Source organism: Nonomuraea sp. SYSU D8015, from assembly GCF_008065375.1.
Classification (GTDB): Bacteria; Actinomycetota; Actinomycetes; order Streptosporangiales; family Streptosporangiaceae; genus Nonomuraea.
Genome location: NZ_VJYI01000008.1, coordinates 115343 through 172843, shown reverse-complemented (window position 1 = coordinate 172843; position 57501 = coordinate 115343). Strand labels below are relative to the sequence as shown.

Here is a 57501-nt window from a genome sequence, read left to right as displayed (position 1 = left end):
CTCGCTGGGCGTGTCGTGCTGGTGGGGCGTGGCCACCACGTCCCTGCGGACGCCCAGGTGCTCGTCGGCCAGATCGCTGAAGGCGCGGGCGATGGCGTGGAAGGCGGAGAAATCCGTCTTTGTCTCCCAGGGCGGGGGGATCGCCGGGTTGAACGCGTGCACGAACGGGTGCAGGTCGGTGCTCGACAGATCGTGCTTCTCGTACCAGGTGGCGGCCGGGAGCACGATGTCGGAGAAGATCGTCGAGGACGTCATCCGGAAGTCGAGCGTGAGGAGCAGGTCGAGCTTGCCCGATGCCGCCTGCTCGTCGGGGTGCGGCAGGTTGGAGGCCGTACCCAGGAGGTGGTGCAGGAAATACTCGTTGCCCTTGGCGGAGGAGCCCAGGAGATTGGAGCGCCAGAGCGTGAGCACGCGTGGCCAGTTGCGCGGGTCGTCCGGATCCTCGGCCGCGTAGCGGAGGCGGCCCGCTCGCAGCTCGGCGTGGGCGTGGGCGATGGGGTCGTCGGCGTCGCCGAGGTCCAGGGGGTTGCGGTCGAACGTCGGGGACATCGGCATCCAGCCGTTCCGCACCGCCTCCGCGACCAGGTCGGCGGTGTGCCTGCCGCGGAAGGCGCCGCGGCCCAGGGGGGAGGCCAGCGCGCCGGCGTCGAAGCGGTCGTAGCGCCACTGGTCGGTGTGCAGGTACCAGAACGCCGTGCCGGGGGCCTGCCGCGGCGGCCTGGACCAGTCGGCGGCCTCTGCCAGCAGCGACCAGCCGGCCAGGGGGCGGCATTTCTGCTGGCCCGTGTAGTGCGCCCAGCCGCCGCCGTTGCGGCCCTGGCAGCCGGTCAGGAGGAGGAGCGACAGGAACGCCCGGTAGATCGTGTCGCCGTGGAACCACTGCGTGGTGCCCGCCCCCATGATGATCATGCAGCGGCCTCGGGTGGCCTCCGCCGTCCTGGCGAACTCTCTGGCGATCTTGACGGCCCGGGCGGCCGGGACCCCGGTGATCTGCTCCTGCCAGGCCGGTGTGCAGGGCTGCGTGTCGTCCTCGTAGCCGGCCGGCCACGTGCCGGGCAGGCCCTTGCGCTGGACCCCGTACTGGGCCAGCAGCAAGTCGTACACCGTCGTGACCAGGTGGCCCCCGACGGCGGTCACCGGCACGCCCCTGCGGAGCGGGTCACCGTCGTCGAAGCGGGGCAGCAGCACCTCCGCCGTCTCGCTCCCGTCGATCGTGAGCTGGGGGTCGGTGTCCAGGTCGAGGTTCCAGCGGCCCTTTCCCGACTCGGTCCAGCGGAAGCCGATCGAGCCGTTCGGCACCACGGGCTTGCCTTCCGGGGACAGGAGGACCGTCTTCCACTCGGCCGCCTCCTCCTGGGAGCCCAGGTCCTTCGCCGTGAGGAACCTGCCCGGCACGTAGGCGTCGGCCCGTTCCTCCAGGCGTACGAGGAAGGGCAGGTCTGTGAAGCGCTTGACGTAGTCGGTGAAGAAGGGCGTCTCGCGGTCGGTGAAGAACTCCTTGAGTATGACGTGGCCCATGGCCATGGCCAGGGCGCCGTCCGTGCCCGGGCGGATGCTCAGGAACTCGTCGGCGAACTTGGCGGCGTCGCTGAAGTCGGGGCTCACGACGACGGTCTTCTGGCCGCGGTAGCGGGCCTCGGCCATCCAGTGGGCGTCGGGGGTGCGGGTGACGGGGACGTTCGCGCCCCACATCAGGAGGTACGCGGCGTCCCACCAGTCCGCGGACTCCGGGACGTCGGTCTGGTCGCCGAACACCTGGGGGGAGGCCACCGGGAGGTCGGCGTACCAGTCATAGAACGACAGCATGGTGCCGCCGATCAGGGAGATGAACCGGGAGCCGATGGCCTGGGAGACCATCGACATGGCGGGGACGGGGGAGAAGCCGGCGATGCGGTCGGGGCCGTAGGTCTTGATGGTGTGGACGTGGGCGGCGGCGATCATTTCGGTGGCGAGGTCCCAGGTGATGCGGACGAGACCACCGTGGCCGCGGGCGCTTTGGTACTTTTTCCGCTTTTCCGGATTTGTCGTGATTTCTGCCCATGCCTCCACCGGGTCGTCGAGGCGGTCGCGGGCCTCTGTGTACATCTCGACCAGGACGCCCCGGGCGTACGGGTAGCGGATCCGGGTCGGCGAGTAGGTGTACCAGGAGAAGGCGGCGCCGCGCGGGCAGCCGCGCGGCTCGTACTCCGGGCGGTCGGGGCCCACGCTCGGGTAGTCGGTGTCCTGCGACTCCCACGTGATGATCCCGTCCTTGACGAACACCCTCCATGAGCACGAACCGGTGCAGTTCACCCCATGCGTGGAACGGACCACCCTGTCGTGACTCCACCGGTCGCGGTAGAAGGCGTCGCCTTCCGTGCCGCCGGTCAGGTAGAGGGTGCGCAGGTCGGCGCTGGTGGTCGACCTGCGCAGGAAGCGGCCGGTCTTCAGCAGGGCGTCCTCCGCGCTCATACCCCTACTCCATCACAGAAAGTGACTATCTGTTACACAGGGTGTATGTCTGGGCTTCGTAAAGGTCGGGTGCCGACCTGGAATCGGCTCCGGTGGCGTTCGCGGTCGCGTTCTGGTTTGGAAGCCGATCGAGCCCCTGGCGGGGAGGCACAGCGGACGGCTCGCGCTGTCGCCGACGCAGACCCCGCTGTCGGCGGCCATCCCGATGGTGGTGGGGCGCCGGGGCGGATCTCAGCGGGCGTGCCGGTGCGGGCGGGGGTGTTCAGGCGAACTCCGGTGCCTGTGCCGGAGTGGGCATGGGCGCTGGGGCGGACTCCGGTGGGCGGTGCCGACCGGCAGGCACGGTGTCGCGGGGATTGCTGCGCGCGTCCTCGGCGGGAAAATCGTTTGCCGGTTGTGGGGGCACCTTGTCAACCTTGTCGGGCTATGCGCTCCCTTCCTGAGGCCGATCCCGGCGTGCCCGACATCCGCAGCCCACTCCGTTACCTATGGTGGAACGCCCGGCGGCAGGCGCCATCCCTCCTCGCAGGCATCGGCTTCGCGACGCTGTGGTGGCTGGTGCAGGCGTTGATGCCGGCCGTACTTGGGAAGGGCATCGAGGCCGTCACCGCCAAAGACACCGGCGCCCTGCTGACCTGGGCGTCCATCCTGCTCGGGCTGGGGCTGCTGCAGGCGTTCACCGGCGTCATGCGGCACCGGCTGGCCGTCTACAACTGGCTGGCCGCCGCCTACCGCACCGTACAGCTCACCGCCAGACAGGCCGCCAGGCTCGGCGCCACACTGCCGAAACGGATCTCCACCGGCGAGGTCGTCAGCGTCGGCAACTCCGACATCGCCCACATCGGCAGCTCCATGGACATCCTGCTGCGCGGTGTCGGCTCCGTCGTGGCGATCGTCACGGTGACCGTGATCCTCATCTCGACCTCGCTGCCGCTCGGCCTGCTCGTGCTCTTCGGCGTGCCGATCATGGCCCTGGCCGTCTCGCCCCTGCTCAGGCCCCTGCACCGGCGGCAGGCCCGGCAACGGGAGCTCTCCGGCGAGCTGTCCACCAGGGCCGCCGACATCGTCGCCGGGCTGCGCGTGCTGCGCGGCGTCGGCGGCGAGCAGGTCTTCGCCGGCCGCTACCGCGAGGAGTCGCAGCGGGTGCGGCAGGCGGGCGTGGGCGTGGCCCGCGTCGAGTCGGTGCTCGAAGGCGCCCAGATCGTGCTGCCCGGCATCCTCATCGCGATCGTCACCGGCATCGGCGCCTCGTTCGCCGTCGCGGGGGAGATCCCCACCGGCCAGCTCGTCTCGTTCTACCTGTACGCGGTGTTCTTGATCGGCCCTTTGAGAACGCTCACCGAGATGGCCGACAAGCTGACCAAGGGGCATGTGGCGGCCGGGCGGGTGATCCGCATCCTGTCCATCGAGCCTGAGATCAAGGGCGGCGACGGGAGCAGCGCGGGCGGGGTGTTGCGCGATTCGTACAGCGGGGTCACCCTCCAGCCGGGCGTGGTCACGGCGGTCGCCGCGAACGCGCCCGAGGACGCGATCGCCATCGCCGACCGGCTCGGCCGGTATGCGAGCGGAGACGTCACCTTCGGCGCCGCCGACCTGGGCACGCTGCCACTGGACGAGGTCCGCCGCCGCATCCTCGTCGCCGACAACGCCGCCCGCCTCTTCACCGGCCGCCTCCGCGACGAACTGGACGTCCGCGCCCACACGCTCTCCCTCGAGCCGGAGGCGACTCGTACTGGCTTGGAACGGTCGAGTGGTGGAGCCGGCGGTCAGTTGGATGCCGCAGGAGAGGCCACCCGTCTGACGGGCGTCGGCGGTGCGGCCGTCGGCGAGGCATGCGAGCGGGTTGGGGAGCGCAATGGCGGCTCCGTCCCGCTGGACGCGCATGGGCGGGCCGATAGAGCGTGGCCCGACGCCGAAGTGCTCGATGTCAGTGCGATCGGCGACGGCTTGACCGGTGGGGAGGCGGCGGGTCCGCGGTCGACTGGTGGGGAGTCGGCGGGCATGCGGTCGACCGGTGCGGAGCCGGTCGGCACGCGGTCGACCGGTGGGGCGTTGACCGACGGCGATGGTGACGCGCGCAGCCGGGTCGTGAGCCGCGAACTGACGGACGACGAGCGGATGCGTGAGGCGCTTTACACCGCCTGCGCCGAGGACATCATCGACGCCCTTCCCGACGGGCTCGACACGTGGGTGGCCGAGGCGGGCAGGGAGTTCTCCGGCGGGCAGCAGCAGCGGCTGCGGCTGGTCAGGGCACTGCTGGCCGACCCGGAGGTGCTCATCCTGGTCGAGCCCACCAGCGCCGTCGACGCCCACAGCGAGGCCCGCATCGCCGAGCGGCTGGCCAGGACCCGCGCCGGCAAGACCACGCTGATCTGCACCACCAGCCCGCTGGTCCTCGACCGTACCGACCACGTGATCTACGTCGAGAACGGCCGGGTGCTGGCCGAGGGGACACACCGGCAGTTGCTGGACAGCTCGCCGGAATACGCCGCGACCGTGACCCGTGGAGAGGACTGACTCATGCCCCGGACTCGTGGGGAGGGCCCGCGCGTGCCCTCTCGGGAGGGCTGACGCATGGCCCGCGAAATCCTGCCGGTCGCCGACCGGAAGCAGGTGCGTGCCTACGCCAGGCGGCTGACGCTGAAGTATCCGCGTCAGCTCACGACGGCCCTGCTCCTGCACGGGTTGGCCGCCGTCGCCGGGCTGGTCGTGCCGTGGCAGCTCGGCGACCTGGTCCAGAACGTCGAGCGCGGCGTCGAGGTCAACGTCGCGCTCGTGGCCGCCGCCATCGGCGGCTTCCTGCTGTTGCAGGGCGTCCTCATGAGGTACGCCGTGCTGGCCTCCGCCAAGCTCGGCGAGAAGGTGCTGGCCGAGCTCCGCGAGGAGTTCGTGGACCAGGTGCTCGCCCTGCCGCTGTCCACGGTGGAGCGGGCAGGGTCCGGCGACCTGATCACCAGGACCTCGCGCGACGTGGACTCCCTGTCGCGCACGGTGCGGCACGCCGTGCCGGAGACCCTGATCGCGATGGTCACCTTCCTGATCACGGTGGGCGCTCTGGTACTGGTGAGCCCCATGCTCATGCTCCCGATGCTGATCGCGGGGCCGGTGATCGGGGTGGCCACCCGCTGGTACCTGAAGCGGGCCCGCGACGGCTACCTGCGTGAGAACGCCGCCTACGCCGACATGACCGAGGGCCTGGCGGAGACCGTCGAAGGCGCCCGGGCCGTGGAGGCGCTCGGCCTCCAGGAACGCCGCCGGGCGCGTACCGACGGCGACATCCGGCGGTCTTACGCGGCCGAGCGCTACACCCTCGGCCTGCGCGTCGTGTGGTATCCCGCCGTCGAGCTGGGCTACGTCATCCCCGTGGTGAGCGCGCTGCTGGTCGGCGGCCTGTTCTACACCAACGGCTGGGTGACACTCGCCCAGGTCACCGCCGCCGCCCTCTACGCGCAGCAGCTCATCGACCCGCTCGACAGGTTCCTGATGTGGATCGACGAGCTCCAGGTGGGCGGTGCCGCCATGGCGCGGCTGCTCGGGGTCGCCAACGTGCCCGACGATCGGGTGACGTCCTCGGCGCGTCCCTCCGGTGAGCTGCTGGAGGCATCCGACGTCAGGTACGCGTACCGGGAGGGCCGCGACGTGCTGCACGGCGTGTCGCTGACCGTCCGGCCCGGTGAGCGGCTGGCCATGGTGGGGCCCTCGGGAGCTGGCAAGTCCACGCTGGGCCGGCTTCTGGCGGGCATCCACGGGCCGCGTACCGGGTCGGTGACCGTGGGGGGCGTGCCGCTCGTCAACCTGCCGCTGAAGGATCTGCGGGGGCATGTCGCGCTGGTCACCCAGGAGCATCACGTGTTCAAGGGCACCGTGCGCGACAACCTCCTGATCGCCCGGCCCGACGCCGACGACGCGGCGGTGCGGAAGGCACTGGAGGCCGTGGACGCGCTCGACTGGGTGCTCGGGCTGCCCTCGGGCCTGGAGACCCAGGTCGGCTCCGGCAGGCACGCCATCTCGCCCGCGCAGGCCCAGCAGCTGGCCTTGGCCCGGCTGGTGCTCGCCGACCCGCACACCCTGGTCCTGGACGAGGCCACCTCCCTCATCGACCCCCGCGCGGCCAGACACCTGGAGCGGTCGCTGGCCGCCGTACTGGAGGGACGGACGGTGATCGCGATCGCGCACCGGCTGTACACGGCTCATGACGCCGACCGGGTGGCGGTCGTGGAGGACGGGCGGATCAGCGAGCTGGGGTCGCATGAGGAGCTGGTGGCCGAGGGGGGCTCGTACGCGGCGCTGTGGAGCAGCTGGCACGGGACTCCGGCAGGCACCCGGTCCTGAGGAAGCCATTGAGAGCCGGTCGCCTCGGTGACCGTCGTCATGCTGGGCCGTCCGGGTGGCCGTGGGCGTGCTGCGCTGCCGGGTGACCGCTTGAGGGCGCTGCGCCCCGGTGGTCGGCTGGGCGTGCTGCGCCGCTGGTGCTCGCTGGACCTTCTGCGCCGCTGGTGCTCGCTGGGTCGCTGCGCCGTCCGGTGGTCATCGGCGCGCTGCTCCCGGTGGTAATCGGCACGCTGCTCCGGTGGTCATCGGCGCGCTGATTCGCGGTGGTCTCAGCATTCTGTGCGGGTGGGTGGCACGGTGCCGTCGGTCAGGTAGCGGTTGATGTGGTCGCGGGCGCATTCGTTGTTGCCGTAGAGCGTGTGGCCCGGGCCGTCGTGGTAGACGGTGGCGCTACCGGGGGCCTGGGCCAGGACGCGGGCCACCGCGTCCGACTCACCCCATGCGCCCGCGCCCAGCATGGGCGGCAGGCCCTTGGGGAGCGGGGCGGGCGGGTTGGTCACGGGCACCGGCCAGCCGATGCAGCCCAGCGTCGCCGAGGCGAGGGTGTTGGCGGTGCCGGTGTTGGGAGCGATGCGGAGCAGGCGTTTCGTCGTGGCGGCCGCTTCCTTGCGGGTGGCGAAGCGGGGCCAGTCGGTGCATTCGGTGACACCCGTGGCCTGGTCCGGGTAGCGGGCGCCGCGGGCGGGCACGAAATCCGAGGCGTCGCCCTTGGCGGCCTTCCGGATGGCCGCGGCCAGCCCAGGCCAGGCCGTGGCCCCTTGGCGGGCGCGGCCCAGGGCCAAGGACTGCAGGTCGCGGGACTCGTACGCCACATTGGCGGTCTTGGTCGGGATGGGGGTGCGGTCGGCCCGCGTGATCAGAGAGCGCCAGAGGCCGGGGACGTCCTCGCAGCCGTTCGTGGCGCACCAGGTGAAGAAGCGCCGCATGAACTGCTCGTTGGACTTGGCCATCTCCTCAAGCTCGCGGGTCCATCCCTCGGTGCTGTGGCCCCAGGTGCCGTCGAGGACCATCGTGCGGATCCGGTCAGGGAAGAGACGGGCGTAGGCCTGGCCGTAGAAGCCGGCGTAGGAGGCGCCGTAGTAGTTGAGCTTGTCGTCGCTCAGGGCCTTTCTGATCGCCTCCATGTCCCTGGCGTGGTCGGCCGAGCTCATGTTGGCGAACAGCTCGGGGTCTTTGCGGCGGCAGGCCTCGGCGTAGCCGCGGTTGGTGTCGGACAGGCGGCCGAAGTCGGCGTCGTCGCGGGGGAGGTCGGGGATGGGGACGCGGGTCCAGCTGCATGCCAGGCCGGTGCTGAGGCCGCCGAACTGCTCGCCGTAGCCGCGGGTGTCCCACGTCACGATGTCCATGCGTTTGCGGAGATCGGTCCACCAGCCTGAGGCAGAGGATTGGGTGATGGCGATGCCGGGGCCGCCGGGGCCGCCGTAGGCCACCAGGACCGAGCCCTCCGACGTGCCGGTGGATCTCAGGCGGCCGAGCTTGAGAGTGATCTTGCGACCGTCGGGCTTCCGCCAGTCGACGGGGACCTGGAGGTCGGCGCACTCCATGCCGATCTTGTCGTTGGGGCATGGCGACCAATCCGGGACGGCGGTGGGGCCGGTCTGCGCCGCCGCCGTCGCAGCCGTCGCAGCCGTCGAGGTCAGCAGGGTCAAGGCGATCGTGACGAGCTTCAGCATGGCGGTCACGATTCCGGATCGGGGCGTCCGGGCGCGTCGGACCGGGGTTTGGTTTTCGGGAGTGGGAAGTCGTACCAGGGTTTGTCAGACCACGGCCGGTCCGCGCCGCGTGCGGGTTCGGAACGGCCCTGCGGTGAGCGCGCGCCAATACCGGGCATCCGTGTGGGGGTGTTGTGGGCGTCGGTCTTGCGGTGGTGTGGGGGTGTTGTGGGCGTCGGTCTTGCGGCGGTGCGGGGGCGTTGTCAGCATCGACGGCGTGGGCAGATGGCAGGTGGTGTGGGAAGGCGTGCTCGGCGTCCTCGCCGTGCTGGCGGTCGGCATGGTCCTGGTCACCGCCCCGACGGGGCACCTGATGAACGTCCTGGCGCAGGCCGCGCCGCTGGGCCTGGTCGCCGCGGGGATGTCCTTGTCGCTGCGTACCGGCGTGCCCAACCTCGCGGTCGGCGCCGTCTCCGCGGCGGCCGGCGCGCTCGTCGCCACCGCCGTGGACGTCGCCGAGATGACGCTCACGGCCGGCGCGCTGCTCGTGCTCGTGGCGGCAGCGGTCGCGGGGCTGGTCATCGGCGCGTTCACGGTGCTCGTGTCGGCGCCCGCCTGGGCGGTCACGCTGGGCGCGGCCGTGGCCTGCGAGGCGCTGCTCCTGGCGGTCACCGACGCCAGGGTGATGCCCGTCGAGGTCCCGGAGCTCCCACGGGCGCTGTGGTTCACGGTGTTCGCCGTCGTGTCGGTGGCGGGCGGACTGCTGTGGGCCAGGCAGGACGTACGGGAGCGGCTGAACAAGGGGTGGACGGCCGGGGTCGTCGGGTTGGCCGGGTCCAGCCTGCTCGCCGCTCTGGGCGGATTCGTCCTCCTGCTGCGCCTGGGCGCGGCTCAGCCCGGCTCCAACGGGACGTTCACCACCGTCTTCGCGCTCGCCGCCGTCCTGCTCGGCGGCACCAGCCCGAACGGCGAGCGCGGCGCGGTGACGGGCACCCTGCTCGGAGTGCTTCTCCTGGCCATCGTGCAGGGTCAGCTCGCCCTGCTGAACGCCCCCATGTGGGCCTACTCGCTGATCCTGGGCATCGTGGTCGTGGTCGGCCTGACCGTGTCCCGGCTGCTCGACGCCCTGCGGTCGTAGCGCCGCCCGTCACCGGCAGCCGGGAGCCGTCTCAGGAGGACACGCCCAGCGACCGCTTCAGGAACTCCACCTGCAGCAGCAGCAGGTTTTCCGCCACGACCTCCTGCGGCGTCATGTGCGTCACGCCCGAGAGCGGGAGCACGCTGTGCTGGCGGCCGGCCGCGAGCAGGGCCGAGGACAGGCGGAGCGTGTGGGCCGCCACGACGTTGTCGTCGGCCAGGCCGTGGATCAGCAGCAGCGGGCGCTTGAGCTTGCCGGCGTCCGCGATCAGCGACGACTTCTCGTACACGTCGGGCTGCTCGTCCGGATGGCCCAGGTATCGCTCGGTGTAGCAGGTGTCGTAGAGCCGCCAGTCCGTCACCGGCGCCCCCGCCACGGCCGCGTGGAAGACGTCGGGACGCCGCAGCACCGCCAGCGCGGCCAGGAAGCCGCCGAACGACCAGCCCCGGATGGCCACCTTCGTCAGATCGAGGTCGTCGCCGTACTGCTCGGCCACGCCGTGCAGGGCGTCGATCTGGTCCTCCAGCGCCGGGGTCGCCAGGTCGCCCAGCACCGCCCGCTCGAACGCGGTGCCCCGCCCCGGGGTGCCGCGGCCGTCGGACACGATGACGGCGAAGCCCTGCTCGGCGAACCACTGGCTCTCCAGGAACGCGCCGCGCCGGTTGAGCACGCGCTGCGCGTGCGGGCCGCCGTACGGGTCCATGAGGACCGGCAGCCTGCGCGAGCCCTGCTCGTGCCACGACGGCAGCACCACGGCGGTGGCCAGCTCTCTGCGGCCCGAGCGGCCGATCGAGACGCGCAGGTCGAGCCCGGGGCGTTCGGCGTACGACGGGATGGGCACGGCCATGCCGTCGCGGCGTACGACCGTGGTCGACACGCCCTCGGTGTCGAGGCTCTGCTCGGTCAGCACGCCCACCCCGCCGGACATCCGCCCCGAGAACACCCCGGACCGGGTCGAGACCGGCAGCAGCGAATGACCGTCCCAGGTCCACAGCTGGATCTCGGTCGGGTCGCCGCTCGCGCTGAACAGCACGCTGTCGTGATCGACGTCGAGCACGGCCCGCACCTGCAGCGTCGGCGGCGTGACCGCGCGATCGCCCACGAACAGCCGGTGGCCGCCCTCGGAATTGGCCACCCAGACCAGCGACCCGTCGTCCAGGTGCGCGGGCACGCCGGTGACGATGTCGACCCAGGCCGGGTCGGTGTCCTCGCGCACCAGCGTGGAGAGGCCCGTGGCGGGGTCGACCGTGAACAGCCGCATGGTCCGCTGGTCGCGGGTCAGCGTCACGATCGACAGCGCGTGGTCGTCCCAGGCGGCGGTGGCCAGGTATTCCTCGTCGTACGGCACCGCGACCCGCGACCCGTCGAGGCGCAGGACGAACAGCTCCGTGGTCGCGTTGGGCGTGCCGGCGGCGGGGTAGCGCTGCGCCGTCGCCGGTCGGTCGGGGTTGGCCGGGTCGGCGATGTGCCAGACCCGGACAGGTGCCTCGTCCACGCGCTCGACCAGCAGCGCGTCGCTCGACGGCGCCCACCAGTGGCCGCGCATCCGGTCCATCTCCTCGGCGGCGATGAACTCCGCCAGCCCGTACGTCACCGTCTCCGACTCGGGCGCGGCCAGCTCCAGGTCCGCGCCCGAGGCCAGGTCCTGGACGCGCAGGGCGCCTCCCGTCACGTACGCGACATGTCGCCCGTCGGGGGACAGGCGGGGGTCGATGACCGCGCCCGGCGTGTCCACTTTGCGGGCCTGGCCGCTCGCCAGCTCCACGACGTACAGGCCGCCGGACAGTGCGAAGCACGCCTTGGTCACGGCCCGGTCGGTGGCGTAGGCCACCACGCCGCCCGCCGCCTCGCGGCTGCGCTCGCGCCTGGCCCGCTCCTCCGGCGGCAGGTCCTCCTCGTCGCCGTGGAGCGTGCGCGGGTCGACGACCAGGCGCTCGACGTGAGTCTCCGTGTCGAGCTCCCACAGGCAGGTGACCGGGTCGGTGCCCGACCGCGTCCGCAGGAAGACCACCCGGCCGCCGTCGGGGGAGATCGTGAAGCCTCTGGGCACCCCGAGGGTGAACCGGCGGGTCCTGGCAGACAGACGCGGGAAGCTCTCACTCATGGGCCCAATCCTGCCAGGAACATGCCCTTGTTACGCTCATGGCCATGACTGATCGACGCCTCCTGCTCGTGCACGCCCACCCGGACGACGAGTCGATCGGCACCGGCGCGACCATGGCCAAATACGCCGCCGAAGGCGCCCACGTCACGCTGGTGACCTGCACGCTGGGCGAGGAGGGGGAGATCATTCCCGCGGACCTCGCCCACCTGGCCGCCGACCAGGACGACGCGCTCGGCCCGCACCGCATCGGCGAGCTCGCCGCCGCCTGCCGGGCGCTCGGCGTCGAGGACCACCGCTTCCTGGGCGAGCCGGGCCGCTGGCGGGATTCGGGGATGATGGGTGTGGCGTCGAACGACCACCCGAGGGCGTTCTGGCAGGCCGATCTCGACGAGGCGGCGGGCGAGCTGGTCAAGGTGATCCGCGAGGTACGCCCGCAGGTGCTGGTCACGTACGACGACAACGGTTTCTACGGCCACCCCGACCACATCCAGGCCCACCGCGTCTCGCACAGGGCGTTCGAGCTGGCCGCGAAGCAGGACTTCGGCGAGGGCGAGCCCTGGCAGATCGCGAAGCTCTACCACACGGCCCTGGCCAAGTCCGTCATGCGGCGCGCCGCCGAGGCGCTGCGCGAGGCGGACGTCGACTTCCTCGTCGAGGACGTCGACGACATGCCGTTCGGCTGCCGCGACGAGGACGTCACCACCGAGATCGACGCTCGCGAGTGGATCGGCGTCAAGGTGGAGGCCATGCGTGCGCACGCCACCCAAATCATCGTGAAGGACCAGTGGTTCGCCCTGTCCAACAACATCGGGCAGGAGGTGCTGGGCGTCGAGCACTACATCCTGGCGATCGGGGTGCCCGGCCGGCCGGTGCCCGGGCCGCCGGTCGAGGCAGGCGGCCTCGGTGAGCCGCACAACCGGGAGAACGATCTCTTCGCGGGCATCCACTAACCTCATTCGACATGGAGCATCGCGGCCAGGCCGAGTCGGCGCTGGGTGGGGCGGCGTACGGCATGCTGTTCGTGCTGGGCGTCGTGATGGGGATCGTGGGCGGATTCACGCATCCGGATCCGGGGTGGCAGGTCGGACCGCTCCCGGGCGCGGCCGTCGTCTGGGTGCTGGTGCTGTTCGCGGTGTGCCTGGGGGCGGGCAAGATGATGCGCGCCAAGCTCGGGGCCGTCGTGACGGCGGCCGGATGGCTGCTGGTGACGATGCCGTTCACGCTGGAGCTGGGGTCCGGCGATCTCGTGATCGCGAACGGGGCGCCCGGCCACGTCTATCTGTACGGCGGGCTCGTGGCCGTCGTGATGGCGTATGTGCTTTCGCCCTCGTCAGGTGGGGAATCGTGGCTCCTGCGCGGTTACCCTCCGAAGAACCCGACGTAGCGGCATAAAGTAAAGTTCGTGTATTCGATAGAGCGGCCCGTGGACCCGGAGGCGTATCGCAAGGTCGTCGGCCGCTTCGCCACCGGAGTCGCGATCGTCACGACCAGGCTCGGCGAGATCGATCACGCGATGACGGTGAATTCGTTCACGTCTGTTTCGCTCGAACCGCTGCTCGTGCTGTTCTGCGCCGAGAAGGTGGCCCGGTTCCACGACGCGGTGCTGGAGGCGCGGGTGTGGGGGGTGTCGGTGCTGCCCGCCACGATGGAGGACGCCTCGCGGTTCTTCGCGAACCGGGGGCGGCCCTTGAACGGGCAGCTGTCGCGGTGGCCGCATCATCGCGGGGAGTCCGGGGTGGCGTTGTTCGACGGGGCGATCGCCACGATCGAGTGCACGACGACGGACGTCCATGAGGGCGGCGATCATTCCATCGTGGTGGGCGAGGTGACGGCGCTGGGCACGCCGTCCGACGGCGCGCCGCTCCTGTACCACGAGGGCCGCTACGGGCGGCTCTAGCTCCTCGACCTGAAGGTCTTTCCTCACGCGGGCATGAATCGGGCCAGGCGCGCGGCCTGGCCCGATCATCATGTGGGTGATCGCATCCCCGCTGTCACTGCGCGGGAGTGGTGACCGTTTCCGTCGGTGTCGTGGTGGGGGTCTCCGTCGGTACGTCGCTCGGCGGGACCGAGTCGGTCGGTTCCTCGGTCGGTTCTTCCGTCGGCTCCTCCGGCGGGCAGACGGGGATCCCCGTGGGAGTCACCGTCGGCGACATCGTGGCCGTCGGGGTCGCGGTCGGGGTGCCGGTGGGGGTGCCCGTCGGAGTCGTTGTCACAGTCTCCGTGGGGGTCACCGTCGGCGTGGAGGTCGGGGTCTCGGTCGGTGTGGTCGTCGGGGTCTCTGTCGGGGTGACCGTCGTCGTCGGCGTGTTCGTGGGGACGTCGGTCGGCGGGAGGGTGTTCGTCGGTGGTGCGGGCTGGCAGGTCACCGTGACCGTCGGACCCGGCTCGGTGACCGTGACCGTGGGTCCCGGCTCCGTGACCGTCACGGTCGGCAGCGGCGTCACGGCGACGGCGGGCTCACCGCGCTTCTTGTACGTGCCCCAGCCCAGTCGCTTGGTGGATTGTCCTGTTCCTGTGGTTACCGGGATGTCCGCACTCGACGTCTTGCACGCCCTTCGTTTGCACACTCTCTGCTTGACGCTGAAGATGGCGGCTCCGCCGGCCTCGATGGAGACATCCAGGTAGGAAACGCCTCTCCTCTTGACCACCGTCGTCGTGACGACGTAGTCCTCGGCGGGCGATGTCTCCGTGGGAGTGGGAGCAGGCGCCGGGGCCGACTCGCTGGGGGTCGGGGCCGACTCGGTGGGGGTGGGAGCCGGGGGCGACTCGGAGGCTAAGGCCACCCGCCCGTCGACAGAGGTGCTGGTGAATCGTAGGGGATCGGAGGCTGACGTTTGGGTGATCGCGACTCCGCCGGCTCCTGCCAGTGCAACGGTGCCGAGCAGCGCGCCCAGGATGGAAAATCTCATAATCCTGCTCTTGTGGGAGATTTCAGGACCCTGATCATTATTCCGACATGTCAAGATTGGTCAAGACTGAGACGCATGGACAGGCGCTTTCGGTTCCGGCGCGCGGCGAACTACATCAATCTCGCCACTCCGCTCGGTTTACTCATCTCCGTCATCGGCGGCGCCACCCGCCAACCCGGCCCCAACGGGCTCATCCTCGCCTTCGGCTACCGTTACCGCTTCCCCATCGCGGGGGCGTTCACCGTCGGAAACGTGGTCCTGACCAGGTGGGATTCGCTCAGTGACCGGCTCCTGCGCCATGAGGAACGACACGCCACGCAGTGGGCGTGGTGCATCGGCCTGCCCATGCTGCCGCTCTATTTGCTGGCCATGCTGGCCTCGGTGTTGGTCTGCGGACATCAGGCGTCGTACAACATCTTCGAACGTCTGGCGGACCTGGAAGACGGCGGTTACCCCCGCGCGCCGCTGTGGTGGAAGCGGCGCGGCGGCAGCCGAGGTTGACTCGTCCAGTCAAGAAGCCCCTCTGGCCAGGGGCTGGGACGGCCGTCGGCTGAGCCTGCCGAGGGTGAGGGCGGCGATCGCCAGGCCCGAGATCGCTCCGGCGCAGAGCATGGAGGCGGTCGACGGGCTCACGAACGTGACGCCGACCGGCGCGAGGGCCGAGACGCCGGTGGCGAACGCGACGTACGTCCAGGTCGCGAGGCGTACCAGGTGGACGCGTAGATCCTCCGAGGGCAAGGTGCGTGCGAGGAGCCAGGCCAGCGCCGGCAGGAGCAGGACGCCGTGCATGAACACGGCATGGGCCGGCTTCAACGTGGCGGCCACCGTGTACGCGAGTTGCTGACTGCCCGTCACCTGCTCGACCACGCCCCGAGCGATCATGACGGCGCCGAAGGCCATGGCCGCCAGCAGGGTGGCGAAGCCCGCGCGCACCGCCAGGCGCATGCTGGGTGCGAGGCCGGGGTCGGCGCGGAAGGCGGCCACCGTCATGGCGATCGCGATGGCGATGAGCACTCCGCCGCCTGCCGCCAGGGCCCTCGCGATGGCCGTGTCGACGGCGGTCTCCATGTTGAAGTGGGAAGGAACGCCTCGCCACGCCTGGAGGGTGATCAAGGCGACTTCCAACGTAGAGGCGGCTGCGAAGGCGCCGACCCAGACAGGGCGGGCGCGGAGCCGTACGAACTGGGCGACCCAGGCCATCGTCAGGACGCTCAGCCCGAACGACACCCCGAACGTGAACGGCTTGCGCCACGACACCGGGCCCTCCCACGGCCCGCCGTCCACGACGAACACGCCCAGGTGGACGAGGCCCACGAGCACCAGCAGGACTCCGATGGCGTACCAGAGGCGATTCATACGGCCAGGCTGGCAGGCCGGGCCCGGCCCGCGCGTCGGCCCGGGGTTTGGACCGCGGCTACGACGACGGTCGTACGCGCGCCGACGCCGGGCCCCCAGGTTCACCCCACACAAAGCTCAGGGCGTCAGCCTGAGGGTGTGCACGGCGGCCTTCTTGACCGACTCGGGTTTGGAGTGCATCGGCAGCAGGTCGCCCCTGGCCCACACCTCCGCCTGATCCCAGTAGTTCTCGTGGAAGGCGTGGCCCGAGGCGCCGGTCAGATTGATCCACTGGGACTTGTCCATGTCGCTCAGATCGACGATCATGCGCATCGACGGCACGGCGGTGACCGCGTAGTCCCTCTGAACGTTCCAACCCGTGGCGTTCACCGCGTCCTTGTTGCCCGGGACCGCGAACGGCCCCCGGTTGAACAACGCCTCGATCGGCGCGATCCCCGAGGTCCCCAGCGAGCCGTGGACCAGTTCGAGCGTGTGCAGGTCACCCCACCGCCACGCCGCGACGTCCTCGCCGAGCCGGTCCGCCAGCTCCTGGTACGCCGACGCCATGGCCTGCCGCAGGATGTCGTCGCGCGTCTCCTTGCGGTTCTCCGTGGTCACGTCGTCCCAGAAGGGGTCGTCCGGCAGTTGGAGGAGCCGCCTGATCACCTCGTACCAGCGGTCGCCACCGGCGGGCCTGGCCCCCTCCGGCAGTTCGTCGTTGAACGTCAGCACGAGCACCTGCCGCCAGACCGCGTTGAAGTAGGCGGCCGGGGCGGAATCGGGGCCCTGCGTGCCGTCCCACGACTTCAGCAGCTGCCTGGCCTGGCCGCCCGGCCCCGCGAGGTCCACCTCCATCAGCGCCGGCACCAGGGTCTCGGCGAATTCGTTGCGGGTGTCCTGCTGGATCTCCGACATGGCGGCCGCGTCGACCCCGCCCTTGTCGATCGCCGCCTTGACGAGGTCGCGGATGCGCTCGGAGCGGTAGCCGTACGCCCAGTCCCTGGTCAGGAAGGGCCGGTACCGCCTGGGGTCGATGACCGCGTTGTTCGCCGTCACGATGAACCCGTCGGCCGGGTCCTCCACCGACGGCAGCTGGTCGTACGGGATGGGCGCCGTCCGCCAGTCGTACTCGCCCGTCCACCCCGGGACCGGCCAGGTGCCGTCGCCCTTCTGGCGTACCGGGATGCGGCCGGGTGCCTGGTAGCCGATCTTGCCGGCCGTGTCCGCGTAGACCAGGTTCTGGGCGGGCACCTCGAACAGCGCCGCCGCGGCCTTGAATTCCTGCCAGTCGGTGGCCTTGTTCAACGCGAAGAGCGCGTCCGCGGTGCGGCCAGGAGCCAGCGCCGTCCACTGCAGCGCCACCGCGTTCGCCTCCCCGGTGGGCTCGGCACTGTCGATCACCTCGTTGATCAGCGGCCCGTGCACCGTGCTCCGGACGGTGATCGTGACGGGGGAGCCGCCGGCCACCTTGATCTGCTCCTGCCGGGTCTCCAGCTTCACCTGCTCGCCCTTGTACAGGTACGTGTCGCCGTCCACCTTCTCCAGGAACAGGTCCGCCACGTCGGGCCCCAGGTTCGTGAAGCCCCACGCGATCTTGTCCGTGTGCCCGATGATCACTCCCGGGACGCCGGAGAACGTGAACCCCGTCACGTCGTACGGGCACTCCTCCGTGATCTCCCGGCAGTGCAGCCCCGCCTGGTACCAGACGGACGGCATCTGCGCCGACAAGTGCGGGTCGTTGGCCAGCAGCGGCTTGCCGCTCTTGGTGTGGTCGCCGGAGATCACCCACGAGTTCGACCCGATGCCCTCGCGGTCCTCGGTGCTCATCGTGCTCGGCACGGCGTCCAGCGTCTTGGCCGCCTGGGTGAGCGTGCGGACGCCGGCGCGCAGCCGCGGCTCGGCCCGCTGGTCGAAGCGGTCCTGGTCGATGGTGCCCTGGGTGACGATCGGAGAGTGGCGGTCGTACGGGTAGTCGGGGTAGAGCTGCTCGACGCGCTCCCTGGGCAGTTTCGCCGCGATCAGGGCGCGGTCGATCTCGTCCTCCATGTTGGAGCGCAGGTCCCAGGCCATGGCCTTGAGCCAGGAGAGGGAGTCGACGGCCGTCCACTGCTCGGGCCGGTAGTCGCCGTTCTGAAGCTTGAGTATGGAGTATTCGAGGCTGCGGTCGGAGGCGTTCGGGTTGGCGCTGAGCCAGGCGTTGACGCCCTTGGCGTACGCGTCGAGGTGGTCCTGGGTCTGCTGGGCCAGTTCCGGGAGCTCCTGCTCGGCGACCCGCCGCCAGCCCATGGTCCTGAGCGCCTTGTCGGTGTCGAGAGTGGCCGCGCCGAAGAGCTCGGAGAGACGGCCGGCGGTCATGTGGCGCCGGAAGTCCATCTCGAAGAAGCGGTCCTGGGCGTGGACGAAACCCTGGGCCATGAAGAGGTCGGCGGCGCTGGAGGCATAGATGTGCGGGATTCCTGATTTATCGCGATAAATCTCTACATCCCCGGTTAAACCGGGCAGCCGTAACGCCCCTTCCACCTGCGGGAACGACTTCCGCACGGTGTAGACGAGGACCCCTGCCAGGACGAGGGCCAGGGCGAGAAGAACGGTCAACACCCGAGCGAACCACCGCAACGGCCGCGGCATCCACGCATAGGGCCTCACCGACACCTCCATCTTGCCGAAACTGGCACTAAGTCTGACAGCCCGCGATCACTCATCCGGCCGACTTCACCGTCCTTCGCAGAGGACTTTGAGTCGCCCGGTGACGGGAGGCGTCCAGAACGCCGGTGAGGTCAGGTCCAGGTCTGGCCTTCGGGGGTGTCGGAGACGCGCACGCCCATCGCGGCCAGCTCGTCGCGCAGCCGGTCCGCCTCCTTCCAGTCCTCGGCCTCCCGCGCCCGGGCCCGCGCCTCCAGCAGCTCGGCCGCCCCCGCGGGCAGCACGGGCACCCTGCCGATGTCGGCCGACAGATCCAGCCCGAGCACCTGGTCCACGTGCAGGAACGACTCCAGCTTGGCCCCGGGCGCCACCGTTTCGTCCCGCTCCAGCTCCCGCAGGACCCGCAGGGCCACGGGCGTGTCGAGGTCGTCGTCGAGTGCGGCCTCCACCCGCTCCACGTACGCGCTCGCGATCGGCGCGCTGGGCGACTCGGCCCACTCGGCCACCCGCGCCCGCCATCGCCGCACCGTCCGGTCGGCGGCCCGCAGCGTGTCCCACGTCAGGTTCATCTGCTGGCGGTAGCGGTGCTCCAGGAACGCCATCCGCACCGCGAGCGGATCGAGCCCGGCCGCCACCACGTCGGAGAGCAGCACCGCGTTGCCCGTGGACTTGGCCATCTTGCGCCCGTCGAACAGCAGGTGCTCCCCGTGCACCCAGTGCCGCACCACCTCCTGCCCGGCCGCCGAGTTGGACTGCGCCCGCTCGTCCTCGTGGTGCGGGAAGCGCAGATCGATGCCGCCGATGTGGAGGTCGAACGGCGCCCCGAGGAAGCGCAGCGACATGGCCGAGCACTCCACGTGCCAGCCCGGGAACCCGCGCCCCCACGGCGACTCCCACGTCAGCTCGCCCTCGGCGGGCTTCCACAGGGCCCAGTCGGCGTGGAAGCGCTTGCGCGGGTCGACGGTGTCGATGCGGTGGGCGGGCTTCAGCGCATCCAGGCGATTTCCCGAAATTTCGCCGTACGTGGGAAATGTCCGTACGTCAAAGAACACCGACCCGTCCGGCACCGCGTACGCATGCCCCCGCTCGATCAGCTTGGCGATGAGCTCGATCATCAGGTCGATCGTCTCGGTGGCGCGCGGCATGTGCTCCGGCGGCCGGAGGTTGAGCGCGGCGGTGTCGTTCCTGAAGGCGTCCTCGTAGAAGCGCGCCAGCTCCTGCACGGAGCGCCCCTCCTGGTGGGCCTGCTCCACGACCTTGTCCACCCCGGAGTCGGTCAGGTGACCGACGTCGGTGATGTTCTGGCAGGCCAGCACCCGCACGCGCCGCCGCTCGAGCACCCGCCTGATCAGGTCGGACAGCAGGTAGGTGCGCAGGTTGCCCACGTGCGCGTGGCGGTAGACCGTCGGCCCGCAGGTGTAGATCCGCACCGCCCGTCCGGGGGCGAGCTCCTCGACCTGCCTGGCGCGCGTGTCGTAGATCCGCAACATCTCCCGAGCTTAACCCGGGAGCTCACCCACCCAGGAAGCCGAGGATGTCCCGGTCGCCGCGCTCGCGGAGCCTGCCCAGGATCTCCTCGCGGGTGGCCGTGTCAGGCAGCCCGATCCTGGCCCCGATCAGCCGCAGCCCCTCCATCTCGGAGCTGACGGGGGCGGTGTAGCCGAGCAGGTAGAGCGCCCGGTTCACCGGCGGCATCCCGACCGGTGCGGCCGGCAGGTAGCGGGTCAGCAACTCGCCGCCGTCCGACACGGTCAGGAAGACGTGGTCGCCCTCGCCCGCCTTGTACTCGGCCAGCACGTTCCTGATCGAGCCCATGGTCGGCTGGTTGTGCCAGCTGATCACCACGTCGCCGGACGGCGCCGAGGCGGTCAGCTGCCCGCCGGGCGCCATGCCCAGGTATGCCGCGAACCCCGTCGGCAGCGGCGACCCGGACCCACGCAGGTGCTCGGCGTTGACGTCCACCCGGTGCCACCAGCGCCCGTCGCGGGAGCGGAAGCTGCGCCGGGTCAGCGAGACGTCCTTGCGCGGCTGGTACGGCTCGGACTCCCCGCCCGGCGCGGTGCCCGCCACCCGGATCCAGCCCCGCTGCGTCCGCTCGAACCCGGGCCCGCCCGAGTACGCCCGAACGGAGCTCTCGCTGACGTCGTACTTCGAGGTCAAGTTCGTCACGATCGTGCTCACCGACGCCTCGCCGCCGGCCCGCTCGATCTCCCTGGCGATCATCTCCCTGATCCCCAGGTACTCGTCGCCGCCCCACCTGGTCAGCCCGTACTTGTTCCGGTCCACCCGCATGAAGCGCTCGTCGGCGGTGAGCTGGTTGCGGATGCCGACCAGGCTGTAGTCCTCGCCGATGCGCTCCTGGATCTCCTCGGGCGACAGCGGCGTGCCCGCCACCGCCAGCACCGCCTCGGCCTTCTCGTTGATGCTGCGCGGCCACGGCACCACGTGCTCGCCGAGCACGCGCAATTGCGGCACGGCCAGGATCCACCGCTCGGCCACGTCCTCGCGCACGCCGAGCTGCGCCACCATGGACACGGCCTCGCTGAGCGGGCGCGGCCCGTCGGCGAACAGCTGGCGCGTCTTCTCTCTGAGCTCGTCGGCTCCACCCGCCACGAGCCAGCCGTCGGACTGGTCGTAGCCGGTCAGCAGCGTGCGCACGAACCGCCAGGCCGGGATGCCGAGGGTGCGCAGCTCCGTCCGGTGCCACGGCACGGCGGCCTCCAGATCGTCGGCCGGGACCGCGGAGCCGAGCCGGGTGCGCAGCCACGCCAGGTGCGCCACCAGCGCCGCGGCGCCCGGGGCGGCGAGCCACGCCTCCACATGGTCGCGCAGGTCGCGCTCGATCTGCCTGATGCGCTCCCGCGTCACCGAGAACCGCTGCGCCAGCTCGTCCAGCGTGGCCCGCTGCGCCGCGTACAGCCGGTCCCTCGCGATCGCCCGCTGCCGGTCGTCGAGCGCGGCGAACAGCTCGTCGATCACCTCGGGCAGCGGCCTGTCCGGCCTGGACGGCGCGGGCAGTGCCTCGGGAGCGGGCTCGAGCAGCCGCTCGAACACGCCGGTGAACAGCTTCTGCACGACGTCCTTGCCGAGCGACTCCGGCGTCCGCTCCGCCTCGGCGGGGTCGGAGAAGCGCAGCAGCGGCAGGATGTCGCCGAGCTGCAGGTGCCCCCAGCAGGCCACGGCCAGGTCGGCCAGGTGGCCCGCCACGGTCTGCGTGCCGACGATGGCGCACGCGCGGTCGAGAGGAATCGCCTGCCACCAGGCCCCGGGCAGCTGTGGCTCCTCCACGATCGGCGCGATTTGACCAGGAGAGGTCCAGCGCACGGGCGGCGCCAGGTCGCTCAGGCTGAGGTTCATTGAGGTCCAACCGGCAAAGGGAATATATTTCCGCAGTTCAGACTATGTGATCAGGGTGGTAGAAAGGGGCTTCCTCTTCCGGAATGGGAGATATAAAGCATCGCGCGGGCACGTGTGCAGGCGACGAACAGTATGCTCCGTTCGCGCTGCAGTGCTCGAGCCCTTGCGCCAGGTTCTTCCGGCGGCGGCTCCGGCACCACGCCCTCCGCCACGCCGATGAGGGCCACCCGCTCGAACTCCAGCCCCTTCAGATGCTGGAAGGTCGCGGCCCGCACGTCCAGGCCCTCCAGCGCCTTCTTGGCCTGCCGCACGAGCCGGGTGGTACGCGCGCCGACGGCGATCTCGGCGGCCGGCACGCCGTCGGCCAGCCACGCCTCGATCGTGTTCCGCAGCCCGGCCAGCTCCGACTCGGGGGAGTCGTACGCCCTGACGACCGGCCGCTCGCCGTTGTGGGTCGCGCGGTATCCATGCATCTCGGTAACACCCCTGACCAGTCCGGACGCCGGGCCGCCGCCGCGCAACCGGATGGCGAACGACAGCAGCTCCTGGGGCAGTCGGTAGGAGACCTTCAGCGCGTGCTGGTCGGCGGGGATGCCCACCGCGCCCAGCGCCACCCGCGTGTCGGTGACCCGCTGGTGCGGATCGCCCACGATGAACAGGTCGTCGTGGGCGTGCGGCACCGCGGCCCGCAGCAGCCGCCACTGCGCCGGGCTGATGTCCTGTGCCTCGTCCACCACGATGTGACGGTACGGCTTCCGCCCCGGCTCCACGTCGTCGAGCAGGTCGCCGGTCGAGAGCGACAGCAGCCGGAGCGCCTCGTCCGTCAGCTGGGCCAGCGTCCGGGCCCCGGGGCCGAGCAGCGGGGGGCGGCGGCCTTCGGCGTCGGCCACGATGCGAAGGGCCAGCCGCTCGGCGTTGTCCACCTCGACCCGCTTGCGGACGACCTCGTCCTCGATCAGCACGTTCAGCCTGTCCGACAGCTCCTCGGCCAGGCTCTGCGAGAACGTCACGAGCAGGACGGGGCCGCTGCCGTTCGCGGCCAGGTGGGCGGCCCGGTGCAGGGCGATGACGGTCTTGCCCGTGCCCGCGCCGCCGACGACCAGCACCGGACGCTCGTAGCGGGCCGCCCTGGCCAGCCGGTGCTGCGTCGGATGAGGGAACGTGCACCACTCCGGAGCCGCCAGCACCCGGTCCAGCGCGACCTTGTCGGCCGCGAACGCCGCCTGGTCCGGGCTGCGCCGCAGCGCCGCATGCAGGTCCTCGGAGTCGATCGGCCCGGGGTTCCCGTCGGAGATCCGCCAGGCGTCCAGCTCCCGCCACGCCTCGGAAAGCGAGCCGCCGCGGGCCAGGGCGGCCAGCGGCAGGTACTGGGTGGGTGGCAGCAGGGGTTCCAGCGCCGCCACGTCCGCCTCGGTCGTGATCAGACGGAACAGCGGCATCGCCTGCCCGTCCAGGCCGAGCGCCAGCAGGTCGCCGTCGCAGATGGGGTCGAACAGCCGCGACGGCCTGCTCGATCGGCGTAATGCGGGCTCCACCCGCTCCAGTGCCTCGGCGTCCCACTCCTCGACGACGCCGACCACCGGGTTGACGCCGTACCTGTGGCGCCGCGCGTACGACCAGGCCTCGGGGTCGGGCAGCACCGTACGCAGCCAGTACACGTCCCGGTGCCGCACCACCACCGCGCGGTGCCCCTCGGCCAGCCGCAGTGTGGCGACCCGCGGATCCCTGGCGCCCCGGACCCGCTCGGGGTGCGGGGCGCCGGACACGTTCAGCAGGAACCGGCGCAGCGCGACCACGGCGTCCCTGCGCACTGGCTGGGCCAGTGCGCTGAGCTCCCTGGGAAACTCAGGGCCGATCGCGAGCCGCGGCACCGGCTCAGTCCAAGAGTGCGAGCAGGTCGCGGTCGCCGCGTTCGCGGAGCCTGGTGAGCAGGTCCGGCAGGCTGACCGGGCCCGTCATGCCGATCCGGGTGGCGATCACCCTGGCCGCCTGGTCGCGGGTGCCGCCGGGGGCCGTGTAGCCGACCAGGCGCAGCGCCTTGGTGATCCTCTCGGCGCCCTGCGCGGCCACCGGCAGGTGCCTGGCCCGCAGCACGCCCTCGTCCGACAGCGTCAGGAACAGGTGCCCGCCCTCGCGCGCCCCCACGTCCACGAGGAGGCGTTCGATGTTCTCGAGCACCGGCCGGCCGTGCCAGGTCATCGTCAGCTCGCCCGCGGCGCTCCTGACCGTCCTGCTCTCGCCCGGCGAGAGCCCCAGGTACGACGCGAACCCCGTCGGCAGCGGGCACTCGCCGCCCGCGAGCTGCTCGGCGGTCACGTCGATGCGCAGCCACCAGCGGCCGTCCGGCTGCCGGAAGCAGCGCCTGGTCTGGGACACGTCCTTGAGCGGCTGGTACGGCTTCTGCTCGCCCGCCCCGCCGTTGGACTCGCTCGACGGGGGCGTGACCGGCGTGAACGCCTGGAACTGCGGCGGGCCGGGCGGCGGCGGGGGCGGCGTCAGCGGCACGGGGCCGAACGCCGACTGCGGCGGCAGGTCCATCGGCGGATGCGGCGGCAGGTCGATCTGGGGCGGCGGCGGGGGCGGCAGCTCTACCGGAGGCTGGGGGTAGGGGTGCGGTTGCACCGGTGCCTGCGCGTGGGCGTGCGCCTCCTCCTTGGGCAGCGTCGCCAGGACGAACTGCCAGGCGGGCACCTCCAGGGCGCGGATCTCCACCTTGTGCCAGTCCGCCGCGCCGATCAGCTGCTCCTTGGGCGCCGTCGGTCCGAGCGTTTTGCGCAGCTCGTCCAGATGCGCCCGGTACGGCGCCGCTTCCTCGCTGGCCAGCCAATGCCCCAGCCGGGCGCGGAACTCCTCCTCGGTCGCGGAGATCTCGGCGGGCGGCACGGCGAAGAGCTTGGCCAACTGGTCGACGGCCGACGGCTCGTCTGTGAACACCCGGTTCTGCGCCACGGCCCAGCTCTTGTCGTCGAGACCGGCGAACGCGGCCTCGATGAGATCCGGCAGCGGCTGCTGGTGGACGCCTGCCGCAACAGGCTCCGGCCGCTGCTCACCCTCCTCCTCGGGGGTGGGGCTTTCGTCGGGGCCGGCGCTCTCCTGGAGGGCGGCGCTCTCCTCGGGGGTGTCTTCGCGCTCGGGGGCGGCGGCGCTCTCCTCCGAGACGGCGCTCGCGGAGACGGCGCGCTCCTCGGGGACGGCGCCCTCGGGAACGGCGCTTTCCTCGGAGGCCGCGCTCTCCTCCGGGGCGTCCACGTCCTCGGGGGCCGCGCTGGCCTCGGGGGCGTCCGCGGCTTCAGGGGCCGTGCTTTCCTGCGGGACGCCTGCGTCTTCGGCGTGTGCCTCCTCGGCCAGCGCGGCCGCTTCCACGGCCGCCGGCTCGGGGGCGGGCTCGTCGGCGGCGTGAAGCACGGGCTCGGGCCCGTCGCCCTCCTCGGCCACGGGCTCGGCGTCGGCGTCCAGCACCGGTTCGGCGCCCGCGGACTCGCTCTCGTCCACCACGCCCGCGCCGTCACGAGCCACGACCTCGGCGTCACCCTCGCCCGGCGCGGGCTCCTCGGCCGCCTCCATGGCCTGGGCCGCCTCGGCCGCGCCCATGGCGTGGGCGGCCTGCGGGTGTTCTTCGGCGGCGAACCCGGCCTCGTCGGCCACAGGACCGGCGGCGAGGTGCTGGTCGGCGTCCGACTCCGCGACGTCAGGGGCGGCCTCGGGCTCGTCGGCGCCGTACGGCGGCCGGCCCGCGGCGTGGCGCAGGGGCCCGTCCGCGTCAGCGTGCGCAGGCATGCCCTCACTGCGCAGCGGCGCGCCGACACCCTGCGCCGCCACGTCGGCCTCCGACGACGACACGTCGGAATCTTGCGGCGAAGCCTCGGCACCGGGCGGAGGCGCGTCGGCGGCCTGCGGGGTCGAGTCCGCGGACACCGGGTTCGCGGTCGCCGGGTCCACGGGCACCGGGTTCGCGGTCGCCGGGTCCGCGGACACCGGGTTCGCGGTCGCCGGGTCCGCCGTGGGCGGGGACTGCGCCAGGCCGTGGGCCTCGGCACGGGGGGCGGGGACCGTCGGGGAAGCCGGTTCGGCCGCCACGGCCGCGTGCGGGTGCGCCAACCGCGTGAAAACGGCAGAAAAGAGCGTGTTGAGCACCGGACGGGCCTGAATGAAGGGCTGGTCCACCAGTTCCCGGCTGGTCAGCCCCAGCAGCCCGGTCCACGACCCGGCCCGGTCGAGCGCAATTGCGACGGCGGGCTCGTCGGCCTCCTCAGGGTCCAGCACGTGCAACGCGGGCAGGACGTCCCCGACCGCGGCCGCCGGCCAATGCTCCAGGGCGATCTCCGTCAGGAGCTCGCCCAGGGACTCCGGGCCGATGGCGGCGAGGACATGCGGCATGGGCAGACTGCGCCACCACGCATCCGGCAGGTCCGGCTGCCCGGTCAATAGCGTGATCGTCGACGTGTCGCTCCACCTCAACGGTGGTACGAGGTCGCTCAGGCAGAAGTTCATCCCGTTCCGTTCACCAGCCCCTCACGCCGCCGCAGCGGTGCAGCCATAATCTCGCCGCCCACGGAACAGACCATAGTCCGGCAAAACTGCCCTACGCATCATGCACTACGCATCAGCGCCGAACAGCGGCAAAGCGTAGGCGCACGTAGTCGGCCATCCAGCCAGTTTCCCTGCGAAGCGCGGGCGCCGCCAGTTCGTTGACCCGATGGAGCAGGGGTTCCACGATCTCCGGCGGGAGCCCTTCGAGCACCGAAGAGGCGAACACGCGCACCCAGTCGGCGGCCCCGCCGGGGCACTCGTCGAGTGGAGTCGGCCGGTCGAAGTATTCCAGCAACCGGACGACGAACCCCTCCTGTTCGAGGCGGCGGGCGTACTCGGCAGGAGTGGGGAAGTACCACGGCAGTTCGGGCTCGCGCAGGCCGTACTCGCGCCACGCGGTCAGCATCGCGGCGGTCAGCTCGGCGCAATTGCCCGCCCCGCCCATCTCGGCCACGAAACGCCCGCCGGGTGTGAGCGCCTCCCTGACGTTGGCGATCACGGCTCCGGGGTCGCGGCTCATCCAGTGCAGCGCCGCGTTGGAGAAGACCGCGTCGTACGGGTCCACCACGGTGAAGTCGTGCCCGTCCCCGACGATGAAGTTGATGCCCGGGTACTGCGCCAGCGCCTTCTCGATCATGGCGGGGGAGCCGTCGATCCCGAGGACGTCCGCGCCCCTGAAGGCGATCTGCGCGGTGAGCACGCCCGTGCCGCACCCGAGGTCGAGCACGCGCTCGCCGGGCCGCGGATCCAGCAGGTCGACCAGCGGCGCGCCCTGTGTTGAGACGTAGCCGAAACTGCTGTCGTAGGCGCGACTGTTCCACCGCTCCAAGCTCGGTGTGTCGTATCGCAAGACGATCAGCTCTCATTCGTCAGACATCGGGCCCCCGGTGGCCGTGCTGTCTGTTCACTTTAGAGCCTGATCGTCCCTACGACATATCAAGTCACATCGGACTCATCCCACACTCTTCGCCCATACCTTCTTCAAGTACGCCTTCGCCGCGTCTGCCTGCGGAATCGTCATGAGGACGGGCGGCCCGGGCGCCTTGGGCAATTTCGCGGCCTGCTCGGCGTCGAGCGTGCCCTTCATGGCCATGGCCTCGCCCCGCGCCGGCCGCGCCCAGCCCTTCTGGAGCAGGTTCTGGCCCTCGTCCGAGAACAGGAACTCCTGCCACAGCCGGGCGGCGGCCGGATGCGGGGCCGCTTTGTTGATCGCCTGCACGTGGTAGCCGCCGAGCGGCGCGTCCCGCGGGATCGTCACCTTCCAGCGGTCCGAATGCGCGGCGCTGCGGGCCGCGTTGAGGTGGTCCCACGCCACGATCGTGTTGGCCTTGGCCGGGTCGGTGAGCCGCCCGGCCTGCTTGAGCTTGGCGAACAGCGCGACGCCCTGCTCCGGCCGCGGCACCCCGGACCGCATGGAGGCGGCCATGACGCCGCCGAACGCCGACGCCGAGCGCAGCGGGTCGCCGTCCAGCGCCACGCGGTAGCCGGGCTGCAGCAGGTCGGCGAAGGAGGCGGGCGGCTTGACCGCGCGCGGGTCGTACCCGATCGACATGTAGCCGCCGTAGGCGGCGTACCAGGCGCCGGACGGGTCCTTGATGTGGTCGGGCAGGTCCAGCCAGCCCCGCACCTTGTACGGGGCGAAGCGCGCGGCCTCCTTGACGGCCACGTCCAGCGTCAGGTCGAACACGTCGGGTTTGAGCTGCGCGGCCGCGTCGATCTGGCGGCGGCTGCTCGCGCCGGGCTCGAGCTCGTTGACCTTGAGCCCGTACTTGTCGGCGAAGGTGTCGATGACCTCGCCGAAGTTGACCCAGTCACGGGGCAGCGCGATCACGTTGAGCTCGCCCTCGCGTTTGGCGGCCTCGACGAGTCGTTCCATGGTGGCGAAGCCGCCCTTCAGCGAGCCCGCCTGAACGTTGACGGGCGGCAGGTCCCTGGCCGGCGTCGGCTCTGTGGACGACGCGCCGCATCCGGCGCTGGCGAGGATGGCTGCTGCGGCGGCACAGGTACGTACGGTCACACAGTGAATACTTACCGTTACATCCGCCCAGGTCGAGGAGGCGCGGCCGGAACGACCTTGGCCGCCACCAGCGTCTCCTCGGAAATCTCCACAATCGTGCCGTCTTTTTTACGTACGCGCAGGACGCCCGCCTCCCAGGACTCCAGAATCCCCACAACGTCGCGAAACCCGCCAGGGACGCGCCTGCGCGTGGTAATCCGTGCGCCGATATCCTGACTTGTGATCGCGATGACAAGGCGTGCGGCCACGAGTTTGCCACCCTCCGTTTCGGCCAGCTGGCAAGCACGGCAATACTAGGGCGTAGCAAACCGCGGTCAGACTCATGCCATGGTGCGGAGAAGAAGGAGCTCGAGGTGACCTACGTCATCGCGCAGCCTTGCGTGGACGTCCTGGACAAGGCGTGCATCGAGGAGTGCCCCGTCGATTGCATCTACGAGGGCGAGCGCATGCTTTACATCCACCCCGACGAGTGCGTGGACTGCGGCGCGTGTGAGCCTGTGTGCCCCGTCGAGGCGATTTTCTACGAGGACGACCTTCCCGAGCAGTGGAAGGACTTCTACAAGGCCAACGTGGACTTCTTCGAGGACCTCGGCTCGCCCGGCGGCGCCTCGAAGGTCGGGAAGATCGACAAGGACCACCCGGTCGTGGCCGCCCTGCCGCCGCAGGGCGAGGACCACTAGCCGGTCCCGACACGCCGTGCGCGGGGGCCATCCAGGCCGGATGCGCCCCATCGGCGTGCGCTTCTCGTACGGAACGCAACACCCTGGAGAACCGTGAACAACCTGCCCGACTTCCCTTGGGACCGGCTGGATCCGTACAAAGAACGCGCGCTCGCACACCCCGACGGCATCGTCGACCTCTCGGTCGGCACGCCGGTCGACCCCGTGCCCGAGGTCGTCCAGAACGCCCTCGTCCAGGCCGCCAACAGCCCCGGCTACCCCTTCACCCACGGCACCAAGGCGCTGCGCGAGGCCGCGGCCGGGTGGTTGCGGCGCAGGCACGGCGTCGCCGTCGAGCAGCAGGACATACTGCCGCTGATCGGCTCCAAGGAGTTCGTCGCCTGGCTGCCCACCTACCTGGGCGCCAGGCGCGTGGTCTTCCCCGAGCTGGCCTACCCCACCTACGACGTGGGCGCCCGGCTCGCCGGGGCGGTGGCCACCGCCTCCGACAGCACGCTCGCGCTGGGCCCCGAGCACGTGGACCTGCTCTGGGTCAACTCGCCCGGCAACCCCACGGGGCGGGTGCTGCCCGTCGAGCACCTCCGCAAGATCGTGTCCTGGGCTCGCGAGCGCGGCACGATCGTGGCCTCCGACGAGTGCTACATCGAGCTCGGCTGGGAAGACGAGCCGGTCTCGATCCTCCATCCCGACGTCTGCGGCGGCTCCCACGAGGGGCTGCTCGCCGTCCATTCGCTCTCCAAGCGCTCCAACCTGGCCGGCTACCGCGCCGGGTTCGTGACGGGCGACCCCGTCCTGGTCAAGCGGCTGCTGGAGATCCGCAAACACGCGGGCATGATGATGCCGGCCCCGGTCCAGGCGGCGATGACGGCCGCGCTCGCGGACGACGCGCACGCCGAAGCCCAGCGCGAGCTCTACGCCGCCCGCCGCGCGCTGCTGCGCCCGGCGCTGGAGCAGGCCGGCTGGCGCATCGACCATTCGACGGCAGGGCTGTACTTCTGGGCATCGAACGGACAGAACGCCTGGGACCAAGTAAGTAAGCTCTCCGAAATCGGCATTTTGGTCGCGCCGGGTGACTTCTACGGATCGGCAGGTGAGCGGCACATCCGCATCGCCGTCACCGCCACTGACGAACGCATCAGTGCGGCGGTCCGCCGCCTCCAGTAGGATCGCCCGTCATAGCAAGCCATATCGGCTTGACGCGCATAAATCGATAAGGGCTTATGCCGAGACAGACCGCGAGTGGAGCGAGCTGATCGATGAGCATGACCTCCATGGTCGTACTCGGGCTGAGCATCGCCCTGGTCCTGCTGCTGCTTGGGGCCTTCTGGGCCACCTTGAGGCAAGACAGGAAAGGCCGTACGAGCACGCCGCCGCCGGCGGTCGAGGTCGCTCCCGTCGAGAGCCCGATGCCGGCACCGGTGAGCGCGCCGGGGCATGCCGGCACCGACTACACCGACCCCCGCACGATCCGGGTGGGGGACCGGATCGAGGTGCACGGCTCGCCCGCGCGTGTGCTGGGCGCGATGCACATCTCCTGGCAGGGGCAGCAGTGGACCGAATACCTGCTGCGTGACAGCTCCCGCCGGTTCCAATGGCTCTCGGTCGAGGTGCGCGACGGCGATCCGCCCCACCTGGAGGTGCTGCTCTGGACCGACGTGCCCACCCAGGGCATGGTCCCGGCCAAGAGCATGCTGATCATGGAGGGCGTGGAGTTCTTCCCCATCGAGCGGGGCACGGCCGCCTTCCGGAGCGAGGGCGACACCGGCAACCCCGACCGGGGCCTGCTCGACTTCGCCGACTATCGAGCCTCCGACGGCCGGCTGCTCTCCTTCGAACGCATCCAGGGCAGCGCCTGGACCGCCAGCTACGCCCAGCCCCTCCCGCCGGGCTCGATCACCATCGTCCGCCGCGCCTCCTGACCCACCCGGCCGGGGCCGCCACGCGGACGGGCACGTGTCCTCTGGCAATGCGCCTTCCCTTGCGCGCAATGCCGTCCAAGGACGCATCGGATCGGTGCCCCCGAAGCAACCCCGCCCAGGCCGACCGCAAGAGCGGACGACATCCCCGCACCGCGCCCGGGGGAGCCACCCCCGCCCTCAGGACTCCCGCACACCCGTCTCCGCTCTTCTCCCTTCAAAGGACCTCAGCCGGAGTACGGCCGTCCCTCCGAACGACCGCCGGCCGGGTGGGCGCTAGGACAGTTCGACCTGGGTGGTGCCCGATGTCCCGGCGGGCCGCCAGCCGTCCGCCTCGACGTCGTTCGACCATGCGGCCCCGCTGTAGCGGACCCGGCTCAGCGCGTATTTCTCCGCATGGGCCACCGACCAGGCCGCGATCAGCCACCCTCGCTTCTTCGAGACGATCGCCGTGCTCCCGAGCGCCCTGGTGAGCTGCCTGCGCGCCTCCGAGGTCTTGGGCTCGGGGGCCGGCGTCCTGGTGGCCGTCGGATACCAGCAGTGCACGGCCTGCGGCACGCGCCCGGTGAAGGCGGCGGCGAGGATCTTGGCCTCCTCCTCGTGCGGCGCGTACGCGTAGCCGCCCGCCGAACGCTGCACCGCCTGGGCCGCCTCCGCCAGCGGGATCTTGCGGTAGTTCTTCACCTTGACCAGCGCGGCGAAGAACTTGTTCGTCGCGTAGACCGGGTCCATGATCTGCTCCTTCGTGCCCCAGCCCTGCGACTCGCGCTGCTGGAACACGCCCACGGAATCCCGATCGCCGAAGGGGAGGTTGTAGAGCTTCGACTCCTGGATCGCGGTCGCGTACGCGATGACCACGGCCCGTTCGGGCAGCTTGCGACGCGCCGCGACGGCGGCGATCGTGGCGGAGATCTGCGCCTGCTCGGGGTCGAGGACGCGCTCGCCCGCGGGGGTGCGCACCGTGCAGCTGGCCTCCGGCGGCGCCGCCAGGTGCGGGGCCTTCTCCAGCAGCTTGACCAAACCCACGGAAATGCCCACGGCGAGCACGATCACGATGATCGCGATGGTGATGACTCCACGGGAGAACCGCATGCGCACGCTGAAAAACCTACCCGGCCGGATAAGCTCCGTGGCCATGAGTGACGTGACCACCTCCTCACCGATATCCCCGGCCATCGACGAGCTGTGGGAGCGGCGCGCGGAGCTGTCGCCGGCCGACGTCGACGCGCGCCACCTGGTCGTCGGCGCCGTCGACCTGCTCGACAGGGGCGTGGCCAGAGCGGCCCGCCTGGTGGGCGGCGAGGTGGTGGTCGACGAGCGCGCCAAACGGGCGATCCTGCTCGCGTTCAAGGTGCTCGGCATGGCCCGTTCGCAGGTGGGCGACTTCCACCACCACGACAGGGTCCCGCTGAAGAGCTCCTTCGACGGGGTGCGGCTGGTGCCCGGCGCGATCGCCCGCTGGGGCGCCTATCTGGCGCCCGGGGTGGTGCTGATGCCCTCGTTCACGAACATCGGCGCGTACGTGGACGAAGGGACGATGGTCGACACATGGGCCACCGTCGGATCCTGCGCGCAGATCGGGCGTAACGTGCACCTGTCGGGCGGCGTCGGCATCGGCGGCGTCCTGGAGCCGCCCAACGCCGTGCCGGTCGTCGTCGAGGACGACGCGCTCATCGGCAGCCGGGCGATGATCGTCGAAGGCGCCAGGGTCGGCCGGGGCGCGGTCGTCGGGGCCGGGACGATCCTGTCGGGCTCGATTCCGGTGATCGACGTGGAGACCGGCGACGAGCTGGCGCGCGGCCGCATCCCCGACTGGTGCGTGGCGGTCGGCGGCACCCGGCAGAAGGAGTACCCCGGGGGCACGTTCGGGCTGCCGTGCGTGCTGGTGATCAAGCGGCTGGCGCCGGGGCAGCGGCACGACAAGGCGGCGCTCAACGAGGTGCTGCGGGAACACGGGGTGAATGCCTGATGCTGGACCTGACGCAGGACGTGCGGACGCTGACCGCAGCGATCGTGGACGTCGAGTCCGTGAGCGGCGGCGAGAAGGCGCTGGCCGACGCCGTAGAAAGGGCGCTCTCCGCGCTGCCGCACCTGAAGGTGGACAGATCGGGCGAGACGATCGTCGCCCGCACCGACCTGGACCGCGCCGAGCGCGTGCTGATCGCCGGGCACATCGACACCGTCCCCGTGGCCGCCAACCTGCCCAGCCACGTGGAGGGCGACCTGCTGTACGGGTGCGGCACGTCCGACATGAAGGCCGGCGTCGCGGTCGCGCTCAAGCTGGCGGCCACCGTCCCCGCGCCCGACAAGGACGTCACGTACGTCTTCTACGACTGCGAGGAGGTCGAGGCCGAGCGCAACGGCCTCACCCGCGTGGCCAGAGACCACGCCGACTGGCTGTCGGCCGACTTCGCGGTGCTGATGGAGCCGACCGACGGGGTGATCGAGGGCGGCTGCCAGGGCACGCTGCGCGCCGACATCACGGTCACGGGCAAGCGGGCGCACAGCGCCAGGTCCTGGTTCGGGGTCAACGCCATTCACGGCATCGAGCCGGTGCTGGCCAGACTGAACGCGTACGAGCCGCGGCGGCCGGTGGTCGACGGGCTCGAATACCACGAAGGGCTCAACGCGGTCGGCGTGCGGGGCGGCGTGGCCGGCAACGTGGTCCCCGACCTGTGCGTGGTGACGGTGAACTACCGGTTCGCGCCGGACCTGTCGATCGAAGAGGCCCAGGAGCACGTGCGGGAGGTGTTCGACGGCTTCGCGGTGAGCTTCGTCGACGCGGCGCCCGGGGCCAGGCCGGGGCTGACGCACCCGGTGGCGGCGGCGTTCACAGCGGCCGTCGGCGGGGTGCCGCGCGCCAAGCTGGGGTGGACGGACGTGGCCCGCTTCTCCGCGCTCGGCGTGCCGGCCGTCAACTACGGCCCCGGCGACCCGAACCTCGCACACCAGCAAGGGGAGTACGTCTCGCTGTCGAAGATCGTCGAGAGCGAGCGCGCGATGGTGAACTGGCTGACAAAATGAAAGTGGCCCTCCTCGCCGGCCATTTGGCGGGGAAGACCACTTTCAGTCCCGAGCAGCACCCTCGATCAGTTAGACGCGGGCTGGCCGAAATCCGGTTCCACGGTTTCTTCAAGATTTTTTAGACGGCCATTCGTGCCCCGCTACCTGGGGATTCATCCCCGGGAGGCAGCCTGAGGCCCCACACGGGTAGGGGCGCGGGCGTGAAAGCGGCCGTGCGCGAGAGGGACTAGCGTGATCCACATGGAACAGATACGTCGGGAACGCCGCCAGGGTCAGGCCTTCGTCCGCGGCAAACTCGTCCCCAGCTCCACCCACGACCAGCGCCTGCTGGCCCGGCAGGGCCCCTCCGACTGGGTCCACATGGACCCGTGGCGGGTGCTGCGCATCCAGGCCGAGTTCGTGGAGGGCTTCGGCCAGCTGGCCGAGCTGCCGCCGGCGGTCACGGTGTTCGGCTCGGCGCGCACGCCGGTCGACTCGGCCGACTACCAGATGGGCCAGGCGCTCGGCCGGGCGCTCGCCGAGGCCGGCTACGCCGTGATCACGGGTGGCGGGCCCGGCGTCATGGAGTCGGCCAACCGGGGCGCGAGCGAGGTCGACGGCGCGGTGTCCGTCGGGCTCGGCATCGAGCTGCCCTTCGAGCAGCGCATGAACGACTACGTCGACCTCGGCATCGAGTTCCGCTACTTCTTCGTGCGCAAGACGATGTTCGTGAAGTACTCGTGCGGCTTCATCGCCCTGCCCGGCGGCTTCGGCACGCTGGACGAGCTGTTCGAGGCGCTCACGCTGGTGCAGACCCACAAGGTCACCTCCTTCCCCGTGGTGCTGATGGGCACGGAGTTCTGGGGCGGGCTGACAGAGTGGATCAAGGGCACGCTGCTCGGCACCGGCAAGATCGCGGCTCAGGACCTCGACCTGATCCACGTCACCGACGACGTGGACGAGGCCGTGCGGATCATCGTGGACGCCGACCTGGCCCGCTCCCAGCAGCGCGACGAGGAGCTGGAGGCCGCCGCCGTACAGACCGCGGAGCCCCAATAGGCTGCTTCCCCGTGAACATCTGCGTCTTCTGCGCCTCGAGTCAGCACATCGACAAGAAGTACATCGAGTTGGCCGGCCACGTCGGCACCGAGCTCGCCAAGAGGGGCCACACCCTGGTGAGCGGCGGTGCCACGGTCTCCTGCATGGGCGCCGTCACCTCGGCCGCCCGGGCGGCCGGCGCGCGCACGATCGGCGTGATCCCGCAGGTCCTGGTGGACATCGAGATCGCGGATGAGGAGTCTGACGAGCTGGTCGTCGCCGCGGACATGCGTGAGCGCAAGGGCCTCATGGACGCGCGCTCGGACGCGTTCCTGGTGCTGCCGGGCGGCATCGGCACGCTGGAGGAGCTGTTCGAGATCTGGACCGCGCGCGTGCTCGGCATCCACCACCGCCCCCTCGTGGTGCTCGACCCGTGGGGTCTGTACGACCCGCTCAGGAAGCTGATGAACCATCTGTACGACGAGGGCTTCACCCGTCCGGAGACGTTCGACGCGATCTCCTGGACCACGACGGTCGAAGAGGCGTTCGCGCACCTGGAGGCCCGCACGCACCCGGTCCGGCCGAGCGTCGCCGAGCTCGGCGAGTCCGCCGGCTGACCTGGGCGCTCGCCGCCCGGAGACGCACCAGCTGAGGCAATAGCGGGACTCGTGCCCCGATGGTGTGAGTACGATGCCAATGTGCTGGTCATACTCGCCATCGCCGCCATCGCCATCCTGGCCTGCGTGGTCTTGGTCTCCCTGGGCCGGGGCGGTGAGCTGACCGAGTTCCCGCCCGACGTGCCCCCGCTCGACCTGCCGGATCCGGGGCAGCTCACGGCGGTCGATTTCATGGCGCTCCAACTGCCGGTCAACCTGGTCGGATACCACACGGCGAGCGTCGACGAGACCCTGCGCCGGGCCGCCAGCGCGATCAGCGCACGCGACACCCGCATCGCGGTGCTGGAGCAGCGGGTCTCCGAGCTGCTGGCCAGCCGGCTGCACGCGCGTCAGGAGGTGTACGCGGCGCCGGGCGCGGGGTTGCGCACCGACCACTCGCCCGACGCCCCGGCCGTCGCCAGGGAGCTCTCGGAGTCGGGCGACCCCGTGTCGGCGAGCGGGGCAGCGGTGTCGTGGGACGGTGGCGTGGAGCTGACCCGGCCGCCGGAGGACCCCGAGTGGCGCCTGCCCGCACCCGACGCCCCGACCACGACCAACGGCGCCCTGGCCACGGCCAAGGGCGAGTCGGCCACAGCCGACGGCGTTCCGGCCACAGCCGAAGGCGACCCGGGCACAGCCGAAGGCGACCCGGCCACGGCCAACGGCGAGTCCGCCGGAGGGCGGCTCGACGCGAACTCCGAGGAGCCCTCCGCCGGTGAGACGGCCGTCGCTCGGCCGGACGAGCCCGCCGAGGAGCCGCCCGCCGTGCCGGATGCCGGCCTGCCCGAGGCGTCCGCAGGCCTGCCGGACGCGTCCGCCGACGAGCCCGAGCGGGCCACGGCGGAGGAGACGGACAAGAGCGACGAGCCGGGTGCCGACCAGAAGAAGGACGGGGACGGCGAGGAGGCCGAAGGGCGGGAGGAGCCCGTGCGGGCCTCGTCGGGCAAGGACGCGGACGGGCGTTCGTGAGCGAGCCGATCCGCTGCTCCTGGCCCGGCATGACGGACCCGCTCTACCTGACCTACCACGACGAGGAGTGGGGCCGCCCGCTCAAGGGCGACGACGCGGTCTTCGAACGGGTGGCGCTGGAGGCGTTCCAGTCGGGCCTGTCCTGGCTGACGATCCTGCGCAAGCGGGAGAACTTCCGCGCCGCCTTCGACGGCTTCTCCATTCCCAAGGTGGCCGCCTACACCGAGCGCGACGTGGAGCGGCTGCTGGGCGACGCCGGCATCGTACGCAACCGCGCCAAGATCAAGGCGGCGATCAACAACGCCCGGGCCGCGCTCGACCTTCCCGGCGGCCTGTCGGAGCTGGTGTGGCGCTACGCGGACCCGGACGCGCCGGTGCCGAAGACGATGGCCGACGTGCCCGCGACCACCCCGGGCTCCACGGCGCTGGCCAAGGAGCTGAAGAAGCGCGGCTTCAGCTTCGTCGGCCCGACCACGGCCTACGCGTTGATGCAGGCCATCGGCCTGGTCAACGACCACCTCGAGGAGTGCGTGGCGCGGTCACGCTGAGCTCGGCCGCGTGCGTGCGCCCCTGCGACCCGCCGAGCGCGACGGTGACGGCGGGACGGGTGCACGGCCGGACCGTGACGGTGTCGTCGGCCCGGACGACGCCGCGTGCCGGGCGGTCGAGCGTCACGGTCACCGTCTCCACGGTCCGGCTCGGGTCCGCCACGGCCAGGTGGATCCGCCCGCCGGCCCGGCGCACGAGCACCACGCAGGGCGCGTCCACGCCGACGCCGTCCACCTCGCCCGCCGCCCAGAACGTCGCCGCCAGCAGCCCGCGCGCCCGGACGGCCTGCACGCCGGGGGTGTTGGCCGCCACCCGGACGGGACGCGTGCCGCGGAAGGCCCGCGTGCGCTCGCGTGAGGCGTTGGGCAGCAGGACATAGGCGTAGGAGGCGTCCACGGGGTCCACGCCGTGGTCGAACCAGAAGGTCACGTACCGCCGCGTGACGGGGTTGCGCCCACCGCTCGTGTCGTCGCCCGCGTTGATGTCGCGCCACCTGCCGGTCCGCGTCTCCACGAGCGTCCGCGCCCCGTCGAAGACGTAGCCGCCCGCTCCGGGCAGGTGCGCCCAGCCGTCCCCCAGGTACGGCTCCGCGTCCGTGGCCCGGTTCTCCACCACGGTCTCGACGGTGTGGCCGCCGTCGCCGGTGATGCCGCTGCCCAGGGCCACCACGGCCGTGTCCAGGCAGAACCATGACTTGCGCGCCCGCAGTCCGGTCCCGTCGCCGATCAGCTCCATCGCGGCGGCGCCGTACCGGCCGTCGAGCACCGCGCCGCCGGCCCACGCGTTGTCCGGGCGGTGGGCGCGGAAGGACAGGTCCTCGCGCTCGCGCGTGTCCACCGTGGTGCCCGGCAGCCGGTACGGGTCCACGGTCGGCCAGAAGTCGTCGCCGAACTGGCCCAGGTCGCGGGTGTAGAGGTAGGTCATGCCGTCGCCGGTGTACCAGCCGTGTAAGTTCTCCCCGTTGATCGCCTCGTAGGCGGCGATCCGCCGCGACGAGAGGCTGATCGCGAACGACCAGCCGGGCCGCCGGTGCACCACCCGGTCCATCGACGGGAACACGAAGTGCCCGACCGGTCCCGGCGCGGCCTCGACGCTCTCGTCATTCAGCACCGCGACCGCCCGCCGAGTCTCCGGCACGTCGGCGTGGTCGAGGTAGGGGCGGTGCCAGCCGCGCTCGATCCACCCCTTGGCCAGCTCCTTGAACCGGCTCCGGTACGGCTCGGGCGCGCACCGGGCCAGCAGCAGCACGGCTCCGGTCGCGCCGTGCCCGGCCACGCTGTCGGAGAACGTCTGCCGCGTGGCCGCCCGCCCCCTGACGGTGTCCATCAGCAGCCCGTCGTGCACGAACGGCGCGAACGACCGCTCCACCGCGTCCAGCACCACCCTCCGCCCGGGATCGGTCACCTCCCAGGGCGATCCGTCGAGCAGCGCCAGCGTGTGGGCGACCGCGATGAGGAGGGAAAGCCCGTACGAGCCCGTGTAGGCCAGGTCGCCGTGCTGGATGAAGGACCCGTCCCGGTAGAAGCCGTCACCGGACTCGACGTGGCCGAAGACGCTGTGACGCCCGCCGCCGCGCACGTCGGACAGCCCGTCGCGGGCCAGCGCCAGTTTCTCCGCGCTGTGCCCGGCCAGGCCGCGGAACGCGACGGCGAACGCCTTGTCCGCCCGGTTCGCACCGCTCTCGGACGCCTCGGGATTGCCGGCGCGGCGGTCGGCGTCCGGGCAGAACCGGTCGATCGCCGCCAGGTACGCCTTCCGCCTGGCGTCGTCAAGCCGGTCCCCGAGCAGCACGCACGTCCGGCTCAGGTGGCTCGGCGTGCCGATCTCCCAGAACCACCAGTTGCCCGTCTCCGGGAGCCCCTCGTTGTAGTGGCGCTCGTAGAGCACGTCGAGCGCGTCCACCACGGCCGCCGCCACGGTGTCGTCGCCGTGCTGTGCGGTGCCCGGCGTGGCCCAGGCCGTGGCGATCAGCCGCAGACGGGCGTGGCTGCCGGTCACGTTACCCGGGCTGTCGGCCGGCGGGAGGTCGGGCCAGAGCCGGCCGGGCTCCATCGCGGCCAGCCGGCTGCCGGCCCTCTCGCTCAGCCTGGCCACCGGGCGGGCGTAGACGGGGTCGGAGACGTCGACGTCGCCGCCGGTGAGCAGGTCGAGCGCGGTCGCCCGGAGGGCCTCGAAGACCCCCGTCACTGGGCGTTGAAGGTGGGGCGTTCCTTGGCGAGGAAGGCGCGGGTGGCGTTGTGGTGGTCTTTCGTGGCCGCGCACTTGTCCTGCAGATCGGCCTCCATGGCCAGCGCGTCGGGCAGCGCGTGCGTGGCGGCGTAGGCCAGCGCCCACTTGGTGGCCGCGTACGCGAGCGTCGGCCCCTGCGCCAGGCGTACGGCCAGCTCCTGTGCCGTCTTCAGCAGGTCGGCGGCGGGCACCACCCGGGTGACCACGCCCAGCTCCAGCGCCCGCGCCGCGTCGAGCGGCTCGCCGAGCAGCATGATCTCGGCGGCGCGGCCGAGCCCCACGAGGCGCTGCAGCGTCCACGACGCGCCCGAGTCAGGAGCCAGCCCGATGCCGGCGAACGCCAGCGCGAACTTGGCGTCGTCGGCGGCGACCCGTAGGTCGCAGGCGAACGCCAGCGACGCGCCCGCCCCGGCGGCCACGCCGTTGACCGCGGCCACCACGGGCTTGGCCATGGTGGTGATCAGCTCCACGATCGGGTTGTAGTGCTCGCGGACGGTGTCGGCCAGGCCGCGGCCCGCCGCGAGGTTGTCGGCGTGCTCGCGCAGGTCCTGGCCCGCGCAGAAGGCCCGCCCCGAGCCGGTGAGCAGGACGGCCCTGATCGAGGGGTCGCCCGCGGCGCGGCTCAGCACGTCGAGGAGCGCGCCCTTGAGCTCGGCGGTCAGCGAGTTCATCGCGTCGGGGCGGTCGAGCGTGATGGTGGCGACGGCGTCGGCCACGTCGTAGCGGATCAAATCAACTCCCTGTCGACGAACGCGGCGGCTGCGGGCAGCAGCCTGGCGGCCTCCTGCTCGAAGTAGGCCCTGGCCTTCTCTCCCGGCCAGCCGGCGGGCAGCAGCTCGGGCGGCAGGCCAGGGTCGCGGAACAGGAAGTTGCGCCATCCGTGCACGAGCCTGCTCCTGGCGGCGAACACCTGGTCGTCAGGCGCCGACTCGGGCAACGTGCTGATCAGCGTGACAGCTTCGGCGTGCCACTGCTCGTACGCCTCGCCGATGGCGTCAAGATCCCATGCCCGCGCGACCAGCTCGCGCGGGTCGCCCTCGAGCGCCGCGTCGAACCTGTCGGCCCGCACGCCCTCACCCTCCAGCAGGTTGTCCAGCTCGATCGAGGAGCGTGGACCGATCCAGGTCGTCTCCGACAACGCCGCGTAGCCGAGGAACGTCAGGTCGGCCCTGAGCCGCTCTCTGCGAGGCCGCTCCTTGACCGGCTCCAGGACGATCATGTGCCAGCGGCCGTGCCACGTCAAAGTCCCGGCTCGGTAAATTCTCAACGCCGCCTCATCCAGCCGCCGCACGCATTTCGGCGTGAGCGCATAACCGGCCCCTTGGGGGAGCCTGATAGGCCGCAACCATCCCTGCCGCACCATGCGTGAAACCGCCGTGCGGACGGCTGGAGCCGCTATTTCCAGGGGTTTCATGAGCCGGACGAGCGCGGCGACGGACGCCTGCCCACCACGCGAGCGCAGGTGGTCTCCGTAGAGGTCGAAGAGAGCGGCGCGAGCGTGCACGCAGTCCAGTTTGGACGTCATCGCACGGCTCGACAACGCATTCTGGGAGGAGATCGTTACCCATGAGCGCTCTCGATGCGGGAGAATGGGACATCACAGAAGACGTGAATGCGCCGACCACCCCCCACGGGCGGTCGGAAATCGCGGGCCGCGGGAGCCCAAGGCAGGAAGGGATGCACGCATGGCGGCGATGAAGCCGCGGACCGGCGATGGTCCGCTCGAGGTCACCAAGGAAGGGCGCGGCATTGTCATGCGGGTCCCCCTGGAAGGTGGCGGCCGGCTCGTCGTGGAGATCTCCGCCGACGAGGCCAAGGCGCTCGGTGAGGCGTTGAAGAACGTCGTCGGCTGAGCGCTCCCCAGAGACCACTTGTTCCACGACCCTGGCGTAGTCCGGCGCCAGGGTCGCTGACGTTCCGAGGAGAGATCTGCCGTGCCCATAGAGACCACTGCCTGGGTGGTCGCCGAGGTTCGCGACGACGCCGAGTTGCTGGCCGTGCCCTATGCCTCCGATCTCGAACCCGCGCATGCCGTGGAGCTGCACCTGCCGGTGCGCGACCTGCTGGCCCACTACGAGGCCAAGGGGGAGGCGGGCGAGATCGTCGAGGTGCCGGTGGCCCGCGCCGGTGGCGTGGGCCGGGTCGTGTTGTACGGCGTCGGCGACCGGTCGCCGCGCGCGTTGCGCAAGGCCGGGGCCGCGCTCTCCCGCAGAGCCAAGGGCAAGGACACATTGACCGTGGTGGCGCCGGAGGGCGACCTGGCGGCGTTCGCCGAGGCGGCGCTGCTGGCGGCCTACTCCTTCAAGATCGGGAATGCGGGCAACAAGAAGTCCGTGCGGAAGCTGGCGTTCGCGGGGGCCGCGATCGACGAGCTCGAGGCGGCGGTGCGGCGCGCGGAGACCGTGGCGCAGGCGGTGGCGCTGGCCAGAGACCTGGCCAACATGCCGTCCTCGGTCAAGAACCCCGCCTGGCTCGCCGAGCGGGCCGCCGAGACCGGGGTCCCGGTGCGGGTGTGGGACGAGGAGCAGCTGCAGGCCGACGGGTTCGGCGGCATCCTCGCCGTCGGGCGCGGCTCGGCCAGCCCGCCCAGGCTCATCCAGCTCTCCTACACGCCGGCCGAGCCGACCGACCGGCACGTCGTGCTGGTGGGCAAGGGCATCACGTTCGATTCGGGCGGGTTGTCGCTCAAGCCGACCGACAACATGAAGTTCCAGAAGACCGACATGGCGGGCGGGGCCGTCGTGATCGCCGTCCTCGGCGCGCTGGCCCGGCTGGGCGCGCCGGTACGCGTCACCGGGCTGGTCGCCGCCGCCGAGAACATGCCCTCGGGCACCGCCCAGCGGCCCAGCGACGTCATCAAACACTACGGCGGCCGCACGGTCGAGGTGCTCAACACCGACGCCGAAGGGCGGCTCGTGCTGGCCGACGCCCTCGCCTACGCCGACGCCGTCCTCGACCCCGACGCGGTCGTGGACATCGCCACCCTCACCGGGGCGATCACCGTGGCGCTCGGCCGCAACGTGGGCGCGCTCTACGCCTCCGACGACGTGCTGGCCAAGCAGCTCCTGGACGCGGCGGAGTCCGCCGACGACCGGCTGTGGCGGATGCCGCTGATCGAGGACTACACGCCGGCGCTGGAGTCGTCGATCGCCGACCTGGCCAACGTCGAGGCCGGGTCCAGGTTCGGGGCGGGGTCGATCACGGCGGCGTTGTTCCTGCGGGAGTTCGCGGGCCGGCGGCCGTGGGCGCATCTGGACATCGCCGGGGTCGGGCGCAGCACGGTGGACGAGGGCACGCTCACCAAGGGCGCCACGGGGTTCGGCGTCCGCGTCCTCCTGGAATGGCTCACCCACTCCTAGCCGGACACCTTGCCGGTCCGCAGTCCTGATCCCAGGCGCACCTGTGCCGAAGTGCGGCGGGTGGCGGTAGACGCCGCCACCTCCTGCGCTTGCCGATCCCCGAAGGACCTGTGCCGAAGTACGGCCGAGGATGGGGAACGCGGAAGACGAGACGCTAGTCGGAGACCTTGACGGCGGCGAGCAGGCCGTCGCCCAGAGGCATGAGCACCGAACGCAGCCGGTCGTCCGACTGCACCAGCTTGCCCACCTCGCGCAGCGTCACCGTTTCCGGGTCACGCTGCGCGGGGTCGGCCACCCGGTGGTGCCAGAGCATGTTGTCGAAGGCCACGATGCCGCCCACGCGCAGAAGGCGGATCGCCTCGGCCAGATAGTCGGTGTACTCCTGCTTCGCGCCGTCGGCGAACACCATGTCGTAGCCGCCGTCCGACAGCCGCGGCAGCACGTCGAGCGCCCGTCCCGTGATGAGCCGCACCCGCCCGCCGGAGAACCCCGCCTCCGCGAACGCCTGCCTGGCCAGCCGCTGGTGCTCGGGCTCGACGTCGACGCTGGTCAACGTGCCGTCGGCACGCATGCCGCGCAGCAGCCACAGGCCCGAGACGCCGCAGCCCGTGCCGATCTCCACGACCGACTTGGCGTTGACGGCCGTGGCGAGGAAGCACAGCGCCGCCCCGCCGCCGGGAAGGATGGGTGTGGCCCCCATCTCCAGCCCGCGCTGCCGCGCCGCGTGCAGGATCTCATCCTCGTGATGGAACTGCTCCGCATAGGCCAGAGTGGCCTCCACCTGACTGGTCATCGGCCGCCTCCCCCCACTTTCGTGCGATTGGTCCGCGTGATTGGCACCGATCGCAGCCTAGGGGAGACACGCCGGGACGGGAACTCAGGAGGGTCTCGAGGCGTTGCAGGTTTAAACGGGCTTTGCCGGTCCGGAGGGCAGGCAGTGCGCACGAAGGGACGAAACCAGGCACTATGGCGATAGCGGTGGTCCCAGAGAGAGGAGTTCTGGTGGACGAAAGCGACCACCAGACGGATGCTCCCGTGTCGTCTGACTGGACGCCTCCCACGTGGGAGGAAGTCGTGCGGACGCACTCCGCGCGCGTGTATCGGCTTGCGTACCGGCTGACCGGCAACGTCCACGACGCCGAAGACCTCACTCAGGAGGTCTTCGTCCGAGTCTTCAGGTCGCTGTCGAGCTACACCCCCGGCACGTTCGAGGGGTGGCTGCACCGGATCACGACGAACCTGTTCCTCGACATGGCGCGGCGCAAGCAGCGCATCCGGTTCGAGGGGCTGGCCGACGACGCCGCTGAGCGGCTGCGCGGCCGTGAGCCGTCGCCGGCGCAGGCGTTCGACGACGCACACCTGGAGCCCGACATCCAAGCCGCCCTCGACGCGCTCGCACCGGAGTTCCGGGCCGCGATCGTGCTGTGTGACATCGAGGGCCTGTCTTACGAGGAGATCGCGGCCACGCTCGGCGTCAAGCTGGGTACGGTCCGAAGCCGTATTCACCGTGGCCGGGCGCAGTTGCGGGAGGCGCTCGATCACCGGGCCCCCCGTAATACCCAACTCCCCCCGACCGTGATCCGTGGGGAGGAAGTCTGACATGGCTCATCTTGGAGAACGCGTTTCCGCGCTCGTCGACGGGGAGCTCAACCACCACGAACGAGAGCGCGCGCTCGCGCATCTGACCTTCTGCGCCGACTGCCGGCGCGAGGTCGAGTCGATGCGGGCGCTCAAGTCGCGCCTGCGCTCGCTCGACACGCCGGCGATGCCCGCCGACCTGACGATGTCCCTGCTCCGGATGGCGGAGCCGGGAGGGCCCCTGCCGCCGAGGGAGCGCCCTTTCCCCACGCGCACGTTCGGGGGAGTGCCCATCCCTGGGCCGCACAGCATCGCTCCCCTGGACAACCGCCCCCGCAGGGACGCCACCGGTGGGTCCACGGGCCCTGGACGGGCTGGGGCCGGTAGGCGGCGCACGACGTACGTCGCGGTCAGCGTCGTCTCCGCCGCTGTGGCGCTCGGGACGTTCTTCGCCGTCTCCGGCGCGGGACAGAACTCGACGACCCCTCCGGTGGAGCTCTGGAGGGTACAGGAGTCCCCGACGAACGCACCCTCGGTCGCCACACCTTGACATCCGGATATGCCAGGAATGGCGCGGGTTGGCGTACTCGACCACGCTAGGGGCATACGATCTGGGTTCGGGATTGTCTCGAGTAGGCAACGACAATCCTTTATGACCCTCGTATGCCGCAAGAGCGAGGATTGCGGCGGCCGAGCCAAGGAGTGGTGAGACTTAGATGACCGACGAGACGCGCCCCACCGAAGGACGCACGCCGTCGGACTACCCCGAGCCACAGGGGCGGCCGGACTTTCTGCCCGCCGACCGCCCGGCCGAGCAGCCGGGCGGGCGACCGGAGCCGCCTGCTTCGTTCGGCTCCTCGTGGGGCGACCCGTCGGGACGCCACGAGGTCGCCGGCGTGCCTCCGTACGAGGGCCGCTCGTACGACCGCTCGCCCCAAGGCGGCTACGGCTCCCAGGGCAGCTACGGCGGCCCTTCCTACTCCGGCGACTTCGGCGGCTCGCCGTACGGCCCTCCGTCCTTCGGCGGGCCGGACAGCGGTCCCTCGTTCGGCGGGCCGGACAGCGGAGCATCGGACGGCGGGCCGGGCAGCGGGACGCGGTCGTACGAGAGCCCTTCCTACGGCGACGGGGGCGGGCGTCCGTACGCCGGCCCGTCCTTCGGCGACAGCGGCACGCGCTCGTACGAGAGCCCCTCATTCGGCACCCCGGACAGCGGCGGTTCGTCGTTCGGCCGGCCGGACGGTGATCCTTCCTTCGGGGGGCCGGACAGCGGTCCTTCGTTCGGCGGGCCGGACAACGGGACGCGGTCGTACGACAGCCCGCCGTTCGGCGGCTCGTCCTCCTACGGAGGCGGGACCCCTCCGCCGCCCCCGCGTCAGGCGCTCGGCATGGGAGCGAGCTGGGCGCCGCCGCCTCCGGGCACGGCCAAGCGCGGCCCCGGCATGGGCGCGCTGGTCGCGATCGCCGTCGTCATCGCCCTGGTCGCCTCCGGGATGGGCAGTCTCGGCACCTACCTGCTCACCAAGCCGAGCAGTGGCAACGATCCCTCCTACAGCCTCGGCCCGCTGCCGACCGGCGCCACCAACCGGGCGCCCGACTCGGTCGCGGGCGTGGCCGCGCGGGTGCTGCCCAGCGTGGTCTCGCTCGAGGTCGGCAACGGCTCCAGCACCGAGGGAGCGTCCGGATCCGGGTTCCTGATCAAGAACGGCTACGTGGTCACCAACAACCACGTGGTGTCCCTGGCCGCGCAGGGCAGCGGCGAGATCCGGATCATGTTCAACAACCGCAAGGTCACCTCCGGCCGCATCGTCGGCCGCGACCCGGGCACCGACCTGGCCGTGGTCAAGCCGGAGGAGACGTTCGGCACCCCGGAGATCACCCTCGGCAACTCCGACCAGGTGGTGGTCGGCGACCCGGTCATCGCCATCGGCTCGCCGCTCGGCCTCACCGGCACGGTGACGACGGGCATCGTGAGCTCGCTCAACCGCCCGGTCATCGCCGGTGACGACAGCGGGACCAGCAACGAGGAGCCCGCGTTCATCAGCGCCATCCAGACCGACGCCGCCATCAACCCCGGCAACTCGGGCGGGCCGCTGGTGAACAGCAGGGGCGAGGTCGTCGGCGTGAACTCGGCGATCGCCACGCTCGGCCGGTCGGCGACCAGCCAGAGCGGCAGCATCGGCCTGGGCTTCGCGATCCCGGTGAACCAGACGCGGCGGGTGGCCGAGGACCTGATCAGCACCGGGCGGGCCAAGCGGCCCAAGATCGGCATCACCCTCGACAAGGACTACCGGGGACAGGGCGTGAAGATCGCGACCGAGGCCTCGGCGGGGCGCCAGCCGGTGGACGTCGGCGGGCCCGCGGACAAGGCGGGGCTGAAGGCCGGCGACGTGATCCTGGAGATCGACGGGCTGCCGCTGCAGGACGGGAACGAGCTGATCGCGCTGATCCGGAGCAAGGCTCCGGGCTCCAAGATCACCATCAAGTACGAGCGCGCCGGCCAGCAACGCACCGCCACCCTCACCGTGGTGGCCGACGACGAGCCCGCTCCTACGCCTTCCTGACCCATTTCTTTCTTTACGGCGGGGCCAAGTGGGCTCCAACCGCCGACGCCGGTGACCGGCCCTCCAGGGGGACGGTTACCGGCTTCAGCGGCGCGCCGCCGTAACGGCGTACGGGCACCGGCGTCTTCGGGCCCACCCCGGCCGCCGTCCCCTAGCGCCGACCCCCGCCCCACCCCACCGCCGACCCGGCCCCCAGGCCGCTCCCACGCCGCTTCACGGGTGACGACGGCGCGCCTGGAGTGGTGCTGGTGTCGTCGCCGTGGCCCGCTCATCGCCCGGCCGGCCGGTGCTTCGCAACTGACGGCCAGTGACACCTCCCGTGCGACGCCGACGTGTGTAGCGCCGGGGGCGGGGTCCGTTTGCCGGCGTGCGATGCGACGGCGCCTGCCGCCGACGGGCCTCCCGCTCGACGGCGGTGGCGGTCGACCGACGACCGCTGTGGGATTCCGGAAGGGGAGCGGACCCGAGCTGGGGGCTGGAGCCCTTAGTCTGTGGATAGGCCGGGGTTGTCCTCGGAGGGTTGGACTGCGTAGGAGCTCACGGTGTTCGGACTCGGGTGGTGGGAGATCGCGGCGCTGATCGTCATAGCGCTGCTCGTCTTCGGTCCCGAAAAACTGCCTCAGGCCGCCGCACAGGCCGGCAGGACGCTGCGCAACCTGCGCCGGATGGCGAACAACGCGCGTGAGGACCTCCGCGCCGGCCTGGGCCCGGAGTTCCAGAACTTCGACCCGGCCGACCTCAACCCGAGGAACTTCGTCCGCAAGCACCTCCTCGACGACATCGAGGACGACTGGAACGGCACCAAGCAGAAGGAGCTGGAGCCGGTCGCGGCGACCTCGTACACGCCTGAGCCCGTCGTGGACGAGCTGGGCTACGGCGAGATCCCGCCCTACGACTCGGAAGCGACCTGACGCTCCCAGGTTAGAGTTCAGGTGTGAGCGACAACACCGCGGCCATCGAGGAGGGCGCCAAGAAGTCCGGCATCCTCTGGCTCACCCTCGACCGTCCCCGCCTGGCCTGGCACGCCTGGCACGACGGCGCGATCTACCTGGTGACCGGCGGCGAGGAGCAGCACCTGCCGGGTCTCGACGCCCTCGACCGGGTCCATGTGACGCTGCGCAGCAAGGACAACGGGGCCAGGCTGGTGGAGTTCGACGCGGCGGTGTCGGTCGTCGACCAGGCCGCGGCGGCCGACGCCGTGGCCGTGCTGGCCAAGGATCGGCTCAACGCCCGCGACAGCGAGCACCTGACCGAGCGCTGGGCCCGCGAGTCCACCGTGCTGCGGCTCACCCCCGAGCGCTGACGGCGGCGGGCTCGTCGAGCGACGCCGCCGGAGTCGGCTGGGCGGCGGAGGCGGATCCGGTGGCGGTCTGGGCGAGGAGCGCGCCGGACAGCACGATCAGGCCGCCGATGATCTGGAAGACGCCCAGCGTCTCGCCGACCAGCGCCCAGGCCACGACCGTCCCGCCGATGACCTCCAGCGTCGCGACCGTGGCGCCGACCGCGGCCGACAGCCGCCGCACGGCGTTCACCCCCAGGATGTAGGCGACCACGGTGGCGATGAGGACCATCCACAGGTACGCGGCGAGCACCGGCAGCGTCTGCCCGCCCTCCGGCGTGGCCGAGCCCGCGAACGCCCCCCACGGGATGTCCCAGGGCCGGGAGAACGGGATCAGCACCACGGCCGCCCCCGTCATGCCCCAGGCGATCAGCCCGAGCGGGTCCACGTCGTCGCCGAAGCTGTCGCTCATGATGAAGTAACCGGCGCAGCACGCCCCGGCCAGCAGCCCCAGCAGCAGGCCCAGCGCGTCCAGCCGCAGCCCCTGCCACGCCTCGACCACGATCGCGAGCCCGATCACGGCGGCGACCGCGCCCACGTAGGCGGCACGGGCCAGCCTGATCCCGCGCACGATCCGCACCCAGGCCACCACCATCACCGGCGCCATGAACTCCAGCAGCAGAGCGATCCCCACCGGCAGCCGCGTGATCGCGACGAAGTACAGCGACTGCACGCCGGCCACCGCCATGATCGCGTACAGCCCGAAGAACGGCAGCCTGGACCGGGGGATCCGCAGCGCGCGCGGCCGCACCAGGGCCAGCACGGCGAGGAGCAGCAGCCCCGCGCCAGCCATCCGCGCCCACACGGCCTCGATCGGCGCCAGCCCCGCGGCGATGAGGTATTTGGCCATGGGCCCCGAGAACGCGAAACACCACGAGGACACGAACGCGAGTGCCAACCCCGCATACCTCATCGCACACCACCAGCTACGTAATGACCGTCAACAAGGTTTGATACTGACATGCCGGATATCCGGGGCGCAATGGGATAGCGCCCTGGGATGGCCCATGGGGATGGCGCATCGGGATGGCGCTGTCAGTGCGCATCGGCCGCCGGCCCCACGCCCACGGGCCGGTGGTGGGGGCGCGGCCGCGTCTGCCTGCAGGCCGGAGCCGGCCGGCTGGTCGAGGAGTTCAGGCGGAGCCGGTGGCGTCCAGCTTCGCGAGCATGCCCCGCACTCGGGTGATCTCGCCCGAGCCCAGCAGGTCGAGAAACTGGGTCTTGATGCCGCGCAGGTAGGTGGGCGTCGCCTCGGCCAGCCGGGCGGCGCCGGCGTCCGTCAGCACCGCGAACAGCCCGCGCGCGTCGTCCGCGCACGCCTCCCTCGACACCAGCCCGTAACGCTGGAGCCGGTCGATGAGCCTGGTCAGACCGCTGCGGGAGAGCAGCACGCGGCCGGCGAGGTCGTTCATGCGCAGGCGCCGCCCGGGCGCCTCGGCCAGCTGCATGAGCACCTCGTACGAGGCAAGCGGCAGATCGTGGGCGACGAGCAGCTCCGCCTCCAGATGGCGGGTGATGCGCACCTGGGCGCGCTGCAGCATCCGCCAGACCGCCAGCTCCTCGGCGGTCAGGCCCTCGTCGCGCAGAAGAGTCACGGAGTAACCTTAGGACGTTGTTGCACAGACATCTAACAGGACGGATTAACTCAGCGAGGCCTCCGGTTCATACCATGGAGGGGCATCCTCACTGGCGTCCTGCGCCTGCCACACATATACCGACAAAGGAGGGACGGCACTCCCGCGTGCCGACACTTCGATGGCACCAACCCAGGAACTCGTGACGGCGGCACTCGCCACCGTCATCGACCCCGAGATCCGTCGTCCGATCACGGACCTCGACATGGTCAAGAGCATCGAGATCGCTCCCGACGGTGTGGTACGGGTGGGCGTCTACCTCACCGTGGCCGGATGCCCGTTGAAGGACACCATCCGCCGCGACGTCACGACCGCCGTGTCCAAGGTCGAAGGCGTGATGGGCGTCCAGATCGAGCTCGACGTCATGAGCACCGAGCAGCGCAAGCAGCTGCAGACCAAGCTCAGGGGCGACCGCGGGCCGGAGAAGGAGATCCCGTTCAACCAGCCGGGCTCGCTGACCCGCGTCTTCGCGGTGGCCAGTGGCAAGGGCGGGGTCGGCAAGTCCTCCGTGACGGTCAACCTGGCCGCCTCCATGGCCGCGAGCGGCCTCAAGGTCGGCATCGTGGACGCCGACATCTACGGCCACAGCGTCCCTCGCATGCTGGGCGCCGCCGAGCGGCCCACCAAGGTCGAGGACATGATCATGCCGCCGGTGGCCCACGACATCAAGGTCATCTCGGTGGGCATGTTCAAGCCCGAGGGCAACACGCCGGTGGTCTGGCGCGGCCCGATGCTCGACCGGGCGCTCCACCAGTTCCTGGCCGACGTCTACTGGGGTGACCTCGACGTCCTCCTGCTCGACCTGCCCCCGGGCACCGGCGACATCGCCATCTCGGTGGCCCAGCGACTGCCGGGGGCCGAGATCCTGGTCGTGACGACGCCGCAGATGGCCGCCGCCGAGGTGGCCGAGCGGGCCGGGTCCATCGCGGCCCAGACCCATCAGCAGATCGCCGGCGTGATCGAGAACATGGCGTGGCTGCCGTGCCCCCACTGCGACGAGCGCATCCCGGTGTTCGGCGAGGGCGGTGGCCAGACCGTCGCCGACGCGCTGACCCGCACGCTGGGGGCCCGCGTCCCGCTGCTCGGCCAGGTCCCGATCGACCTGCGGCTGCGCGAGGGCGGCGACGAGGGCAAGCCGCTGGTCCTGACGGACCCCGACTCTCCCGCGGCGGCCGAGCTCATCAAGATCGCCTCCGGCCTGAGCAAGCGCGGCTCCAGCCTGAAGGGTCTCCAGCTGGGCCTGTCCCCGCGCCGCTGAGCCGCCCGCACCTGACCTCCGGGGGAGGCGCTCCCCCGGAGGCTCACGGCCGCCTGGCCCGCCTCGCCGCCTTCGAGCAGGCGGCTAGTACGGTGTGCGCATGCGCTCACGTCGTTCGGTTCTCGCGGTGCCCGGCAGCAATCCCCGCTTCCTGGAGAAGGCCCAGACCCTGCCCGTCGACGAGGTCTTCCTGGACCTTGAGGACTCCGTGGCGCCGGCCGCCAAGGACGAGGCGCGGGCGAACGTCGTGGCCGCGCTGCGCCAGGGCGACTGGTCGGGCAAGACGCGCGCGGTCCGGGTCAACGACCTCACGACGCAGTGGACGTACCGGGACGTGATCGAGGTCGTCGAGGGGGCGGGGGAGTTCCTCGACTGCGTGATGCTGCCCAAGGTGCAGGACTCCACCCAGGTCGTCTGGCTCGACACCCTGCTCACCCAGATCGAGAAGACCATGGGGTACGAGGTCGGCCGCATCGGCATCGAGGCGCAGATCGAGAACGCCCGCGGACTGGTGAACGCCGACGCCATCGCCGGGTCGTCGGGGCGCCTGGAGACGCTGGTGTTCGGCCCGGCGGACCTCATGGCCTCCATCAACATGCGTACGCTGGTCGTCGGCGAGCAACCGCCCGGCTACACCGAGGGCGACGCCTACCACTACATCCTCATGCGGCTGCTCATGGCGGCCAGGACGCACGACCTGCAGGTGGTCGACGGGCCCTATCTGCAGATCAAGGATGTCGAGGGGTTCAGGAGGGCGGCCAGGAGGTCGGCGGCGCTCGGGTTCGACGGCAAGTGGGTGCTGCATCCCTCGCAGGTGGACGCGGCCAACGAGGTGTTCTCGCCCACGCAGGAGGACTATGACCACGCCGAGCTCATCTTGGAGGCGTACGACTACTACACCACGGTCGAGAAGCGCGGCGCGGTCATGCTGGGCGACGAGATGATCGACGAGGCCTCCAGGAAGATGGCGCTCGTCGTGGCCGCCAAGGGGCGGGCGGCCGGGCTGGCACGTACGAAGAGCTTCACACCTTGAACCCGATGGCCGTGAAGAACCAGAACGACGAGGTCAGCCAGAGCCCCACCAGCGCCGTGAACGTCAGCCCGCCGAGCACCGGCAGCGTCCAGCCGGGCGCGTCCCGCTTGGGCAGGGCCAGCATCTTCGCGGTGAACACGCCGTAGAGGAAGCAGCCGAGCAGCGAGTGCGCGAGCACCCGGGGCACGTCGTACTGCAGGCCGAGGGCGTACAGGCAGTGGAAGGCGACCGGGATCGTCAGCACGAACGCCAGCCGCCCGGACCAGCGGTGCACGGCCGGCGGGATGGTGACCCCGAGCTTGCCCCACATCGACAGGGCCGAGACGACCTGCACGATCGCCAGCACGAACGCGCCCGTCGTCAGCCATACCTTCATCGGCAGCGCGGCGGAGAAGCCCGCCACGCCGACCGCGAACCCGGTGGGCGTGTGCACCCGGCCGTACACGCCGAGCGCGAGCACCACCAGGCCGCCGACGAGCAGCGGAACCAGTAAGACGGTCATCCCGCGCGAAGGGCGGTGGTGAATGGCGGTCATTGCATCTCCTCGATGAAGCCGTCGACGTCCTCCGGCTGGAGCGTGGTGCCGTCGACCGTCAGAGGCGCGGTCGGCTGCGCGTCGTTCAGTTCGGGGACCGGCACCTGGGTCCCGTTCTGGGTGGCGGCGCCGACCGTGGTGTAGCCGCCGTTCGGGTTCTTCACCCGGATCCAGCCGGCCTTGTACGTGGCGCCGCGGACGATCGCGGTCGCGCGATACAGCCCGGACGGCTTGACGACCGTCGGCGCGACGAAGCTCCACTTCTTGCCGCCGAGGGACACCGAGCCCTTGGCCTGACCGTCGCCCAACCGGGCCGTGATCGTGCCGGCCGCGAGGCCCTTCAGGTTCACCTGGTCCGCGGACTGGCTGCCCTTGAACCAGGCCTCGGTCCGGCCGTCGCAGAAGTAGCCGATGGCCTTGCCGTCTCTGATCGAGACGGCGATGAGCGCCCCGTTGCCCTTGACGCGGCCGGCGTAGTCGGCCTTCTCGATCCGCCTCTCCTCGGATTTGGTGGGTGACGGTGACGGCTGCGCGGAGTTCTCCTCCGTCGCGGGCGCCTCCGCGGCGTCATTGCCGTTGTCGGCGGCGGCCGTCGTAGGGTCCGCCGCCGGTGTCGCGATGATGCTGGCGACACCGAGCCCCGCGGCGAGCACTGCTCCCGCCGCGAGGGTGATGACAGGTCCCAGCCTTGACATGGACTGCTCCCAGGGTCGAAATGCCTACTGCATGCGGAGGCTTGCCTCCCCATGACTGAGAGCATCCGCCTAAAACGGCCCCCCGTCTGTGAACTAATGCGCATCAGATGGACAGAATGGAAAAATGCAGGAGAACCCCGGACCGCAGGTCCCGTACGGCGCGCAGTACCCCTATCCACCGGCGCCCCCGTCCCCGCCCCGGTCCTGGTTCCTGCCGATGCCCAGCGGGACCCGCTTCGATCACCTGGCCAGGAACGAGGTCGCCCGGCCGTGGCGGGCGATCGTCGGCACGCTCGCGCTCGCGGCGCTGTTCCTGATCGTCGCGACGGTGGTGCTGTCCGCCGGCGCGGTGGTGGCGGTGATCCTCGGCATCCCCGCGCCGCTGGACGTCAACACGGGGCTCTTCGGCGACCCCGTCTTCGGGATGGTCGTGATGCTGCTGTCGATCGCGGCGGTGCTCCCGTTCGTGTTCGGACTGGCGGCACTCGTGCAGCGGCGGCGGCCCGGCACGTTGTCGTCGGTGGCCGGGCGGCTGCGCTGGACGTGGCTGGCGACCTGCGCCGGGCTGGCGCTCCTGGCACTGGTGGCAGGGCAGACCGTGCAGGTCCTCGCGCTGGCGGTGTCCGGCGAGGGGTACGCCGACATGTTCGGCTGGGTCGGGTGGGAGCGCTTCCTGCCCGCGCTCATCGTGATCGTGCTGCTGGTGCCCTTCCAGGCGGCCGCCGAGGAGTACATCTTCCGCGGCTGGTTCCTGCAGGCCGTCGGGGCGCATGTGCGCAACCCCGTCTGGGGCATCCTCATCGGCGCCGCGTTGTTCGCGTCCCTGCACGGCTACTCGTGGACAGGACTGGCCGACGTGTTCGCCTTCGGGGCCGTCATGGGCTGGCTGGCGGTGCGGACCGGCGGACTGGAGGCGGCGATCGCGCTCCACGTCATGAACAACATGCTCGCGTTCGGGCTGAGCGCGGCGGCGGGGACCCTCGATGACGCCTTGATCCAGAGCAAGGTCGTCGTGCCGTGGCAGGCGCTGGTGGGCGTGGTGGTGCAGTTCGGTCTGTACGCGTTCGGCGTTTTGTATCTCGCCAAAAAACGGTCAGTGGGCACTATTTCGGGATAAATCAGGCCAGAGGTTGGGGGAATCTCGCTAGAGAGGTCTCGCTATTCCGGCTCATTCATGCTGCTCTGGATCCTGTGGGCTGGCGAGGGTCTCCCGGAGGTGATCGTTTCGGTCGGCGGGGTAGGGGTTGGCGCATGTGATACTTCGTCGGGTGAGGACAACAGGCTCGAAATAAGCGCATAAGGACGGACAACCTTCCTGGAACGGTCCCCAACACCGGCCGTTCCTTACGAACTCGTTCGACTAGGAGGTACGGCGCGTGGCCTCCGGCCCCAGCGAACCGCCACGGCGACCGCCGGGTGACGACGACCCGCGTTCCGAGGGCACATCGGAACAGCAATCGTCTCCAGAGCCCAGGATCAGCCATTCCCCGCCCGGTCCCACCGACGATCGGGCCAGGGGCTTACCCCTCACCTCTCCCTGGGGCATGCCGCCCTTCGCCGCCCCCATTCCCGGCGAGGAGCAGCAGGAGCTGCCCAAGGGACGCAGGCCGTACAGCTCTCCGACGGCGGAGCCCGAGGTGGAGCCGCGCCGCCGGCCCCGCCGCATCGTCAACCGGCCGGACAAGCTCGTGGCCGGCGGCCCGCCCAGGGTCCCGCAGGAGACCCGGGAACCCGCCCCTGAGGCTCGCGAGACCGCCGCCGAGGAACCGGCGGCGCCGCCCAGGCGGGATCCCCGCACGGCCCCGTACCGGCTCGTGGTCCCCGCCAAGGAGCCGGAGCAGCCTCCCGCGGCCGAGGAGCCCACACCGGGCCACCAAGAGCCTTCCGAGCCGTGGAGCCAGCGGATCGAGGTGCCCGGGAGCCGGGAGCCCGAGCCGTGGAGCCAGCAGGTCGAGGTGCCGGAGAGCCGGGAGCCCGAGCCGTGGACCCAGCAGATTGAGGTGCCGGAGAGCCGGGAGCCCGAGCCGTGGAGCCAGCAGGTCGAGGTGCCCGGGAGCCGGGAGCCCGACGGGCAGGAGGAGCCGGAGGTGCGGCGGGTCGGGCGGCCGCCCGCCGGGCGGCCCACCAGGCCCGACCTCCTGGTCGCCACCGGCCCGCCGCGCCCCCAGGGATCGAGCGGCCGGCACCACAGAGGCCCCGCCCCGGCCGCCGTACGCAGGTCCAGCCCGGTCCGCCGGGGCAACAGGGCCGCCCCGATCGTGCTGAGCCTGGCCGCGGCCGTACTCCTGGCCACCGGCGTGCTCGTGTGGCAGTGGACCGGCGAGGAGGACCCCGGCCTGCGCCTCGCGGCGGGCACCGGCCGCTTGGGGGACGAGCTGTTCACCGTCCCCGCCGCCGGCGACGGCACCAACCAGAAGCTCAACGACATGACCTCGGTCGGCAAGGCCGTGGTGGCGGTCGGCAGCGACACGACCAGCCCCACCCCGCGCCCGCTGTTCCTGTTCTCGCCGGACGGCGGCAAGAACTGGCAGCTCGGCCAGGTGAGCGGAGCCTCCACGCCCACGGTGCAGCGGGTGGTCGGCGGCGACGGCCGCTGGCTGGCCAGCGGCGGCGACGGCCAGTCGGGCGAGCGCGGCCTGTGGACCAGCACCGACGGGTTCAGCTGGCAGGCCGTGGAGGCGTCGGGCATGACCGCGTTCCGCCCCGGCGACCAGATCCACGACATCGCCAGGACGGCGTCGGGCTTCGTGGCGGTCGGGCGCACGACCGGGGACGACGGCGCCGCCGGCCCGGCGGCCTGGCGCTCCGTCGACGGCCGCGCCTGGGAGCGGATCCACCTCACGGGTCTGGAGGTACGCGAGTTCAAGGCCGTGGTCGCCAAGGGCGACACCGTCGTGGCGATCGGGCACCCCGCGGAAGGCGAGGGTTCGCGGGTTGTCCGGTCGGCCGACGGTGGGCGCACCTGGCAGGGCACCGCCTTCCAGCTGCCCGAGGCCGCGCCGCGCGCCGGGACGCTGGCGGTGCTGCCCAAGCGGTTCGTGCTGGTGCCGACGCGGCAGCGGACGATCGCGGGCGACGTACGCGTCTACTGCTCGCCGACCGGGGAGCAGTGGTCGCAGTGCGGCTCCATCGGCGGCCTGAGCGGCGAGAGCGTCGGCGTGGAGTCGCTCATCTCCTACCCGTCGGGCATCGCGGCGATCACGCAGGCGGGCCTCGGCCGCTACTCCGTCCTGACCACCGCCGACGGGCGATCCTGGGCCAAGCGGGCCGACCTCGGCAACCTGACAGGTGCGACGCTGCGCGGGTTCACGATCTCCGCCGGCGGCACCCTGTTCGCGGGCGGCGATCAGGCGGCCTCCGACGTGGACAACCAGCTCGTGCTCATGGCCGCTCCGCCGCGCGGGCAGGCCTCGCGCGTGCCGCTCGGCGAAGTCGACGGCCTCACGCGCATCTCCCGCGAGACCACCGGCATCACCAGCTTCGCCGGCCGGTACGTGGCCGTCGGCTCGGCCTCGGGCGACGCCGGCCTGTGGACGATCAAGGACTGGCAGAGCTGGAAGTCCATGAGCCTCGGCGGCCCGGGCAGGCAACGGCTGGAGGACGTGACGCACGGCGGCCGCGGCTGGCTGGCGGTCGGCGGCACGGAGACCAACGTGGCCGTCACCGACCCCCTGCTCGTCACCTCCCAGGACGGCGAGAGCTGGAAGAAGGTGAACCTCTCCGGCGACCTGGCCCGCCGCGCCGACCACCCATACCTGGAGACGCACGTGGTGACCGCCGGCAAGAAGGGCTACGTGCTGGCCGGCGAGGACCGGGACCAGGCGGGCGCGGCGAGCGCGGCCATGTGGTTCACCTCCGACCTGCGCAAGTACACCAGGTCGAAGAAGCTGCCGCAGGGCGGCTCCGGCGTGCGGGTCCACGACACGGCGGCCACCGCGGACGGGTTCGTGGCGGTCGGCGGGTCCGGGGCGGCCGACCAGGAGAGCAGCGTGGTCTGG

Annotated in this window: 49 protein-coding genes (2 of these 49 only partly in view); 27 read left to right on the top strand and 22 right to left on the bottom strand. The window is 71.2% G+C overall.

Annotated elements, in window-relative coordinates; genetic code table 11:
- Positions 1-2451 carry the 5' portion of a nitrate reductase subunit alpha gene (locus ID574_RS30890; RefSeq protein ID WP_188192504.1) on the bottom strand. 1044 nt of this gene lie to the left of the window's left edge, so the window shows 2451 of its 3495 coding nt (coding positions 1-2451); the start codon lies at positions 2449-2451; its stop codon lies off the left edge, out of view.
- 426 nt (positions 2452-2877) lie between these two features.
- Here ID574_RS30890 and ID574_RS60280 point away from each other — a divergent pair, with 426 nt between their 5' ends.
- Both ID574_RS60280 and ID574_RS30875 read left to right on the top strand, forming a co-directional pair.
- Positions 2878-4968 carry an ABC transporter transmembrane domain-containing protein gene (locus ID574_RS60280; RefSeq protein WP_223167243.1) on the top strand — a complete coding sequence of 697 codons (2091 nt, stop codon included), beginning with the start codon at positions 2878-2880 and terminating at the stop codon, positions 4966-4968.
- Positions 4969-5025: 57 nt separating this feature from the next.
- Positions 5026-6783 (top strand): ABC transporter ATP-binding protein, encoded by a 1758-nt coding sequence (locus tag ID574_RS30875; RefSeq protein WP_188192503.1) that lies wholly within the window; start codon positions 5026-5028, stop codon positions 6781-6783.
- Positions 6784-7052: 269 nt separating this feature from the next.
- Here ID574_RS30875 and ID574_RS30870 read toward each other — a convergent pair whose 3' ends face one another.
- Complete coding sequence (locus tag ID574_RS30870; RefSeq protein ID WP_188192502.1) at positions 7053-8456, bottom strand: alpha/beta fold hydrolase; 1404 nt, start codon at positions 8454-8456, stop codon at positions 7053-7055.
- A gap of 256 nt (positions 8457-8712) precedes the next feature.
- Between ID574_RS30870 and ID574_RS30865 the strand changes: the two genes are divergently transcribed.
- On the top strand, positions 8713-9573 hold the full coding sequence (locus ID574_RS30865; RefSeq protein WP_188192501.1) for an ABC transporter permease subunit: 861 nt from the start codon (positions 8713-8715) through the stop codon (positions 9571-9573).
- A 31-nt stretch (positions 9574-9604) separates the two neighbouring features.
- Here the strand turns inward: ID574_RS30865 and ID574_RS30860 are convergent, their stop codons facing one another.
- Complete coding sequence (locus ID574_RS30860) at positions 9605-11677, bottom strand: S9 family peptidase (RefSeq protein ID WP_188192500.1); 2073 nt, start codon at positions 11675-11677, stop codon at positions 9605-9607.
- A gap of 44 nt (positions 11678-11721) precedes the next feature.
- Here ID574_RS30860 and mshB point away from each other — a divergent pair, with 44 nt between their 5' ends.
- Genes mshB through ID574_RS30845 form a run of 3 tightly spaced genes read left to right on the top strand, consistent with a single transcriptional unit; the run spans position 11722 to position 13574 of the window.
- A complete protein-coding gene (mshB, locus tag ID574_RS30855) occupies positions 11722-12627 on the top strand; it encodes an N-acetyl-1-D-myo-inositol-2-amino-2-deoxy-alpha-D-glucopyranoside deacetylase (protein ID WP_188192499.1) in 906 nt (301 codons plus the stop codon).
- A gap of 11 nt (positions 12628-12638) precedes the next feature.
- Positions 12639-13061 carry a DUF6113 family protein gene (locus ID574_RS30850; protein ID WP_188192498.1) on the top strand — a complete coding sequence of 141 codons (423 nt, stop codon included), beginning with the start codon at positions 12639-12641 and terminating at the stop codon, positions 13059-13061.
- 18 nt (positions 13062-13079) lie between these two features.
- Positions 13080-13574 carry a flavin reductase family protein gene (locus ID574_RS30845; RefSeq protein WP_223167242.1) on the top strand — a complete coding sequence of 165 codons (495 nt, stop codon included), beginning with the start codon at positions 13080-13082 and terminating at the stop codon, positions 13572-13574.
- 94 nt (positions 13575-13668) lie between these two features.
- Here ID574_RS30845 and ID574_RS60275 read toward each other — a convergent pair whose 3' ends face one another.
- Positions 13669-14586: a hypothetical protein gene (locus ID574_RS60275; RefSeq protein WP_223167241.1), complete on the bottom strand. Its 918-nt coding sequence runs from the start codon at positions 14584-14586 to the stop codon at positions 13669-13671.
- A 75-nt stretch (positions 14587-14661) separates the two neighbouring features.
- Between ID574_RS60275 and ID574_RS30835 the strand changes: the two genes are divergently transcribed.
- A complete protein-coding gene (locus ID574_RS30835; RefSeq protein WP_188192496.1) occupies positions 14662-15087 on the top strand; it encodes a hypothetical protein in 426 nt (141 codons plus the stop codon).
- 9 nt (positions 15088-15096) lie between these two features.
- Here the strand turns inward: ID574_RS30835 and ID574_RS30830 are convergent, their stop codons facing one another.
- From ID574_RS30830 to ID574_RS30790, 9 genes are all read right to left on the bottom strand, one after another.
- Positions 15097-15942, bottom strand: a complete 846-nt coding sequence (locus tag ID574_RS30830; protein ID WP_188192495.1) for a hypothetical protein — start codon at positions 15940-15942, stop codon at positions 15097-15099.
- Between the two features lie 117 nt (positions 15943-16059).
- Positions 16060-18549, bottom strand: a complete 2490-nt coding sequence (locus tag ID574_RS30825) for a penicillin acylase family protein (RefSeq protein WP_223167280.1) — start codon at positions 18547-18549, stop codon at positions 16060-16062.
- 149 nt (positions 18550-18698) lie between these two features.
- Positions 18699-20054, bottom strand: coding sequence for a cysteine--tRNA ligase (gene cysS, locus ID574_RS30820; protein WP_188192493.1), 1356 nt, complete (start codon positions 20052-20054; stop codon positions 18699-18701).
- 22 nt (positions 20055-20076) lie between these two features.
- Positions 20077-21921 (bottom strand): sigma factor-like helix-turn-helix DNA-binding protein, encoded by a 1845-nt coding sequence (locus ID574_RS30815; protein ID WP_188192492.1) that lies wholly within the window; start codon positions 21919-21921, stop codon positions 20077-20079.
- A gap of 50 nt (positions 21922-21971) precedes the next feature.
- A complete protein-coding gene (locus ID574_RS30810; protein ID WP_188192491.1) occupies positions 21972-23792 on the bottom strand; it encodes a UvrD-helicase domain-containing protein in 1821 nt (606 codons plus the stop codon).
- 4 nt (positions 23793-23796) lie between these two features.
- Positions 23797-26298 (bottom strand): hypothetical protein, encoded by a 2502-nt coding sequence (locus tag ID574_RS30805; RefSeq protein ID WP_188192490.1) that lies wholly within the window; start codon positions 26296-26298, stop codon positions 23797-23799.
- A gap of 226 nt (positions 26299-26524) precedes the next feature.
- Positions 26525-27301: a class I SAM-dependent methyltransferase gene (locus ID574_RS30800; protein WP_188192489.1), complete on the bottom strand. Its 777-nt coding sequence runs from the start codon at positions 27299-27301 to the stop codon at positions 26525-26527.
- A 102-nt stretch (positions 27302-27403) separates the two neighbouring features.
- A complete protein-coding gene (locus ID574_RS30795; protein ID WP_223167240.1) occupies positions 27404-28468 on the bottom strand; it encodes an ABC transporter substrate-binding protein in 1065 nt (354 codons plus the stop codon).
- A gap of 17 nt (positions 28469-28485) precedes the next feature.
- Positions 28486-28716, bottom strand: coding sequence for a putative acetyltransferase (locus ID574_RS30790; RefSeq protein ID WP_188192488.1), 231 nt, complete (start codon positions 28714-28716; stop codon positions 28486-28488).
- 105 nt (positions 28717-28821) lie between these two features.
- Between ID574_RS30790 and fdxA the strand changes: the two genes are divergently transcribed.
- The 3 genes from fdxA (at position 28822) to ID574_RS30775 (ending at position 31067) form a co-directional block, all read left to right on the top strand.
- Complete coding sequence (gene fdxA, locus ID574_RS30785; protein WP_080047500.1) at positions 28822-29148, top strand: ferredoxin; 327 nt, start codon at positions 28822-28824, stop codon at positions 29146-29148.
- Between the two features lie 93 nt (positions 29149-29241).
- Positions 29242-30312 carry a succinyldiaminopimelate transaminase gene (gene dapC, locus ID574_RS30780; protein WP_188192487.1) on the top strand — a complete coding sequence of 357 codons (1071 nt, stop codon included), beginning with the start codon at positions 29242-29244 and terminating at the stop codon, positions 30310-30312.
- 92 nt (positions 30313-30404) lie between these two features.
- Positions 30405-31067, top strand: coding sequence for a DUF4178 domain-containing protein (locus tag ID574_RS30775; protein WP_223167239.1), 663 nt, complete (start codon positions 30405-30407; stop codon positions 31065-31067).
- Between the two features lie 273 nt (positions 31068-31340).
- Here ID574_RS30775 and ID574_RS30770 read toward each other — a convergent pair whose 3' ends face one another.
- A complete protein-coding gene (locus ID574_RS30770) occupies positions 31341-32156 on the bottom strand; it encodes a hypothetical protein (RefSeq protein ID WP_188192732.1) in 816 nt (271 codons plus the stop codon).
- Positions 32157-32199: 43 nt separating this feature from the next.
- Between ID574_RS30770 and ID574_RS30765 the strand changes: the two genes are divergently transcribed.
- From ID574_RS30765 to ID574_RS30740, 6 genes are all read left to right on the top strand, one after another.
- Positions 32200-33033, top strand: coding sequence for a 2,3,4,5-tetrahydropyridine-2,6-dicarboxylate N-succinyltransferase (locus tag ID574_RS30765; RefSeq protein ID WP_188192486.1), 834 nt, complete (start codon positions 32200-32202; stop codon positions 33031-33033).
- A complete protein-coding gene (dapE, locus tag ID574_RS30760; RefSeq protein ID WP_188192485.1) occupies positions 33033-34088 on the top strand; it encodes a succinyl-diaminopimelate desuccinylase in 1056 nt (351 codons plus the stop codon). The genes ID574_RS30765 and dapE overlap by 1 nt, the downstream gene beginning before the upstream one ends.
- Positions 34089-34328: 240 nt before the next feature.
- Positions 34329-35126: an LOG family protein gene (locus ID574_RS30755; protein ID WP_188192484.1), complete on the top strand. Its 798-nt coding sequence runs from the start codon at positions 34329-34331 to the stop codon at positions 35124-35126.
- Positions 35127-35137: 11 nt separating this feature from the next.
- Entirely contained in the window at positions 35138-35722 is a 585-nt protein-coding gene (locus ID574_RS30750) for an LOG family protein (protein WP_188192483.1), read from the top strand.
- An 81-nt stretch (positions 35723-35803) separates the two neighbouring features.
- Positions 35804-36730, top strand: a complete 927-nt coding sequence (locus ID574_RS30745; protein ID WP_188192482.1) for a hypothetical protein — start codon at positions 35804-35806, stop codon at positions 36728-36730.
- Between the two features lie 29 nt (positions 36731-36759).
- A complete protein-coding gene (locus tag ID574_RS30740; protein WP_262496076.1) occupies positions 36760-37278 on the top strand; it encodes a DNA-3-methyladenine glycosylase I in 519 nt (172 codons plus the stop codon).
- Here ID574_RS30740 and ID574_RS30735 read toward each other — a convergent pair.
- The 3 genes from ID574_RS30735 to ID574_RS30725 are packed head-to-tail and all read right to left on the bottom strand — an operon-like array spanning position 37238 to position 41033.
- Positions 37238-39466, bottom strand: a complete 2229-nt coding sequence (locus ID574_RS30735; protein WP_223167238.1) for a polysaccharide lyase 8 family protein — start codon at positions 39464-39466, stop codon at positions 37238-37240. The genes ID574_RS30740 and ID574_RS30735 overlap by 41 nt on opposite strands.
- Positions 39463-40239, bottom strand: coding sequence for an enoyl-CoA hydratase-related protein (locus ID574_RS30730; protein ID WP_188192763.1), 777 nt, complete (start codon positions 40237-40239; stop codon positions 39463-39465). The genes ID574_RS30735 and ID574_RS30730 overlap by 4 nt, the downstream gene beginning before the upstream one ends.
- Positions 40236-41033 (bottom strand): PaaX family transcriptional regulator, encoded by a 798-nt coding sequence (locus ID574_RS30725; RefSeq protein WP_188192480.1) that lies wholly within the window; start codon positions 41031-41033, stop codon positions 40236-40238. The genes ID574_RS30730 and ID574_RS30725 overlap by 4 nt, the downstream gene beginning before the upstream one ends.
- 160 nt (positions 41034-41193) lie before the next feature.
- On the opposite strand from ID574_RS30725, the gene ID574_RS30720 reads away from it, so the two are divergent.
- Together ID574_RS30720 and ID574_RS30715 are read left to right on the top strand one after the other, a co-directional pair.
- Positions 41194-41361 (top strand): DUF3117 domain-containing protein, encoded by a 168-nt coding sequence (locus ID574_RS30720; RefSeq protein ID WP_020545024.1) that lies wholly within the window; start codon positions 41194-41196, stop codon positions 41359-41361.
- Between the two features lie 81 nt (positions 41362-41442).
- Positions 41443-42867 carry a leucyl aminopeptidase gene (locus tag ID574_RS30715; RefSeq protein WP_188192479.1) on the top strand — a complete coding sequence of 475 codons (1425 nt, stop codon included), beginning with the start codon at positions 41443-41445 and terminating at the stop codon, positions 42865-42867.
- Positions 42868-43021: 154 nt separating this feature from the next.
- Here the strand turns inward: ID574_RS30715 and ID574_RS30710 are convergent, their stop codons facing one another.
- Complete coding sequence (locus tag ID574_RS30710) at positions 43022-43660, bottom strand: O-methyltransferase (RefSeq protein ID WP_188192478.1); 639 nt, start codon at positions 43658-43660, stop codon at positions 43022-43024.
- A 173-nt stretch (positions 43661-43833) separates the two neighbouring features.
- On the opposite strand from ID574_RS30710, the gene sigE reads away from it, so the two are divergent.
- From sigE to ID574_RS30685, 5 genes are all read left to right on the top strand, one after another.
- The gene (sigE, locus tag ID574_RS30705) at positions 43834-44466 is read left to right on the top strand and encodes an RNA polymerase sigma factor SigE (protein ID WP_188192477.1); all 633 of its coding nucleotides are present in this window, start codon (positions 43834-43836) and stop codon (positions 44464-44466) included.
- A 1-nt stretch (position 44467) separates the two neighbouring features.
- Complete coding sequence (locus tag ID574_RS30700; protein WP_188192476.1) at positions 44468-44995, top strand: anti-sigma factor family protein; 528 nt, start codon at positions 44468-44470, stop codon at positions 44993-44995.
- Between the two features lie 166 nt (positions 44996-45161).
- Positions 45162-47009, top strand: coding sequence for a trypsin-like peptidase domain-containing protein (locus ID574_RS30695; RefSeq protein WP_188192475.1), 1848 nt, complete (start codon positions 45162-45164; stop codon positions 47007-47009).
- Between the two features lie 542 nt (positions 47010-47551).
- Positions 47552-47920, top strand: a complete 369-nt coding sequence (locus tag ID574_RS30690) for a sec-independent translocase (RefSeq protein WP_188192474.1) — start codon at positions 47552-47554, stop codon at positions 47918-47920.
- Between the two features lie 23 nt (positions 47921-47943).
- Positions 47944-48312, top strand: a complete 369-nt coding sequence (locus ID574_RS30685) for a hypothetical protein (protein ID WP_188192473.1) — start codon at positions 47944-47946, stop codon at positions 48310-48312.
- Here ID574_RS30685 and ID574_RS30680 read toward each other — a convergent pair.
- Both ID574_RS30680 and ID574_RS30675 read right to left on the bottom strand, forming a co-directional pair.
- Positions 48296-49246 (bottom strand): EamA family transporter, encoded by a 951-nt coding sequence (locus tag ID574_RS30680; protein WP_262496072.1) that lies wholly within the window; start codon positions 49244-49246, stop codon positions 48296-48298. The two genes, ID574_RS30685 and ID574_RS30680, sit on opposite strands and share 17 nt — an antisense overlap.
- Before the next feature lie 235 nt (positions 49247-49481).
- On the bottom strand, positions 49482-49943 hold the full coding sequence (locus tag ID574_RS30675; protein WP_223167237.1) for a MarR family winged helix-turn-helix transcriptional regulator: 462 nt from the start codon (positions 49941-49943) through the stop codon (positions 49482-49484).
- Positions 49944-50103: 160 nt separating this feature from the next.
- On the opposite strand from ID574_RS30675, the gene ID574_RS30670 reads away from it, so the two are divergent.
- Positions 50104-51240 (top strand): Mrp/NBP35 family ATP-binding protein, encoded by a 1137-nt coding sequence (locus ID574_RS30670; protein WP_188192471.1) that lies wholly within the window; start codon positions 50104-50106, stop codon positions 51238-51240.
- A 100-nt stretch (positions 51241-51340) separates the two neighbouring features.
- The gene (locus tag ID574_RS30665; RefSeq protein WP_188192470.1) at positions 51341-52273 is read left to right on the top strand and encodes an HpcH/HpaI aldolase/citrate lyase family protein; all 933 of its coding nucleotides are present in this window, start codon (positions 51341-51343) and stop codon (positions 52271-52273) included.
- On the opposite strand, the gene ID574_RS30660 is transcribed toward ID574_RS30665, so the two are convergent.
- Together ID574_RS30660 and ID574_RS30655 are read right to left on the bottom strand one after the other, a co-directional pair.
- Positions 52263-52808, bottom strand: coding sequence for a DUF6529 family protein (locus ID574_RS30660; protein ID WP_188192469.1), 546 nt, complete (start codon positions 52806-52808; stop codon positions 52263-52265). The two genes, ID574_RS30665 and ID574_RS30660, sit on opposite strands and share 11 nt — an antisense overlap.
- Positions 52805-53503, bottom strand: a complete 699-nt coding sequence (locus tag ID574_RS30655; RefSeq protein WP_188192468.1) for a hypothetical protein — start codon at positions 53501-53503, stop codon at positions 52805-52807. The genes ID574_RS30660 and ID574_RS30655 overlap by 4 nt, the downstream gene beginning before the upstream one ends.
- Positions 53504-53627: 124 nt before the next feature.
- On the opposite strand from ID574_RS30655, the gene ID574_RS30650 reads away from it, so the two are divergent.
- On the top strand, positions 53628-54620 hold the full coding sequence (locus tag ID574_RS30650; RefSeq protein ID WP_188192467.1) for a CPBP family intramembrane glutamic endopeptidase: 993 nt from the start codon (positions 53628-53630) through the stop codon (positions 54618-54620).
- 427 nt (positions 54621-55047) lie between these two features.
- Positions 55048-57501: the 5' portion of a DUF6242 domain-containing protein gene (locus ID574_RS30645; RefSeq protein WP_188192466.1), read on the top strand. It continues 486 nt past the right edge of the window; 2454 of the gene's 2940 nt are visible here — the first part of the coding sequence; the start codon lies at positions 55048-55050; its stop codon lies off the right edge, out of view.

Coding starts and splice junctions, on each gene's coding strand:
- ID574_RS30740 (WP_262496076.1), top strand. CDS start 36,760: ATGACGGACCCGCTCTACCTGACCTACCACGACGAGGAGTGGGGCCGC.
- ID574_RS30695 (WP_188192475.1), top strand. CDS start 45,162: ATGACCGACGAGACGCGCCCCACCGAAGGACGCACGCCGTCGGACTAC.
- ID574_RS30720 (WP_020545024.1), top strand. CDS start 41,194: ATGGCGGCGATGAAGCCGCGGACCGGCGATGGTCCGCTCGAGGTCACC.
- cysS (WP_188192493.1), bottom strand. CDS start 20,054: ATGTTGCGGATCTACGACACGCGCGCCAGGCAGGTCGAGGAGCTCGCC.
- ID574_RS30870 (WP_188192502.1), bottom strand. CDS start 8,456: ATGCTGAAGCTCGTCACGATCGCCTTGACCCTGCTGACCTCGACGGCT.
- ID574_RS30665 (WP_188192470.1), top strand. CDS start 51,341: ATGCGCTCACGTCGTTCGGTTCTCGCGGTGCCCGGCAGCAATCCCCGC.
- ID574_RS30805 (WP_188192490.1), bottom strand. CDS start 26,298: ATGCCGCATGTCCTCGCCGCCATCGGCCCGGAGTCCCTGGGCGAGCTC.
- ID574_RS30670 (WP_188192471.1), top strand. CDS start 50,104: ATGGCACCAACCCAGGAACTCGTGACGGCGGCACTCGCCACCGTCATC.
- ID574_RS30850 (WP_188192498.1), top strand. CDS start 12,639: ATGGAGCATCGCGGCCAGGCCGAGTCGGCGCTGGGTGGGGCGGCGTAC.
- mshB (WP_188192499.1), top strand. CDS start 11,722: ATGACTGATCGACGCCTCCTGCTCGTGCACGCCCACCCGGACGACGAG.
- ID574_RS30775 (WP_223167239.1), top strand. CDS start 30,405: ATGAGCATGACCTCCATGGTCGTACTCGGGCTGAGCATCGCCCTGGTC.
- ID574_RS30655 (WP_188192468.1), bottom strand. CDS start 53,503: ATGTCAAGGCTGGGACCTGTCATCACCCTCGCGGCGGGAGCAGTGCTC.
- ID574_RS30765 (WP_188192486.1), top strand. CDS start 32,200: ATGAGTGACGTGACCACCTCCTCACCGATATCCCCGGCCATCGACGAG.
- ID574_RS30825 (WP_223167280.1), bottom strand. CDS start 18,549: ATGCCGCGGCCGTTGCGGTGGTTCGCTCGGGTGTTGACCGTTCTTCTC.
- ID574_RS30755 (WP_188192484.1), top strand. CDS start 34,329: ATGGAACAGATACGTCGGGAACGCCGCCAGGGTCAGGCCTTCGTCCGC.
- ID574_RS60275 (WP_223167241.1), bottom strand. CDS start 14,586: ATGAGATTTTCCATCCTGGGCGCGCTGCTCGGCACCGTTGCACTGGCA.
- ID574_RS30770 (WP_188192732.1), bottom strand. CDS start 32,156: ATGCGGTTCTCCCGTGGAGTCATCACCATCGCGATCATCGTGATCGTG.
- ID574_RS30860 (WP_188192500.1), bottom strand. CDS start 11,677: ATGAGTGAGAGCTTCCCGCGTCTGTCTGCCAGGACCCGCCGGTTCACC.
- ID574_RS30835 (WP_188192496.1), top strand. CDS start 14,662: ATGGACAGGCGCTTTCGGTTCCGGCGCGCGGCGAACTACATCAATCTC.
- ID574_RS30710 (WP_188192478.1), bottom strand. CDS start 43,660: ATGACCAGTCAGGTGGAGGCCACTCTGGCCTATGCGGAGCAGTTCCAT.
- ID574_RS30700 (WP_188192476.1), top strand. CDS start 44,468: ATGGCTCATCTTGGAGAACGCGTTTCCGCGCTCGTCGACGGGGAGCTC.
- ID574_RS60280 (WP_223167243.1), top strand. CDS start 2,878: ATGCGCTCCCTTCCTGAGGCCGATCCCGGCGTGCCCGACATCCGCAGC.
- ID574_RS30815 (WP_188192492.1), bottom strand. CDS start 21,921: ATGAACCTCAGCCTGAGCGACCTGGCGCCGCCCGTGCGCTGGACCTCT.
- ID574_RS30830 (WP_188192495.1), bottom strand. CDS start 15,942: ATGAATCGCCTCTGGTACGCCATCGGAGTCCTGCTGGTGCTCGTGGGC.
- ID574_RS30660 (WP_188192469.1), bottom strand. CDS start 52,808: ATGACCGCCATTCACCACCGCCCTTCGCGCGGGATGACCGTCTTACTG.
- ID574_RS30650 (WP_188192467.1), top strand. CDS start 53,628: ATGCAGGAGAACCCCGGACCGCAGGTCCCGTACGGCGCGCAGTACCCC.
- ID574_RS30725 (WP_188192480.1), bottom strand. CDS start 41,033: ATGACGTCCAAACTGGACTGCGTGCACGCTCGCGCCGCTCTCTTCGAC.
- dapE (WP_188192485.1), top strand. CDS start 33,033: ATGCTGGACCTGACGCAGGACGTGCGGACGCTGACCGCAGCGATCGTG.
- ID574_RS30875 (WP_188192503.1), top strand. CDS start 5,026: ATGGCCCGCGAAATCCTGCCGGTCGCCGACCGGAAGCAGGTGCGTGCC.
- sigE (WP_188192477.1), top strand. CDS start 43,834: ATGGCGATAGCGGTGGTCCCAGAGAGAGGAGTTCTGGTGGACGAAAGC.